The organism is Streptomyces sp. DvalAA-14, from assembly GCF_900091855.1.
Lineage (GTDB): Bacteria > Actinomycetota > Actinomycetes > Streptomycetales > Streptomycetaceae > Actinacidiphila.
In genome coordinates this window covers 1-57,671 of record NZ_FMCH01000413.1, presented here as the reverse complement: position 1 = coordinate 57,671, position 57,671 = coordinate 1, and the positions used below count along the sequence as shown (strand labels likewise).

Genomic DNA, 57,671 nt, shown 5'->3' with positions numbered 1-57,671 from the left:
GGTCCAGCCAGAGGAAAGCCCACAGCAGCAGTGGCACCGGCAGGATCGCCAGCAGCAGGCCGACCAGGAAGGGTTCGGTACCGATGTGCTGGCGCACCAACGCGAGGATGATCACCCCGCACAGGGCGAGTGCGGTGAACAGCGCCCCGGTGCGTACGCCCTTGCTCTCCCAGAAGGTGCGGCGGGGTATGTAGTGCCAGTGGGGAGGGCTCTCCGGCGTCTCGACCGGCCTTTCGACCGGCGTTTCGACCGGCGTTTCGACCGGCGTTTCGACCGGCCTTTCGACCGGCAGGTCGACCTGCGTTTCGACGGGCGGTTCGGTCTGCTTCAACGGCTCGGTCCGGCCCGGCAGTTCGGTCCCGGTGGAGGGCCTGGTCGCGGCGGACATTACGGTCTCGGGAGGCGGTACGGGGTCGGCCGCGGCCTCCGGTTCGCCCGTTACGGAAACGGAGGTCGAATCGGACGAAGACGAGTACGTGGACACCTGTCGACAGTACGGGCACGTACCGTCCGCACGCGAGGGCGCGTACCGGTGCGCGGGCGGGCCTGCGAGGTCAGGCCCGGGTGAAGAGCAGGTCCCGTACGACGTGGCCCTTGGCCAGGCCCTGCCGCTCGAACTTCGTCATCGGCCGGAAGTCCGGCCGGGGCGCGAAGCCCGGGTACTGATTGACCAGGCCCGGCGCGGCCGTCAGCACCTCCAGCATCTGCTCGGCGTACGGCTCCCAGTCCGTCGCGCAGTGCAGTACCGCGCCCGGCCGCAGCAGCGGGGTGACCAGCGCCAGGAAGGCGGGCTGGATCAGGCGCCGCTTGTGGTGCTTGCCCTTGGGCCACGGGTCGGGGAAGTAGACACGCAGGCCGGACAGGGACGCCGGCGGCAGCATGTCGCGGAGCAGCACGATCGCGTCGCCGTTGGCCACCCGTACGTTCGTCAGGCCGGCCCGGTCGGCGAGCGCCAGCAGGTTGCCCTGGCCGGGGGTGTGCACGTCCACCGCGAGGATGCCGGTGGCGGGATCGGCGGCGGCCATGGCGGCGGTGGCGTCACCCATGCCGAAGCCGATCTCCAGCACGACGGGTGGGGGAGGGGGCGGGGGCAGGGGTGCGGCCACGGGCTCGGGGCGGTCCGGTCGGTCCGGTCGGTCCGGTCGGTCCGGCGCGCCCGCCGGGCCGAAGAGCGCCGCCAGATCCAGCGGCGCCCCGTCCAGCTCCACGCCCCACCGCCCCCACAGCCGCTCTATGGCAGCCGCCTGGGCCTGGGTGATCCGGCCGCGCCGCGCGTGGAAGGTACGGATGCGGCGCTCACCGCGCGAACCGGCCGGATCGGGGGCCGGTCCCGCGGGGAACTTCACGGAGACGGGGGTGCTGGACACAGTGCCGTCAATTCTACGGGGCCGGGCACCGACGCCTGCCCGGGCCCGCTCGGCGAGCGGGCCGGCCGGGCGGACACTGCCCTGGTCAGGGGCCGCGGCGTGCGCGGGCCGCCGTCCCCCTCCCTTATCCCCGACGGGCCCTTACGCCCATCGCCCCTCACCGCGCCTCCAGCGCCTCCAGTGCCCGGCGGGCCACCTCCCGGCCGATGGGGAGCGCGGCGGTCGCGGCCGGCGAGGGTGCGTTCAGCACGTGGACGAAGGGGCCCTCGCCGCCGAACAGGAAGTCGTCCACCAGCGAGCCGTCGGGCAGCACCGCCTGGGCCCGTACGCCCGCGGGGGCGGCTGTCAGGTCCGACGGGCGCAGCGCCGGCAGCAGGCGGCGGGCGTCGGCGGTGAAGGCCCGCTTGGACAGCGAGCGGCGGATCTCGCCGACCTCGTGCCGCCAGTGGCGGCGCGCGATCCGCCAGGTGCCGGGAAAGGCGACGGTGTCGGCGAGGTCGCGCAGCCGGACGGTTCGGCGCAGGTAGCCCTCGCGGGCCAGCGCGGGCACGGCGTTGGGGCCCAGGTGCACCCCGCCGTGGACGTCCCGGGTGAGGTGGACGCCGAGGAAGGGGAAATCGGGGTCGGGCACCGGATAGACCAGGCCCCGGACCAAGTCGCGCCGGGCCGGGACCAGTTCGTAGTACTCGCCCCGGAAGGGCACGATCCGCATGCCGGGGTCGGTGCCGGCCAGCCGGGCGAGGCGATCGCTGTGCAGGCCGGCGCAGTTGACCAGCACGCGGGTGCGGTGGGGGGCCGCCCGGTCCGGATCCGCCGGCTGCGGGGCCGCGCCGGCCGCACGGACGCCTGCCGCCCGGACGCCTGCCGCCCGGACGCCTGCCGCAGGGACGCCTGCCGCCCGGACGCCTGTCGGATGCTCGGGCGCCGAACGACCCGCTGTCGTACGGACGGTGACCTCGCCATCCGCTGTCCGCTCGATCGCGGTGACCCGCTCCCCGTAGACGATGCTGCCGCCGGCCCCGGTGACGAGGTCGGCCAGCGCGGCGCAGAGCGCGCCGAAGTCGCAGATGCCGGTGGAGCCGACGTGGATGGCGGCCAGGCCGGCCACCTCCGGCTCGTACTCGGCGATCTGCGCCGGGCCGAGTTCGCGGACCGCCAGGCCGTGTTCGCGACCACGCTGGACCAGGGCGTGCAGGCGCGGGAGTTCGGCCGGGGCGGTGGCGACGATCAGCTTGCCGGTGATCGCGTACGGGATGCCGTGCTCGGCGGCGAACTTGGGCGTCTCGGCCGAACCCGCCAGCGCGTAGCGGGACTTGAGGGTGCCCGGGCGGTAGTAGATGCCGCTGTGGATCACCCCGCTGTTGCGCCCGGTCTGGTGGCGGGCCGGGCCGGGCTCCTTCTCGATCACGGTGACGGTCGCCGTGGGCGCGGCCTGCTGCAGGGCGTAGGCCGTGGCCAGGCCTACGATGCCGGCGCCGATCACGGTGAAGTCCGTTGTGGGGCGGGTCATCGGTGTGGCTCCTCCGTGGTTGCCGACCTGCGGGTTCATCTCCCACCCGGAGTATGGCGGTTGCGGCGGCCAACCGCCGGGTCCGGCCCCGAACGCTGCCGGGTGCGAGCGGCAAGTACGGGGTGGGGCCGGAACCGACCGGGCCCGGAGGGAGTGGGCCATGGGGATGCGGCGGGGTGCGCGGGACGGCGCGGAGCCGGACCGGGCGGACCACGAACCGGACGCCGAGCAACCGCCCGGGGAAACGGCTGCCGAGCCACCGGCCGAGCGACCGGACGAGCTGCGGGCGGATCGACCGGCCGAGCCACCGGTTGATCGCCCGGCCGATCGCCCGGCCGATCGCCCGGCTGAGCAACCGGCCGACGGGGACTCCGCATTGCTGGCCCGCTCGGCACGGGACCCGGCTGCCTTCGAACCGTTGGTGGGGCGGCACTCCGCGCCCCTGCACGGCTATCTGGCCCGGCGGGCGCCGACCGCCGCCGACGATCTGCTGGCCGAGGTGTGGCTGCGGGCCTTCGCCGGCCGATCGGGCTTCGACCCGGCGCGCGGTACGGCACGGGCCTGGCTGTTCGGGGTGGCCCGGCATGTGCTGGCCGGGCACTGGCGGGGACTGGCGGCCGAGGGACCGGCCGGGAGCGTGGGTGGCGGCGTGGGCGGGGCTTCGTGGAGTACGGGCGCTGCGGGGGCGTCGGCCGCCGAGCCCGTCACGGACCCCTGGCAGGCGGTCGATCAGCGGCTCGACGCGGCCGCCGTGGCGCCCCTGATACGTCACACGCTTGCTGAACTCCCGGGCGTCGAACGCGAATTGCTGTTGCTGGTCATCTGGGAGCAGCTCACCCCGGCGGAGGCCGCGGACGTGGTGGGGGTGCCGCAGGGCACCGCGCGGTCCCGGCTGCACCGCGCCCGCACCCGGCTGCGGGACGCCCTGACGCCTGCCGCTGTGAGCGGCGCCATGACAGGAGACCTCGCATGAGCAGCGACACCGACGACCTGCTGGCCGGGCGTGACGGCCGCGCCGAGCGTGACGGCCGCGACGGCCGCGACAGCAATGAGGATTTCCTGGCCGACGGGGGTTCCGGTACCGGCTTCTCGACCGCCGAACTCCTCGAACTCCTCGAACTCCCCGGCCTGGGCGCCCTGGTGACCGCCGGAACCGTACCGCCGCCCCCCGATGAGCTGGTGGCGGGGGCACTGGCCTCGGTGCGGGCCGCCGCCGCGGTGGAGTCGGGCATCGAGCCCGCACCGGCCCGCACCGCGACCCTCGTACGCCGCTTGCGCCGCCATTGGATGCCCGCCGCCGTGATCGTCGCCGCGGTCGCCACCGGTGCGAGTCTGCTGCCGGTGGTGGACCTCGGCGGCACTCGGCCGGCGGCCAGCGCCAACGCGGCGGCCGTGTTCCTGAACGGCGTCGCCGACCAGGCGGCACGGCAGAAGGCGCAGGAGGCTCCGTACTGGAAAGTCACCTCGCAGTTCTCCGACGCCCGCGGGCCGCAGCCGCCGCTGTCCCACTACATCAGCCGCAGCCAAACTCTGTTCAAGATCAACAACGCCTGGGCTCCGCTGTACGTCTTTACGTTGCCGAAGGGTGCCCCGCGGGGGCAGCGCCCCGTCATCCCGAAGGACTACAAGACGTTTTGGCCGGTCGGTGATCAAAAGATCACCTGGGACCAGCTGAAAACGCTGCCCACCGATCCGGCCGCGCTGGCGGTCCGGCTGCGCAGCCCGGGGTTCGCGTCGTCGGAGGCGGGTTGCATCGAGAACCTGCTGGTCAACTCGCCGGCGAGCCCGAAGTTGCGGGCCGCTCTCTTCCGGGTGATGGCCGGGCTGCCGGGAGTGCGGCTCGACGGTACCGGGAAGGACCGCGTCGGCCGAACCGGGACCAGGGTCGACTTCGCTGAATTCCGGCTGCTGATCGACGCGCACACCGGTTTCATCCTGCAGAGCGACTCGACCGACCGCCAGGGCCGGGTGTCGGATTTCGTCTACCTGTACACCGGGCCGGCCTACAAGCTCGAGTGATCGCCGGGCACTTCGAACCCGTGGGCGCCGGTCACCGGAGGGGGGTGACCGGCGCCCACGTATTCCCGCGCCGAGCGGGGCTGTTCGCGGGACTGTCCGCGGTCCTGTTACGCGGGGCCGTTAGGCGGTCCTGTTACGCGGGCGCCGCCAGCAACGGCCGTGCCCGTTCGCGCAGTTCGAGCACCCGCGGCTCGTCGTTGTACGGCTCCAGCCGGTGCAGCAGGTCCCGTACGTACTCGGTGGTCCGGGCCGACGAGATGCGGTTGGCGACCTCGACGGCCTTGACGCCCGCCGCGCAGCACGCGTCGAGGTTGCCGGATTCGAGCTCGGCGACGGCCGAGACGACCAGGCGCAGGCCGTGCGAGCGGACGAACTCCTCGGTGGGGCGGGCCAGGGCCTGCTCGGTGAAGCGCTGGACCTGGCGGGGCAGGCGCAGATCGCGGTAGCACTCGGCGGCGTCGGCGGCGAGGCGGTCGTAGGAGTAGAAGCCGAGCCAGCTCGGGTCGGCGTCGCCGTCGCGGGCCCGCTCCAGCAGCGCTTCGGCGGCGGCCAGGGACGCGCCGCAGGCCTGGGCCTCGCCGGCCTTGGCGTGCGCGCGGGCCTCCACCAGATGGAAGAAGCTCATGGTGCGGGTGGTGGCCAGGCCGCGGTTGCGCTCCAGGGCGGCCTGGGCGAGGTCGACTCCCTCGTCGGCGAAGTTCCGGTAGGTGGCCTGGAGCGACATGGACGCCAATACGTAGCCGCCCAGGGGGACATCGGCGGCCGCGCGGGCCAGTCGCAGCGCCTGGATGTAGTAGCGCTGCGCGGCCTCCTGTTGGCCGGTGTCGAAGGCCATCCACCCGGCCAGCCGGGTGAGTTCGGCGGTGGCGCCGAACAGCGAGCGGCCCACGTCGTCGCTGTACGAGCCGAGCAGCAGCGGTGCCGCCTCGACCCGCAGGCATTCCGGGACCATGCCCGAACGCCAGTCGCCGCCGCCGTACTTGGAGTCCCAGCGCCGGGCGTCCTCGGCGGCCTCGCGCAACTTGGTCACATCCGTGTGGCCGACATGCGCCATACCGGGGGCAGGAGCGTCACGGGCCACCGTGGCGTCGGCGGGGGTGATCAGCCAGCGCGAGGCGGGGGTCACGTAAGCGCTCACTGCGAAAGATCCGGCCAAGCTCTGCCAGATGCCGCCGCCGCCCGGGCCGCGCCGCCCGGCGAGATCCAACCGCCACAGATCGGTGGCTGATTTCACTGCCTCGCCGACGTCCCGGGGGAACGCCAGGCCGACCTCGGGCGCCGGGTCGGCATCGGCCAGGCCTATCTCGTGCAGCGGGACGGGGCGGCCGAGTTTGCTGCCGATGGCCGCGGCGATCAGATGGGGTGCGGCGCCCTGCGGCACCATGCCCTTGGTGACCCAGCGGGCCACCGAGGTCTTGTCATAACGCAGCGTCAGACCGCGTTGGGCGCCCAAGTCGTTGACCCGACGGGCGAGTCCGGCGTTGCTGATGCCCGCCAGAGCGAGAAGGGTGCCGAGTTTCTCGTTCGGCCCGCGGTGTTCTCTGTTCACTGCGGTTCACCTCGTGATGCCGCTGGGGGCAGGCCGGCCGGCCTGGTGATGTCATGGGGTTCGGGGGTCGCCCTTCCCTGGAGTCCGATTCAGCCACCGCGATCGCCGTTTCCCAGCAGGCACGGTGCATGCGCCGGACACCCGAGCCGCGCGTACGGGTGCGAACCGGGTACACCCAGCGTAGTTCGCCGCATCCCGACCGTTAAGAGGCTGGAATCGGATGGCCGGAAACCAGTCCCTTACCGGCCATTGTGCGGCCGGCGCGCGGGCGGCGGACAGGCTGGATGCCGACCTTGCGCGGGCGTGGAAAATCGAGGCACGGGGGCGGGCGCGACACGCGCACGGCCGGGCTTGTGCTCCCGGTATATGTGGCCGTGCGCCCGGCCGTGCGCTCTGTCCGGCCGGCGGCGGCGACGCTTGCATGGTGGCCGTGGGTCGGCCCGCGACCCCGGCAGGCGGCTTGCCGGGGTTGGGCGGGCCAGGGGTTCCGCTGCCACAATCCCCGCGGGTGGCGGACCGGCCCGGGAGGATGGCACATGCCTCCCGGGCCGTTGACCCGCTGATCACCACGGCACGGAGCGCACCGCACCGCACGGACCCCGCACGAGCACCGGATGAGCAGCGCAGCCCCGGAGCCCACCGCCCGCCGGTGGCCGCCCGGCCCCCGCCCGCCGCCGGCCCCGCATCGGACCGGCATTTCACCGGCATATCAACTGCGGCATGTGCCGCAGACTTTGGCGCGAATCCGACGTTTCGTCTCGCGCGTGTTTCCCGCTCCCCCCGAGCGTGCGACCCGTCGTCCCTTGCTGCGCCCTTGCGCCTCCTTCAGCGCTTCCACGTGGCAGCATGGTCTTCCGGACATCAGACGTGGCGACGAGGCGGGGCGAGCGGCGATGGCGCCCGCGCACCGGCTGTCCACAGCCTGTGGAGGCGGCGATGCGGTGGTTGGTGGGGTGGAGCAGTGCCGCCGCGGGTCCCGTTGCCGGCTCCCGGGCCCGTTCGCTCCAGCCCGTCGGCGCCCAAGTCCTGTGGGGTGACATCGATCCGCTGTGGGCGGTCGGCGACTGGCGGCCCGACGAGATCCGCGTCGTCCACGGCGACGCGACCGGACCGGGCGGCAACGGACGCGGGGCCAAAAGCGGTTCGGCCTACAACGGCGGCGCGCCCGGCAGCGCGTACGGCGACCCCTACGGCGGCTCGTACGGCAGCTCCTACGCCAACGGCAGCGCCTCGCAGCGGCCTTACGGTCCGGGCGGATCCAGCCCCGGGACCGGCATGGGCGACGGCGGCAACGGCTACGCCGGCATCGCACGGCTCGCGGTCCTCGGCCGCTGCGGCGCCACCGACGCCGAACTGCGCCTCGGCCTGGTCGCCGCCCGCGGCGGCGCGCTGCGCCATGTGACCGCCTGGCCGGGCAGCTACACCGCCGTACTCCAACTCGGCCGCCGCATCACGGTCCTGGGCGACCTGGCCGGCGCCCGCCCGGTCTTCCACACCCCCTGGTCCGGCGGTACGGCGTACGCCACCGCCGCGCTGCCGCTCGCCGACCTGATCGAGGCCGGCCTCGACGTCACGCACCTCGCGGCGACCCTCGCCTGCCCGGACGCCCCCGAAGCGCTCATCGACGGCACCCCCTACCTGGGCGTGCGCCGCGTACCGCCCGGCCACGCGCTGATCCTCCGGGACGGCGCACCGGAGATCAGCGGCTACGAACCGACCCTCTCCCTGGCGGCCGGCCACCAGCCGACCACCGCCGCCGACGCGGAAGCGGCCGTAACGGGCGTACGGGACGCGCTCGTCGAAGCGGTACGGGCCCGGCTGGCGCAACCCCGCTTCGTACCCGACCCCGACGAGGAGCCGGCGCCCGGGATCGGCGCCGACCTGTCCGGCGGCAGCGCCTCGGCGACGCTGGCACTGCTCGCCGCCGGACTGCCCGGCATGCCCGGCACGCTGCCCGGCAGCCCCGGGTCGCTGGCCGGGGAGCGGCTGCTCGCCGTCACCTTCAACGACCTGGTGGGAGGCGCCGGTTCCGGCTACGCGGCCACCGCGCGGGTGGCCGAACTCGAACGGGCCCGCGCCATGGGCACCGACCCGCGCCTGCGCCACGTCGTCGTCCCCGGCGGTGAGGAGGCGCTGCCCTACGCGGACCTGGCCAGCGGCGCGCTCGGCCCGCTCACCGACGAGCCCGGCCCCTCGCTGATCATCGCCGAACGCCACCGGCGCCGGCTCGCCGCGGGCGGCGCGGACCACCTGACCGGATACGGCGCCCGGCAGGTCCTCGACGCCCACCCGGCGCGGCTCGCGGACCTGCTGATGGACCGGCGCCGCCGTCATCTGCTGCGGCCGGTCGCCGCGCTGACCAGGGCGGACGGCGCGGTGACCGGACACTCGGCGCTGGTGCCGCTCACCGTGCCGCTCACCGTCTACCGGGCCGCCCGGCGACTGGCCCGCACCCCCTACCAGCAGGGCGTCGAGGACGCGGCACTGCGCCTGCTGCGACGCGAGTTCGGCGAACCGGGCCGCGGCGGATCGCCCGGCCCGCTGAGCGCGTCGCTCGCCGCGATGGCCTGGGCCCGGCCGGGCCCCGCCGCCCGCTGGCTGACCGGCGAGGCACTGGCCGAGGTCTCGGCGCGGCTCCAGGACGCGGCCCGCCGCCCCTGGCCGATGGAACGCCCCGGCGAGCGGCGCGCCCGCGCGGCACTGGCCCGGCAGGCGGCCGACTTCCGGGTACTGGAACAGGCGGCGGCCGTCTCCTCGCAGCGCCTGCACGCGCCCTTCCTCGACAACCAGGTGGTCCGCGCCTGCCGCGCGCTTCCCGCCGCCCTGCGGGTCCGGCCCGGCGCCCGGGCGGACGTGCTGCGCGAGGTCCTGCAGGGCGCCGGCGTCCGCGACCTCCCACCGGGCTGGGGCGCCTCCTCGGCAGCTTCCTCGGTGGCCGGCGCCGCCGCCCGGGTCGGCCTGCGTGCCTCGCTCGACCCGCTGCTCGACCTCTTCGAGGCGCCCCTGCTGGCCGAGGCCGGCCTGATCGAGGCCGGCGCGATCCGCACCGCGCTGGAATCAGCGGCCCGCGGCGAGCCGGTAGGCCTCGACGGGCTGGGCGAACTCGTCTCCGTGGAGCTGTGGCTGCGCCGCCTCCTGGCCCGCCGCGGTTCCTGCTGGACCGGCGGCACGAGAGAGCCGGAGCAGCGGGCGGTGGCTTCGGGGGTGCAGCGGCTGTCGCTGTGAGGCTTTGACGGCTTGGCGCCTTGGCGCCTTGGCGCTCGGACGCTGTGACCGGGGGCGTGGCGTGGCGGCTGGGGGACGGCACCCCGGAGTTGATCTTGCGGCGGGCGGCGGGCGGCGGTCGGCGGGCGGCGGGCGGCGGGCGCTCGGCAGTCGGTTGGCGGGGGTTTGCGCGTCCGGGTCGCGATTCCACCGCGCGGGGGGAGTTCCGGCCGGGGGGCGGGCGGTGCGTGCCCCCAGCGGTGGGCGGTGCGTGCCCCGGGGCGGACGCCGCCGACCGCCCCGCGTGCCGCCCGCGCCGGGCTGTCAGTGGCGTGCCGCAGAATGGTGGACGGCAGCGCGACCGAACGAGACGTACCGCTCGGCGGCCGCCGACAACGTGCCGGACGACGACCCAAGGCGAGGTGGTAGGCGATGACGGTGTGGGACGACGTGGTGGGGCAAGCCCGGACCGTCGCGGAACTGACCGCGGCCGCCCAGGACGCCGACCTCCAGGTGACCGCCGAGTCGACCACCGCCCGCAGCGACCGCAGCAACACCTCCGGCTCCCGTATGACGCACGCCTGGCTCTTCACCGGCCCGCCGGGCAGCGGCCGCTCCACCGCCGCCCGCGCCTTCGCCGCGGCCCTGCAATGCACCAGCCCCGACAAGGCACTCGGCGCCGCCCCCGGCTGCGGGTTCTGCGACGGCTGCCACACCACCCTCATCGGCACCCACGCCGACGTGGAGACCGTCCGTACCGACCTGCTCTCCATCGGCGTCAAGGACACCCGCGAGCTGGTGCGCCGCGCCTCCCTCTCCCCGGCCGGCGGCCGCTGGCAGGTGATCCTCATGGAGGACGCCGACCGCCTGACGGAGGGCGCCGCCAACGTCCTGCTGAAGGCGGTCGAGGAGCCGGCCCCGCGTACGGTCTGGCTGCTGTGCGCCCCCTCGGTGGAAGACGCCCTGCCGACCATCCGCTCCCGCTGCCGCCTGCTGACGCTGCGCACCCCGTCGGTCGCGGACGTCGCGGACGTCCTGACCCGCAGGGACGGCGTCGCCCCCGAGCTGGCCGCCCAGGTCGCCCGCGCCACCCAGGGCCACATCGGCCGGGCCCGCCGGCTCGCCGCCGACGAGACCGCCCGCTCCCGCCGCGCGACCGTCCTGCGCCTGCCGCTGCGCGTCGCCGACATCGGCGGCTGCCTACGGGCGGCCCAGGAGCTCGTCGACTCGGCCACCGAGGACGCGAAGGCGGTGGCGGACGAGGTCGACGGCAAGGAGACCGAGGAGATGCGCGCTGCCCTGGGCGCCGCGGCCGGCGCGGGCAGCCGGATGCCACGCGGCACCGCCGGCGCCATGAAGGAACTCGCCGACCGGCAAAAACGCCGCTCAACCCGCACCCAGCGCGACACCCTGGACCTCGCCCTGACCGACCTGGCCGGCTTCTACCGCGACGTCCTCACCCTCCAACTCGGCCGCTCCCCGGACCGGGTCGCCAACGCCGAGGCCATGGACGGCATCCGCCAGATAGCCTCCTCCTCCCGCCCCGAGCACACCCTGCGCCGCATCGAGGCAGTCCTGGCGTGCCGCGACGCCCTGGACCGCAATGTGGCACCGCTGCTGGCGGTCGAGTCGATGACGCTGGCCCTGCGGGCCGGCTGAGCGGGTCCGCCGCGGCCCGCCTCTCCGCCGCCTCGGTGCGGTGGCCTTCGGGCCGTTCCGCGTGCCGCGACGCCCTGGACCGTAATGTGGCACCGCTGCTGGCGGTCGAGTCGATGACGCTGGCCCTGCGGGCCGGCTGAGCTGGGCCGCCGCGGCTCCTCTCCGGCGCCTCGGTGCTTTGGTTTTGGGGTCGTTCCGGGATCCCGTCCCGGGGTATTCCCAGCGGGCCCTTGGGGGCCTCTTCCGCCCGGGCCGACCGGTCCGCGCCCGGTCTGGCCCAGGCGCAAGGAGCCCCACCGCACCTGCCCCCGCAGGGCCGCTGGGGGTAGCGGCCGGAGTCCGGGGGGCGGTACCGCGCGACGCACGCACCACCCGCAGAAGGCCCGACGAGCCGACGCCGGCCTGCGGGCAGAGGCAGCCGGCCTGCCGGCGTCCCCGCCCTGCCCGCGGCACAGCGCGTGGTGCGTTCGGGTGATCACCGGCCCCGGACCGTAACGGCGTCCCCGGACCGGCCGACCGGCCGATGCAAGGTGCAGGCAGTGGTCCCGCCTGCTCCGCCCTGTCCCCGCGGGGCCGCAGCCGTCCCGGAAGGGTCCCGCCGTGGCCGACACGATCCGCATGTTCTTTCTGCTGCTGTTCGCCTCCACCGCGTTGACCTTCGCGCTGCGCGCCCTGCGCCACTGGCAGGGGGAACGGGCCGGCCGCGTGTACGAGCTGCCCGTCGACCGGCGGGGCGTGGCGCTACGGATCGGCGCGGCCGGTGCCGCCGCGCTGGTGGCCGCGGTCCTCGCCGTACCGCTCCTGCACCGCTCGCCCGCCCCCGTGTCCTCGGCCTCTTCGCTCGCCGGGCCGGCGGCGCCGTCCCCTGCCCGCACCGCACCGCGGACCGCCCCGGCCCCACCCCCGCCGCCGCGCACTCCCGAACCGGCCCCGCCGGCGCCTTCACCACCGCCCTCGCTCTCCCCGGAGGCCCGTACCCTCGGCCACCCGTCCGGCGGCACCCTCCAACTGCTCAGCGACGGCACCCGGGTATGGCTGCCGCCGTTCTACGACACCCCGCACGCGGCTGGCGTCGCCTACCCGGTGGTGCTGGCGCACGTGGACGACCCCAAGGGCGACCCCGACCTCTACGCGGGCCTCGCCGAGGGGCTGCGGCGCGGCCGTTCCGACCCGTTCGTCCTGGTCATGCCGGACAGCTGCGACCGCGACTCCGGCGCCCTGCTCACCGAGGTCGCCCACCGCTACCGCACCCTGACTTCGGTCAGCGCCCGCGCGGTACTGGGCATCGGCGCGCAAGCCCCGTGCGCGGTACGCGAGGCTCTGGCCAACCCGGGCCGCTACCAGGCTGGCATCGGCATCTCCGGTACGTATCCGGAGCTCACCGAGACCGCCGGCCCGCAGCCACCCCTGCTGCTCGCCTCGCTCGGCAGTGAGAGCGGTTCGTACGCGTCAGCGGTGCGGTTGCGGGAGTCGTTGAACGCGCGGGGCGACGCCGTACGGTTGATCGACGGGGTGGGGAGGCGGTCGGCGCTGATGAGCCTGGTCGCGGCCTACCTGACCGAGAAGCTCGACGGTGCCTCGGCCCTGCCCGGGGCTGCCGCGGTGGGGTCGGCGGAGGGACCGCCGGTACGGGCCCGCGTACCGGCACAGCTCGCGCCACGGGCACCGGCGTACGTACCGACGCATCGACGGACCCAGCCGCTGACCCAGCCGCTGACCCAGCCGCGGACTCTGTTGCGGCCCCACGCCCCGGCACACGTACCGGCACCGGCACCGGCACGGACCCCCGCCCGTACCCACCACCGGACCCCCGCACCCGTACCGGGCCCGGTCCGGAAACCCGTGCGTAGCCACGCACCGGCGCACGCCCCCACCCGCGCACCGGCCCACCGGCCGGCGGCTCACGCCCGCACACCCGCACCCGCCCGCCCCCCGGCCCATCCATCGACCCACCCCCCGCTCCACGCGCACACGCACGCACGGGCACTCGTTCGGCCGTCCCGCACGTCACACAAACCGTCCCCCCGATCCTCGCCGCCCCCCGCCCCGAAAGGCCATGCCTAGCGGCTCAAACCACTCAAAAGGCGACAGGTCGATCGATCGCCAGGCACGTGCGGCGGATACGCTCATGTTCATCCGACGGGAGGACCGAGCCGCCGATGCTTACGCCGAAGCGCGCCAAACGCCTGCTCCGCACGCCGTTCACGGTGGTCGCGGTGGCCGGACTGCTGCTGTCCGCCTGCTCATCCGGAGGGACCGGCCACCGGGCCGAAGCGGCGTCGCCCGGCCGTTCGACGCAGTCCGCCGGGTCCACGTCCCCCGGTACGTCCTCTTCCGCCGGCGCCTCCTCTTCCGCCTCGTCGTCCGCTTCCCTGCAGCCGCTGCCGTCGCGGATCCCGGCCGACCTCAAGCCGTACTACAAGCAGAAGCTCCACTGGCGCAGCTGCGGCGTGCCGCAATTCGACTGCGCCACGATGAAGGTCCCGCTGGACTACGCCCACCCGCACTCCTCCAGCGACCTCAAACTCGCCGTCGCGCGCAAGAAGGCGGCCGGCCCCGGCAAGCGGCTCGGTTCGATGCTGGTCAACCCGGGTGGCCCGGGCGGTTCGGCGATCGACTACCTGCAGTACGCGGCCCTCGGATACCCCGCGTCCGTCACCTCCCGCTACACCATGGTCGCCGTCGACCCGCGCGGGGTCGCCCGCAGCGAGCCGGTCGAGTGCCTGTCCGACAAGCAGATGGACGCCTTCACGGTCGTCGACACCACTCCCGACAACGCGGCGGAGATCAGCAAGCTCACCGCCGCCGACAAGACCTTCGACGCCGCCTGCGAGAAGCGCTCGGCGAAGTTCCTCGGGCATGTCTCGACCATCGACTCGGCCCGTGACATGGACGTCCTGCGGGCCCTGCTCGGCGACAAGAAGCTGACCTACGTCGGAAAGTCGTACGGCACCTTCCTCGGCGCCACCTACGCCGGGCTCTTCCCGCAGCGCGTCGGCCGGCTCGTCCTGGACGGGGCGATGGACCCCTCGGTGAGCGCCCTGGAGAGCAGCCGGGCCCAAGCCGGCGGCTTCGAGACCGCCTTCAACGCGTTCGCCGCCGATTGCGTCAAACGGACCGACTGCCCGCTGGGCAGCAAGTCCGTCGATGACGCGGGCAAGCGGCTCGACGCCTTCTTCGCATCCCTGGACGCCCACCCGCTGTCCACCGGCACCTCCCGCCCGCTCACCGAGTCCCTCGGCACGACCGGCGTCATCGCGGCGATGTACGACCAGACGGCCTGGCCGTCCCTGCGCGGCGCCCTGGACAGCGCGCAGAAGGGCGACGGCGACCCGCTGCTCAAGCTCTCCGACGGCTATTACGAGCGCGGCGACAACGGCAAGTACAGCAACCTGATGTACGCCAACGCCGCCGTCAACTGCCTCGACCTCCCGCCGGCCCTGTCCTCCCCGGCCGACGTCGAACACGCGCTGCCCGCCTTCCAGAAGGCCTCGCCGCACTTCGGCACCAGCCTGGCCTGGTCCTCCCTCACCTGCGGCTACTGGCCGGTGCGCGCCACCGGCCGCGCCGAGCGCATCCCGGCCAAGGGCGCCGCCCCGATCCTCGTCGTCGGCACCATCCGCGACCCGGCAACCCCCTACGCCTGGGCGGTCTCCCTGGCCTCCCAACTCTCCTCCGGCCACCTCCTCACCTACAACGGCGACGGCCACACCGCGTACGCCCGCGGCTCCTCCTGCATCGACTCGGCGGTCAACGCCTACCTGCTTGCGGGCCGGGTCCCGCCGACCGGCAAGAAGTGCAACTAGTGCTGTGACCTGACAGGTCCACAGCACTAGCCTCACCCGCCGCCGCTCCCCAGCGCCCCGCGCCCACCACCCCCGCGCCCGCCGCCCGCCGCCCAGTGCCGGACGCCTTCGCGCCCGTCGGCCGCCCGGGCCCCGGGGTGCCCCTGACCAGCGCCTCCCCATGATCCCGCCCTCGTCCCTACCACCCCCAGGAAGCCTGTAGACTTTCCCCCGCTGCTGCTGCCACCCTGTGTCAGCACCCCAGCAAGCCGCCTTAGCTCAGTTGGCCAGAGCAACGCACTCGTAATGCGTAGGTCTCGGGTTCGAATCCCGAAGGCGGCTCCGGAGAACCCCAGGACTCACTCGCCGTGACCTGGGGTTTTTCCTTTACCGGATGCGGCGACGACGCTGCGCGCGGGCCGATTTGCTGTCGGTGGTCTCAGTAGGGGCCTTCACCTGCGGCATGAAGGTGTCGCCCATGCGGTGCATGGCGTCCTTCGAGAGGTACGACCGACCCTTGACGTAGCGGCGGGTCTGGCTGATCTGGGTGTGCCGCAGGATCTCCATGATGGTCACGATGTCCACCCCCAGCTCGTTGAGGATCGTGCCTGTGGTGTGCCTGCTCCCGTCGTACAGCCGCCGGTCGTCTATGCCCGCCTCGGCGAGAAGTTCCTTAAACTCCTCCCAGTCCGCCCGCGGGTCCAGTGGTCGGCCGTCGGGCGGGGCGGGTGAAGATGAGACCCCCGTCCTTGCGCTCCGGGCAGGCGCTCGCGTGCCTTGTGCACGACTTCGCACAGGGCTGGGGGCAGCCTCGCTTGTAGCCCTTGTGCGTCACGCATTCCGCGGGGCAGGACTCGAACCGTTGCAGCCGGGCGCCGCACTGGTCGGGTCCGCGCAGCAGTGCCGCCACGTGAGCCGCTGAAGCTGCCACTGCGGATGGAACAGCTCGTTGTCGAGGTCTACGTACTGCCACCGCAGACCGAGGGACTCCCCCTGCCGGAAGCCCATACCGACCCCGACCACCCACCGCATGAACGTGTCTCGCTATGTCGCGGGCGGCGAGGAAGGCTTTCGCCTCTTCGATGGTGAAGGGGTTCGCCTCGGTTTCGTCCACGGTCGGCGGGTCCACAAGGGTGGCCACGTTTTCCACAATGAGCCGGCGCCGGTGGGCAATCTTCAGGGCACGTGACAGGATGCGATGCACCTTGAGAACGTGCGACGGGGGGCGGATTCAACTAATCGTCGCAACACCTCATAGCTGGAGGTGGAGTGATGGGTGTCGGCCCTCAGCAGGCCAGGGTTCGTGAGTACCGGGGACAGATGCCGTCGCCCGGCCGACCGACGGTCGCTTGGCGCGAGGACCGGGTCCGGTTCTGCGCAGCGATAGCCAGGGGACTGAGGACCGAGGAAGCGGCGACCGTCGCCGAGGTATCGCCTGCGGTCGGCACACGGTGGGTCCGGCACGGTGGCGGCGTGCAACCGAACCTTTCGCCGACAGTGTCGGGGCGCTACCTGTCGTTTCCAGAGCGCGAGGACATCGCAATCTGGCATGCTCAGGGTGTGGGGGTCCGCGACGTTGCGCGCCTGCTGGGTCGGTCTCCGTCGACGATCTCGCGGGAGCTTCGACGTAATGCGTCGACCCGGGCTTACCGGCCGGAATACCGCGCGTCTACCGTTCAGCGGCATGCCGAGCGGCGGGCCCCGGCGCCCGGAGACAGCGAAGCTGGCCGCCGACGAGAGGCTGTGTGAGTACGTTCAGGATCGGCTCGCCGGTTGCGTCTGTGGAAGTGGTGTAGCGGGTTGGACCTGATCCGGGGGTTTGTCCCGGTGTCCGGGTTGGTGCCCGCATAGAAAGACGGCCATCGGCTGATCTTCGAAGTGTCAAGCCTCGAAGGAGATCAGCACGATGACCGCACCAGACAGTCTGCCCCTGCACGCCCTCACCGAGGACAACCTCGCCACGGCGAGTCCCGACCTGCTGCGCGCGATGGTCAAAACATTCGCCGACGCCCTGATGTCCGCCGACGCCGACGCGGTCTGCAACGCCGAATACGGGCAGGTCAGCGATGAGCGAGTCAACCACCGCAACGGCTACCGCCCGCGCGAGTGGGACACCCGCGCCGGCACGATCGAGCTGGCCATCCCGAAGCTGCGCTCGGGAAGCTACTTCCCGACCTGGCTGCTCGAGCGCCGCCGCCGGGCCGAGCAGGCCCTCATCTCGGTGGTCGCCACCGCCTACCTGCTGGGCGTCAGCACACGGCGGGTGGAGAAGCTCGCGCAGTCCCTGGGTGTCACCCAGTTGTCGAAGTCGCAGGTCAGCGCGATGGCCAAGCACCTGGACGAACAGGTCACAGCGTTCCGGAACCGCCCGCTGGACGCGGGCCCGTACGCGTTCGTCCGGGTCGACGCCCTGACCCAGAAGGTCCGCGAAGGCGGCAGGATCGTCAACGTTCACGCGCTGGTCGCCGTCGGTGTCAACGCCGACGGGCACCGCGAGATCCTCGGCCTGGACGTCGCCACCGCCGAGGACGGCGCCGGCTGGCTGGCGTTCCTGCGCTCGCTGACCGCCTGCGGCCTTACCGGCGTCCAGCTCGTCGTCTCCGACGCCCACACCGGCCTGGTCAACGCGATCGGCGCGGTCCTGCCCGGCGCGTCCTGGCAGCGCTGCCGCACCCATTACGCCCGAAATCTGCTCTCCCAGGTCCCGAAATCCGCCCAGCCCTGGGTGGCGACCCTGCTGCGGACGGTCTTCGAGCAACCCGACGCCGACGCGGTGAAAGCCCAGATGACGCACGTGCTGAACGCCCTGGAAGCGAAGTTCCCCAAGGCCGCTGCACACCTGGACACCGCCCAGCACGACCTGCTGGCCTTTACCGCCTTCCCCCGCGAGATCTGGCGGCAGATCTGGTCCAACAACCCGCAAGAGCGCCTGAACAAGGAGATCCGCCGCCGCACCGACGTCGTCGGGATCTTCCCCGACCGGGACCGCACTTATCCGCCTCGTCGGCGCCGTCCTGGCCGAACAGAACGACGAATGGACCGAAGCCCGCCGCTACATGGGGCTCGACCTTCTCGCCAAGGCCCACCACCCGAACGAGTCAGAAACCGACAACACGCCCCTGCCCACCGAACTCACCGCATAGCCTCAAAACAAGATCACCGAGTGGCCATCGATACACCACTCCATCGGACGTGACCACACGGGTCCTCGTCCTGTCCGTCGGACAGCGAAGCCGCCTCTTACCCCCAGGACCTAAGTCCACGGCCGGCGATGAAGCGATACGAACGGTTGTCGCTGGAGACCAGCACGCCACGGATCAGCGGTGTGAGAAGGGCACGCTGCCCAACGAGTTCCGGGGCGTCCAGGAGCGGAACAGCCGCGGCAAGAGCTGCTTCTTGAATAGCAAGGTCCGGAGCGTGGAGGAAAGCAGAGACAGCATGGAATAGGTCAGGACGCAGTGCCCTAACGTGGACGGACTCCGGATGTTTTTCCAGACAAAGCCCCACACGTGCCATCTGTGCCTCTGCTTCGGTGCCGACCTCGGTAGCTACCGATCCCACCCAGTCCAGCAAGGCAGCGCGCAACGGCAAGCGCCCGGCGTCACGGCTGGCCACCACGGTATCCGTGCGTGGGTCCTTAATGATCTTCGCCACAAATGCAGCCGCAGGCACTGTCACTGAGTAGATCGTGTTCTGGTGATGCACCGGATCGTTGAGGTGCCGCAGGGCACTGGCCTGCGTGTCGATGTCGTCGGCCAGCAGCCCTGCCAGCAAAGCAGCAGTTCCTGCGGCCGACCCACAGGCATGTTCGAGCGAAGCCCAGTCGGTCCCCTCCAGCAGACTCCGCGGGTCCGGCAGCAGACCGTCAACATCCGTGATCTTCACGCATCAAGTATGGCTGTTGATCCCACGCCCACTCCAACTACCTCATGCACATAACGGGACAGCCCTTAGCTGCCCCAGGGGTGAGAGCTGTGCGGTAATTGCTGACGTGTATGTCAACCCGCTGCTCAAGATCGTAGAAGGCCAGCTCCTCCGCATAGAGGCAATGCCTTCCAGGACTGCGTGGATCGGCTTGGCCTGGAGCTGCGCCCGATCGTGCACCAGACCCGTGGCCTGCTTGGGCACCATGGTCGGGGGTGGCTACCCGTGGCGAACAAGCGCTGGCTCGGCTTAGCTTGGGAAGTCGTTGCATATATGGCACAAGATGTTGCTCATGGGGGGCCAATGTTCCGGTTAGGTGATCGTCGCGGAAGAACGAGTGCTAAAATTGCGATCACCGTGAACTGACTTGGCCGAGAAAGCTCGAATGACGCTAATCCGATTTCGCAATAGGGGGTAGAAAATGCCTGGCATGCCAAGTAATGCACAAACGCTCATCATGCGGATTTTCGAAGCATGGAAGGAAGATAATCTTCCCTCCGCCGAGAATTCCGTCGCATTTGAGATCTTCGCTTCCGGATTGGCTCTTCGAACGTACGATCTAGGACTAGAGGAGGTAGAGGCTGGCATCGCAGGGGGTGGGCAAGACGGCGCAATTGATGCTGTCTACGTCTTCTTTGATGACGGCCTGCTAGACGAAGACTCGGATGTGGTTACACCTTCGAGCAGGCCGAGTGAATTCGGACAAGACAGAAGCTTGGAGCTTTGGGTAGTCCAAGCAAAGCGGACGCCGAACTTCACTGAAGAGGCGATTGAGAAGCTGGAGGGAACATTCCGGAGACTCCTCGATCTTTCACAGCCGCTGGATTCATTGGAAGTTCTGTACAATAGCAAGCTCCTAAAGCGCTTTGGACTATTTCGCGACGCCTGGGAAAAGCTGTTGGTACGGAGACCAAGGATCAGTGTCAATGTGATCTACGCCGCTCCCGGCGATGCGCGGAACGTCACACCGCAGCTAGAAGCGAAGATCTATGCGCTCAAGCAGGCTATCTTGAGCACGGTGCCTGCCGCGGAAAAGATTTCCGTGGAACTCATCGGGGATAAAGAGCTGCTCGCCCGCTACAACGAACGCCCTCCTTATACGCTCGCCATGAACTATCAGGAGAGCGCCACGAGCGGCCAGTCGCACGTGGCGCTGGTCAGGCTCCGCGACTACTTCAACCTAATTGTCGACGAGCAGGGCAGGCTGCGACGTCATCTGTTCGAATGGAACGTAAGAGACTACCAGGGAAACGTCTCGGTCAACCAAGAAATCAGGAAATCGCTTAGGTCTGCTGAGAGTCCGGAATTTTGGTGGATGAACAATGGTGTGACCCTAATCTGCAGCGGAGCTACCAGTACTTCTAAAACATACTCGCTTTCAAACATTCAGATCGTCAACGGTCTGCAAACAAGCCATGAGATCTTTGAGACCCTCAGGGATCCGGTTGCGCCGGAGGTCGAGGATCGAATGCTGCTCGTTCGGATCATTGTCACGGCTGACGCTGCAACGCGCGACATGGTTATCAGAGCCACCAATCGTCAAACTGCCATTACGGATGCGTCCCTGCGCGCCACGGACGAAGTTCAGCGCCACATTGAAGACTACTTCCTGACTCATGGTTGGTACTACGATAGGCGCAAAGGATTCTATAAGAACGAGGGCAAGGATCCGTCGAAAATCATTAGCATCCAGTTCCTTGGGGCGGCGATAACGGCAATGGGTCTTTCTCGGCCAGACAAATCCCGGGGGAAACCTTCGTCCCTTCTGAAGAACAACGAAGACTACTCGCAGGTATTCAACGCCAACGTCGATCTGGACATCTACCTCTGGGCTGCCCGGCTTCAACGTCAAATCGATGGCTTTATTTTGTCAGAAGCCGCCGAGGCGAATATCGTCCAGAAAAGCAATCTCAAATTTCATCTGGCAATGATTATCGTCGAGCAGCTCAATGGGGGTGAGCAGGTTCGCCGGCCGCAGCAGCTGCGTAGGCTTGCCGTAGAAGGTGCTCAGGTGGGTGAGCCACACCTCAAGTCGACGTTCGAAGACCTTAAGGCTTGGTCGGCTGATTACCTGCAAGCAGAGGGGATGATTCTGGAGAGGGCCGCAAAATCGCAGGCGTTTAGTAACTACCTGCTTGGTCGAGCACGCAAAGCACAGGAGTAGGGCCGGGTTAGCCGTCTAGGCACGGAAGGGTCCTGGCCTGATTCCTGGCCAGGTCCCTTTGACCCCGGGTGGGTCATGCCTCCAGACCGGGAAGGTTCGCTCGCAGACGGCGACGAAGCGAAGTGACTACAGCGTCCGCCTGCCCTTGCCCCTCGACTGCTCGGCGCGGAGCAACATCGAGAGCAGCCCTGCTCAACTGGGCAGCGCTGGTCCCCAGGACGATGTCAACGGCAAGCCGAGCTGGGGCACCATCCTCGGACTGGGCGGCCACGTCGAATACGTAGATCCAATCGCTGGATGACGTACTCTCGTCATCTGCGAAGCGGTACGTTCCGTCGGCGGCCTTCTTGAGCTCTGGGGCGCCGAGGAACGGTTGCCACGAATCCCAGACCGGCTTCGGGAGAACCAGAATGCAGCCCACGGACGAGTCCCGCTTCGTGGCCTGGAATTTGAAGGCAACTTGATAGAAGGTGCGCTTGAAGACATTCGAGACGTTTGGCCCCTCGACCTTCTTGCCCGCCCACTCGGGGTTTTCGGCCAACTGCTCGTGAAAGTTGGCCGGGTGGAGGTTCAACGCATTGGTGAGTGCTTCGACCGTTTGCCGGTAGCTGCCGTGCGTGTCCGTCGTCTGAAGCTCGATGACCCCGTACTTCCCCAGCCTCACTGCGGTCTCTCCGAAGCTGAGGATTGACAGTGCGGCCTGGCTACCAGGCAGGATCTCCACGACCGTGACGTCGAACGACATGGCGGGTGAGGCGGGCGTCTTCGGCAATCCGATCTCGCCGCCGAGTTTTCCCTGGAAGTAGAGGAACGTACGGGTCTCTGGGTTGCCCACCTTGTCCAGGAAGCTCGTTCGGGCGTCGGCGCTCGCAAGGATCAGGGCGGGGCGAACGACTACTGGCGTGCTTGCCGGAACACTAAACAGCCGCCTCACCATGTCGATCATGAGGCGGCTGTCCAGCGCTCGATAGGGGCAGACGAGCCAGTCCTGACGCGGCCCGTTGCTGGTTGAGCTGATCGTGCAGACGCCAGCCGAATTCCGTTTCGTCTTGTCCGTCTCATCGCTTTTGACGCAGCGCTGAACACTTCCGAGTGCGTTACTCAGAAATGGGCATGCGTGCTTGAGCTGGTCATCCAATGAGGCTGGCGAGTGCGAAACCACCGGGAAAACCCTGTGACCGAACCACTCTGAGACGTGTGGGCGATTCGCGCTTCCGTAGTCGCTGCGGATCGCGTGGTTGGCGTTGACCATGGGCTAGAGAGTAGTACGGTCATGACGCCTTGTGTGGAGAATTGATCAGATGAGCACGCCCTGCTCCACGAGTTCCCCGTGCATGCCGATGTCCTGCACCGGCCGGCGCCTGAACGGCTGCTCCAGGCGCTTGCCAAGCGCTCCATTCAGGCAATTTAGGACATCCTTCGCGATTGCCTGTGCAAGCGGTACGGGTACTGCGTTGCCGACCTGCTCATATTGGCTTGAGCGAGTGCCATGAAACACAAACCGGTCGGGGAAACCTTGGAGCCGCGCCGCCTCCCGGATCGAGATGGTCCTGTCCTGATCAGGGTGCGTGTACTCGCCAGTCTTGGGGTCCCTAAAGCGGGTCACTACGGACCGCGGGATCCCGTCCCAGGTCATACGCCGGTACCGCCTGGTGTGATCCTTTCGCAGGGCTCGCTGCATCCCTGGTGGCAACATGTCGTGGGGGAGGTCGCGCCAGTCCTGGCCAGGCTTGAGAAGAGACAGGCGTGCCAGATTCGCCTCCGTCAGCTTGGCGGCGTAGTGATTGAAGAGTTCAGTCGTGAGCCCTTCGCGCATCGCCAGCTGATACGCCCCAGCTGGTGTGCCTGCGTACTCTTCGACTTGCTCGCCGGCCTGGATCGGCGGCAGATCTCCGAGGGCTTCGCGTGTGGTCACGAAGCCAGCAATCTCCGCGGCGCTGATCGTGACGTTGGGCAAGAGATCACCGATGCGGCTACGGCCGTGGCTGGGGGCGGGGAATCCGTACCCTGCAGGGATGTCCAGGTCGCGCCGCCAGGCGACGATGATCAGGCGCCACCTCATCTGTGGTGCTCCGTAGCTCGCAGCCAGGAGTTCTGCGCACGCCGCCCTGTAGCCACGCTCGTTGAGCCCCTCCAGGATGGCTCGGAGGTAGGCCCCGCCGCCGAGAGTGAGTAGCCCCGGGACGTTCTCGATGACGATGGCTCGGGGCGAGAGCTCAGAGGCTAGACGTAGCACCTCGAGGTACAGGTTATTGCGCTCGTCCCAGACGACTCGCGATCCGAGCATCGAAAAGCCCTGGCATGGTGGGCCCGCGAAGAGGAGATCCAGCCCCCGGGTTCCCAGATCGGCTGCCTGCGCCACTTTGCTGGCGTCGAGCGACCGAAGGTCTGCGGGCAGGAATTCTCCCGGAAGGTTGGCTGCGTGAGTCTCGCCGTACGTCGGGTGCAAGTCAACTGACAGGCGAAGGTCGAATCCCGCCTGTACCAGTCCGAGGGAGGCGCCTCCTGCCCCGCTGAACAAGTCGATCGCAGTTGGGGGGGTGGGCATGGCGCTACGATCCACCGGAACTGCTTCACGCATGTATGTACCTCGCTGACCGGTTGTGGAGCTGTCGCTAGAAGCCAGGACTCACGGCAGCCTCCCTAGCGTGCCATTTTCTCCCGCAAGCGTAGACTGACAGGCAGTATCAACACGTTGTGTATCGGGTCGGGCACGATAGGCAGGCGCGCATGACCTACCCTGCATCGCTCATATGATGAACATATGGGCAATATGCCTGAATTGCGGCAACGTGGAAATGGGTCGGCGCCGCAGACAAGTCGGCCGTTGGGCTTGGGATGCGCCGCGACATCCAGGTGGGGGCGGTCGCCTTCCTCGCGCATCCTGGAAGCTGCGGCTCACGAGTGAGCTCGCTCAGGCTTTGACGGACACCGCTCATGCAACACCTGGTCCGTTCGGCCTCCCTCGTTGTCCTGGTCTTTGTCGTCACCGCCGTCATCCGGATGATCGAGTATTGGCTCCAGGGCGGTGGACATCTCGCGCCACGAGCGCTCACCGCCGAAGCCCCACATCTCGGAGAGGGCGAACCCCTCCTTCTCGGCAAGACGGCGCCGGAACGCGGCAAAGCCGCTGTATGACCAGGAGACATCCGGACTGCTGGTGTCCGCATCGTCCGGGAGAAGAACCAGCCCCATGTGCCTTTGCTGCCTGCCCAGCACACACAGGATCCAAGACAGGAGGCAGCCTCGGCAACTGGAATGATCTTCGAGTGGCTGGTGTGATCACGGCGTCAGAGCCATCCTGGATGGGCCCGTTCACCGGGCTGAGCCCGCGTGCTCTCGGGAAGCTGGTGACGGTTCTGCGGCGTCAGGGCGCGGATGCGGTGCGCAAAGGCCGGCCGTGGAGCCTTTCGTTGGAGGACCGGACGTTGTTGGTCGCGGCGTCCTGGCGCACGAACCTGACCATGCGCCAGCTCGGCCCGCTGTTCGGGGTGTCGAAGTCCGCGGCGGACCGGATCACCGACCACCTCGGGCCGATGCTCGCTCTCCAGCCCCGCAAGCGGTTTGCCAAGGACACCGTGCCCATTGTGTGGACGGCACCCTGATCCCCACCCGGGATCACATCATCGCCGAACCACCGAAGAACTACCGGTACTCCACCAGCCACCAGGGCGTCATCGACGCTGACACCCGCCTGGTCGTGGTGGTCGGCCGGCCGCTCACCGGAAACCGCAACGACTGCAAGGCATGGGAGGAATCCGGCGCCAAGGCTGCCGTCGGCCGCACCACGGTCATCGCCGACGGCGGCTACCGGGGACCGGGGACCGGCCTGATCATCCCATACTGTCGAAAATCCAGCCAGAGCGAACTCCCCCTGGAAAGAGGAACACAACACCTCTCACCGCAAAGTCCGAGCGCGCGTCGAGCACGCCTTCGCTCACATGAAGACCTGGACGATCCTCCGCGACTGTCGTCTCAAAGGCGACGGCGTGCATCACGCCGTGCTCGGCATAGCCCGCCTCCACAACCTCACCCTGGCCGGGTGACAAAGAAGCAGGCAGGCAAACCAGCATGTCGTAGATCATTTACGGGACAACGCTCAGCCGTTGCCCTGCGATCTGGAACGGCGTCCCGAACAAGGCGAGTTGAACACCGGCGCCACTCAACAGCTGGATATGGGCGCGCAGTAGTCCGAATGGATGTATGTGGGTTGGCTCGGGATGTTCGTGCTCGCAGCCCGCGCTGGCGGACGCTTCAGCGCCGTCATCGAGAAAACTATCCGCGCGACCCCGGCCTCCCACCCGACCCAGCCCGCTCTATCACCTTGCTCGTCAGAAGACCCCACGCGAGAGGGGATAAAAGGGGTGAATTTTTCACCTCATAAGGCAGCGGCCATCGCTGACGAATCGAGGCTAGGGCTAGGCGCAGCATTGGCCAGCGCGTTGTTGACACTCGACAACACGGTGAAGCTGAGTAGAGCTCTTGGTCGTGATGGATCGAGCGTAAGGCTTTTTCAATAATGGAAAGGGTCAGGACAACCGTGGAGGCGGAGTGTCACATGGGTCGGCAGAAAATTCCTACACTGGTCGTACAGATCCAGCAGTTCATTGCTCTGCAGTCGGGAGAGAAGCAGGTCGTATAGATCCAAGAGTTTGGCAACGTCGCCGACCGCGTAATGCACTTGTTCGCTGGTCAGGTCGTTTGAGACCCAGTCGGTGAAGCGAACGCCCTTTTCCAAGGTGATACCGAAGTGGTTTTTCATCAGGTATTGCAGAGAGTGGTGCATGGCGGGAGCCGACGGACGCAACAGTTTTGCCGCGATTTTGGTGCATCCGATGTTTTTCGGCGATACACCCCACTGATGTGCCATGAACGACAGATCGAACGGCGCGTGGTGGAAGATCTTCAGCACGTCGGCGTCAGCAAGCACCCGTGACAGATGGGGAGGTCTTTCGTCGGCCACGCCGACGACGAGGATGGGACCCAAGCCGGGTGAATAGAGCTGGCAAGTGCCGATCAGGTTCCTCTTGGGCTCCAGTCCGTTCGTTTCGATGTCCCAGGCCAGCCGTGTGCAGGAGAGAAGGCTTTCGCATGTCGCCGCATCCACGTCGCCACTGAAGATCCGCACTCGGCCGAACTCGGTCACCTCACGGGTAAATGCGCCTGCTCCCATTGAGGACCGCCTCCAAGTCTTCCTCGAAAAAACTGAACACTGATCCACCGCGCCGGAATTTGAACACAGGTATCCGGCCGCTGCGGTGATTCTTGTGCTGATATAGCGTGATGATGAAGTGGTCATCCAGGCGGTAAGCCGTGAACGTACGGAACACTGGTGATATATAGATTTCCACATGACCTGTTCCGGTGCCGTTGTCGAGGCTTTTGTATCCGTCGATCGCCTCGTCCAGTTTACTCTGCACGCTCGTGGGGGTCATATTAAATCGGCTGGCGAATTGGCTAACCAGAGCCGAGTCGGAGCCGTCGGGAAGAACTATCCGGATGCGAGAGCTATTTCTCGCCGCGAGGTCGGTCAGTTTTGTCAGATGACTGTTTCGCCAGGTCGTCGCCCACGCGGCGAACACGTCCAAGTGTCTTACCGTATCCAATTCGACGTCCCAGTCGATCACTTTCGTGTAGTCGACACCGACGGCTTCTAGGCCAGCCGAATGAATATCGTGCGCGATGCCCAGTAGTTCGAGCGTCTCCTGGAAGAAGGACCGGCGGCCGACAAGTTCCCACAGCGTTGCCAGTGCCACCGAAGCGATCACCAGCCCCCCGAGTTGGTTGCAGAGGTTGCCGAGGGAGTCGTGGTTCCTGAACCACGACAGCCCGGACAGGTAGATAAGTGCTACCCCTGTGCCGCACGTCAGGACCGCGAACAGCAGGTACTTGAGGCTGGTGACTCCGCGATAGGGGTTGCTGGTGGTCACAACTGGGTTCTCCTGTCATCTGCTGTGAGGGTAGCCGGACCCACTGACACTCCATCGGATATGCCGGCTCACCGGCCAGGTGAGTGGCCGGGCCGTCTGATCGTGATGCGCGGCGCATTGGAAGGGTCTGCAGTGCTGGCGGGTCATCAGCAGGACGATCGGCGGCAGCTCGGGCGGCGCGATCAGCTCCGCCGCGTGCGATGGTCGGACCCGAAAGTCGATGGCACTGGAACGTGCCGGTCGGGAGCAGTGGCCGAGCCGCCTGCGCGCTCGAACGACATATCCTCAACTGGTCTCGGCGCCCAGGCCCCCCCGCTCGTCGGCTCAACTCCACCTCGGGCTCATCAATCGCGCACCAGGTGTGCGACCACGGGTCGGTGACCGTCCGACCCGAAGCGAGGTCTGTCACCACGGCGGACCGGGTCTCGGTGACTTCGCCGGTGCAGGGGACGATGGTGTTCGCCCTGCTGATGAAGTCCATGACGTGCTGTGGGCTCGGGCCCCGAACCGTCCACTCGTTCGACTCTCGGGCGAGGGGATTCGCGAAGGTGCACCCGGTCGCGTCGAGGAGCTCCCGCTTGACCATTCCTCCTCTGCCGATCAGCCGCCCGTTGACGGCGGCGCTGCTCACCGTCAGTCGGCCGGTGGCGCCGGTTGTGCGGCTCAAGGTTGTGCGCACCAGCGTGTCGAGCACGGCCGGCTCAGCGATGACCAGCAGAGACGAAGATCGGTTGTCGAAGGCGTAGAACCACACACCGGGGGTGGCCAGCGCCTCTTGAACGCGAGTGCCGCCCTTGCCGATGAGCGCGCCGCCGGAGCCCTCGGAGACCCGGACGGAGGCAGCCGGTGACGCCAATATGCCGGCGAGGGTCCGCCGTCGGCCTTCGGCGGCCTCTGCTGAGTCGAAGGCTGCTACGACAGTGCGCCCGGTTGTGTGGAGTGATTGCGCACCGATCAGCTCGGCGATCCTGTCTCCGTCCCGCCTGACCGCTTCGACCCAGTAGGCCGGGGTCTGAGCGGAGAGCGACGCCACCGCGAGTTGCGTCCGGTCGGCGTTCGACAGCACTCGCCGGTCGGCCTCGACGGCGATCCCGCCTCCTGGCCCGGGTGCCTCGATCAGGCCGTCGTCGCGGGACGTCGCAAGGTGGTGGCTGCGCGCCCAGTAGTACCAGCAGCGTGAGACCCACTCCCGCGAGCCGGGATCGAGGGCGGCGAGGTCGCGGGCCGCCTGTGTCGGTACGGGACCTCGACTGGCCAGCAGCCAGCCCTTTGGTAGGACGTCGAAGGCTGCCGCGTCGACCGGGGGAGCGCCCGACTGGGCCTGGCCCTCTTGTGCCTCCGGTGGCCGGAGGGGGTGGAAGGCTGTCGGATGTGCGTCGACCACTTCAAGGACCCGAGTAGTCGGCAGGCCGGCGACGGAGAGCCGGACGGTTTCCCGGCGCACCTGGAGGAGGACGGCGGCGTCCGCCTGGTGGTGGCTCGTGGCGGCCGCGGGATCGCCGGGGTCGAAGGCCCTCGTCGCGAAGAGGTGGACGATGCCCCGGCTCGGGTCGTGCAGTGCGGCCCGCGCCGTCACGTATCCGGCTGCGTTCGGCGGGCCCTGGAGCGCGCTCTTGTAGAAGCTCGCCTGCCGTCCCGTACCCGTCTCGCGACGCTCGTAGCGGTTCTCCTTCGTGTGCCAGTGCCCGCTGAGCAGGCCGAGCAACGTGAGTGTGGAACAGCCCTCCTGCGGCCGGGGTACCGCATGGCCGTACAACCGGGCGCCTTCCTTCAGGCCGGTCAGCAGACCCTGTGTCCGCCGGTGCAGGGACAGGGCGAGCTGATGTGACTGATCCTGCCGGTCCGGCTTTGCCGGTGCCTCCCGGAGTACGAACCGGTTGGCGCCGCCGGACCGCCACAGGACGCGTAGGGCTCCCCGGTGATCGGACACCTCCGGGCCGACGATCACTTCCACCACCTGTCCCGGCTCCAGGCCGGGGTGCATGGCGGGAACCAACTCCACACCGGGGCTACGCCAGTCCGGCCGCAGGAGGATCTTCGGAGCCGTTCCGGACACGTCGTACCCGACGACCTCGAACCACCGGTCGTCCTCGGCCTGACCGGAGGTCATCACGACCTGGGGCCGGCTGACATCGACGTGCCGGGAGGCTCGCTCGCGCCAGTCGGCCAGTTCATCGACGGCGTGGGAGGGATCGACCGGGCGAAGGGGGGCGAGGCATCCATCCAGGTCGCCCCTCCGGCACGGCTCGCAGTCCTGGCAGGCCAGCAGACCGCGCTCGTGTTCTTCGACGTCGACCATCTCGACCCGCATGTCCCGGTCCGGCTCCGTCCCGACGGGCGTCGGCCACGAAGTGTCCAGTTCGGGGCTGGCATCCTCGGCGGGCGCGTTGTCGACGTCGTCCGGACCGGCCGTATCCTTGTCCGCCGCCAACGTCGTCAGGTCCGGCAGCGGCGTGGGCGCGACGGAGGCGACCGGATCACCGGAAACGAACAGGTCCGGGCCACGACGATCGAACTGGAGTCGCACGCGCAGTCCCGCCGGCCAGACGTGCTGGAGGTGTCCGAGGACGTCGCGCCGGGTATCCGGCTTGGCGTGGCGCGACGCCTTGACCAGAAGGTCCATGGCGTCGGCAGTGCCGGTCACCGCCTCGCCGTCCTGGCGCGGCGTCGGGAGAGCCCAGTCCTCCAGGGTGATGATGTTCGACAGGTAGGCATGGTCCCTCCCCCCCGGCTTGTTGCGCTTCAGGGGAATGATCCGTCTCGGCGGATTGGCCACCAGGCCGGCGTTGCCCAGGACGCCCGTGGGGAACGATTCGCCCTCGCCGGTCACCGCGCGGTAGACGTCCTGCGACTGCAAGCGGTATTCCAGGCTGGACATCGCCCGGGTGACGGCCCCGCGGGCGCGCCGGACAAGGGCCGGCTCGGTGAACCGCTTGACCTCCTCCTTCATCGCCGGCGACAGGCCCTCCAGGATCTCCCGCCTCGTCTGAGCACATGCGAGCAGGGCCGCGTGGTTGATCCACCACTGACGCGCCCATTGCTCTCTTGCGGCGGACGGCTCCCAAGGCGGCACACCGGGCGCCGTTCGCTCCCAGACCGACATGACTTGAAGGGCCAGCTCGGCGTCGTCCTGGCACCCGGTCGCCAGAGCTCGGTGGCGCTCCGCCGCCTCCAGACGCCATTCGTCGGGCCAGTCGTCGCTGTCGAGCAGGAGGCCCTTCGGCCCGACCATGGATGTGCCGTCCAGCAGCTTCAGGATGGTGACCAACTCGGGCACGCAGGCCAGTCGGTCGGCATGCATGATCGCGATGGTACTGGCCGTCGATCCCAGTCCTGGTGAGCGCGACAGTTCCTTGCCGAAGGAGGTCGGGTCGCCGGACGGATCCACCGCCCCGGCCGACTTGAGAGCTGCGTCGGCACGTTGGAGCTCCGCGAGGAAGACCTCCCGCGCTTGCCGTGCTGAGTCGTCGAGGACGACCCCGGCCTCGGCCGGCGGGAGGAACTTGGCTGGCCAGTCGAAGGCGACGACATCGTCGATACCACCGAGCTTGGCTGTCATGATCAGCTGTTCGAGGTTCGACCGCGCGGAGCCCGGAGGCGTGTCCCGGGCCAGGCCGAGAAACTGCGCTTTGGTGTAGAGCGGAAACACCCACCCCGGCGACTTTCGACCCACTCGCCCCCAGCGTTGACGGATGCCCGCCTGGCTGTGCGGCTTGGTGGGAATGCCGCCCTGCGCCAGCTGCGGATCCCACTCCGACTGCGCGATCAAGCCGGTGTCGACGACGAAACGCACCCCCTCGACGGTCAGCGAGGTCTCGGCGAGGTTCGTGGAGATGACGATCTTCCGCCGGTCACCCTTGCCCTGAGCGGTGAGTGCCTTGACCTTGAGGTCGACCTCAAGGCTGGACAGCAGTGCGTAGACCGTGGCCGGATCGTCCGGCCCGCCATGGATGCCGAGCCCTTCGCGGACGACGGCGACTGCCTCGTCGATGCTCTTGCCGGTGGGCAGGAAGGCCAGCACGTCGCCGAAGATGCCTGCCGCGTCCAGCCCCTGGACGAGCTTGACAATGAACTCGCCTAAGACCTTGGGCATCCGCTCCTTCCACTCATTCTCCGGGACCGGGCTCCGCAGGCGCAGAGGCAGAAGCTTCGCCGTTGTCTCATATAGATCCTCGACCCACCCGATGTCGCCCTGATTGTCCCGGGCGACCTCGGACTCTTTCAGCGGTGGGGCCTGCTGTTGGAAGTGCCTGGTGATGAACTCATGGTCGTCCGGCTCCGATGTGTGGCGCAGGGGCAACCCGGGCCCGACCACCTCCTGCCAGTCAGCCGTGAGGTCGTATCCGTCAGGTGCCGCCGCGTCCAGGTCGGGAAACAGGGGGAAGCCGTAGCCGATGGTTTTGACCGCCGGTACTTCGACGACCCCGACCTTTTGCGGCCCGCCGAAGTACCACTGGTAGAAGGCGGCGTCGAACGTCGCTGACGTGACGATGACCCGCAGGTGCGGATAACGGTCGACTGCCTTCTTCAGGTAGCCCATGATGAAGTCGATGTTCGTGGAGCGCTCGTGCGCCTCGTCCACGACGACCGTGCCGATCGTGCTGAGCCGACCTTCACGCAGCCAGTTGATCATCGTGCCGTCGGTTACGTAGATGAGTTGGCAGGAGTCGTCGTGGGCGCGGTCGCCGCTCACCTGGAAGCCGACGGGGAATCCCGGTCCGACACCGCCGGCACCCGACATGACCGAGCCGACGAATCCCGCCACACCGGTGGTCGCCTGCACTCGGGGCTCGGTGACGATGATCGGGCCGAGCTCCGCCAGACGGATGGCCGCGCCCTCCGGGGGGTCAAGGAGTCGGTAGGGCATGTAGGTCGACTTGCCGGTCCCGGTGCCTGCCTTGACCACCACGATGCGCGTGTCCGGACGGGCGAGTTGGTTGAGGATCTCGTGGATGTGGGACTCGTCCATGCCGAAACCGAACTGGCCGAGATCCACCTGGTCGGTCCGGGCCAGTGTGTGCGCTTCCGGCATCGGACCGAGACCGCCGAAGGGACCGGTCGGGCCGTTCTCGTCGCGCGCGCCGATCGCCTCGCCGATCGTCCGCAGGTCGATGTACGGCACGGCCATGCCCTGGATGTTGACGCGGTGCCGGGCACGGTGACGCTGGCAGCGATCCGACCTCGTCTGACCCCTGTTCAGTTTGGCCTGTGCGGCCCTCTCGTTGTAGGTGAACTCCTTGTCGAAGTCGTCCGGCAGGTCGTCAGCCGACAGGCCGAGCTGCCTCGCCTGCTCCTCGCGCAAGCAGTCCTTGCAGACGGCTTTGCGCATCTGGCTGTGGGAACTCCCACGTGGCGCCTGGGATCCGCTCACTGGGGACTCACCTCTTCGTCGCCCACACCTGGCCTGATGCAAAGCTGGCAAACTCCTCTTCGACGCCGACCGACCCGCCGGCATCGGCCGCGTAGAACATGGGCACCACCTCAAGTCGGCCCGGATGTCGTCCGAGAAACTCGACCACAGCGCGGAAGAATCCCACGACGGCAGTTTCGAGCCCGGTCTGAAATATGTACAACCGCACGTTCAGCGTTCCTTGTTGGGTCAAGACATCAAGCTGACTCACGCTCGTCCGGTACACGAAGTCGTCCGTCTGCGCCGCTGGACGTGGCCTCGAAACCTCGCTGTTGCGGAGCCAGGCACCGTCGACCACAGGATCCATCTCGGTGTGACGGATGGAGAGCAGCGTGAGTCGGAGTTCGAGATCCAGTTGGGCGCTGTCCCTCAACTCATCGACCAGCGTCAGACAGCGGAGAGGAAAATCGGCCTCGGCTCGGGAGCCGTCGCGGTACACCACTGGCACCCGCACCGGCTGTTGCTCCTGCCTGCCCGCGAATTGCCACAGTACTTCCGTGAGTACGCGGTTGTGCACTCCGCTGGGCGACATTACCGACGAGCGATCCCTTCCGGGCTCCGCGATTGCGGCCTCCAACTGCTCCCGGAACCGGGCTTCGACCAGCCGCCGACCGTGGATGTCGTCGCGCATCTCGACCGGTGAAGCCGGCGCCGGGGCAGCCACGCCAGCGACCGACCGACGCACTTCGCCGGGCTCAAGCGGCAGACGGAGAGCTACGATGACCTCGGCACCCCGGCGAACGAACAGCCCGGCTGTGCTGGTGGCCAGGTCCGGCGCCGGGGTCCGCGCCGACCGATCGAGCAACAGACGTGCTGCCGCCTTCGCTTCGAGGGCGGCGCACAGTGTCTCGTAGCCGACGATCTCGACGCGTTCGCCGGGCGCGCTCTTCACCGCCCGACGATGTGCCGCCTCGATATCGGCCAGCAGCGTGCCGAGTTCCGTATCGGCAGCCAGCCGCACGCCTACGGTCGCCTCGATGCTCATGCGCGGGCAATCCTTGACGTGAGCAGTTTGGCCTCGATGGCCTTGTCGAGGTCTGCCAGGCGATCCGAGCACCTCATCACCAGGATGTCGGAGGGCACCGACACGGTGGAGTCGAGGGGTACGAGTAGGGCGGCGGCATCATTCCTGACTGCGCGCACTGCGTCTATGGTCTCGGCGGTCACCGCGGTGCGGGGGAAGACACGGAGCCCTGTCGCCGGCCCGTGGGCGCACCAGGGCAGTGGCTGCGAGGAGTCGAGATCCACGAATTCGACGCTGGCGCTGTCGCCGTCGACGTGCCAGCGCACTCCTCGGCGATCGTCTTCGAGCACTCGCACACCGCTGTCGTTACCCGCCGAGTCGCGATGGTCAAGTCGGCTGTGCAGCATGCTCGCCATCACGCCTGACCGGCAGACCTCGCTCTCCGCCTGTCGCGCCGCGCGATTCTGCCACGGCGCCCCGCCGGAGACTATGGATGAGGTGCGGTTGGTGGTCGCGAGCATGAAGTCCAGTTCGAGCGGATGCCAGGTGCCCGTCATCAGGGCGAAGTAGAGCCGTTCTGGTGCGATGCCCTCGTTGAACGTGGCGAAGTCGACGTGTGATCGGAGATCGTCCGGCATGGGCGTCACGGCACGGAACAATTCCCGAGCCTCAGCAGGGCTGATCGAACGCGGATCGTCGAGCCCGAGCTCAAGGCCTACCGTGCGGCCGAAACGTCGCAGGGCTGCCGGCACCCGCCCTTCGGGGTGTCCGCTGATCTCCTTGCTCAGGCCGCCGACTCGAGCGGGGCGGTCGAAGCGCACCTCCATGGTGCCGCCGCTCTTGAAGGCGTCGCAGAGCATCAGCGCGGCCAGTGCGCGGTTTGCCTCGTTAGTGGCCACGTGCGGGGCCTCGCAGGTCTGCCAGGCCACGACCCCCAGGCCGTCGAAGGCCGAATCCTGGCTGAAGGCCGCAAGCGCCACGATCACGTTCTGGCAGGCGATACGTACCGGCCGTACGATGAAGTCGCGCGGGCGCTTGTCGGTGGCGAGGAACGCCTCCTGGTAAGCCGGCCCGATCTCGTCGAGGACAATCCTCAGCCCCTCATCCCGTGCCCTCAACTCCTCTGCGACTGACCAGACATAGCTCATGCAGTCCATATCGAGCAGCCCCGCCTGATTTGCCTCGTCCTTGACGTCGAGATGCCACCGCACCACGGCGCCCTCACCGGGGAGAGTCGGGCCGTCGGCGTCGGAGAGGACCACGCAGGCGAATGACCTTTCGTCGACCGGCATGATCGGCAACAGATTCGGCAGTAGCGGCCAGTCGCTCTCGTCGATGACCCCCTCAGCCCAGGCGATGTCGTGACCGCCAGGACGAGCGAAAGGAAGGTAGACCAGGTCACGAACCTCAGGAGGCAGTGAGGCCGTCCATAACCGCGTCAGACTGTGAATCGGTCGAAGGCCGCGCTCCGCCAAGACCGTCTCGGTCTGTACCAATCTGCACCAGCCCTTCTACGCGCCGCTGCGCTCTGAGTGCACACCGTAGGACCGGTCCGCAGGGCTTGCAGGCGTTTTGCGAGATCCCGTTCAGATCGTCAGATTGTGTGGCATCTTGGTGTCTCTGACGACCGGGGGTGTCGCGAATGGCTTGCGGTAACAACATGGTCTCCCGCGATGGGCTGCAAAGTGCTCCTGCGAATCCGGGGCACCCCACCGGCCCGGGTGCCAGGACAGCAGCTCCCACTCCTCAACAGGTCGTTGCAGTGCGCCAGCGGATCGAGCAGTTGTTGCGACGCGCCGAACAGGCGGCCACGCCGTCGGCAGAGGCTGTCGAGGATGCGCAACGAGCTGTGGCCGCCGCTCGTCGGTTGCGCGTATCGCGCAGCGAGCGTGCCGCACTCGTCCGCGGCACGGAGGCGCGTTTGAGGGACTTGCTCGCGGCAGTCGCAAAGCAGAGGGCCCCTGCCGAACAGCACCGGGACGCCCTGACCCCCGCGTCCCTCGGCCTCATCACACGTATTCCGCGACATTCCCGAATGTCGGCCCCGGACACCTCCCAGCAGGCCGGAAACCTCGCCTCACCCAAGGCTGCACCAGCGAAAGCGTTCACTCCGATGCGGGCTCAGCTGGCGGATCTGCGCAGCGGCTCGCGGACCAACAAGGAAGTGGGGGACTTTGCCGAAGCCGTGACAGCCGTACTGCTCGGCATCGTGGGCCACACGGTCATCGACCAGCACACGGGTGAGAAGGGTGACGACAATAGGGGACTGGATCTTGAAACCATGGACGCTGACGGCAAACTATGGACGATTGAGGTCAAAGGCACGCGCCGCAGCAAGAGCGCACCCCTGGGTGGACGATACACGCTGGGCGCTGATCACGACGGGGCCGTGCCCGGCGCCAAATACCGTCAGGGCGGCATTCACTACACCGTCGACCGATCGGCCAGAGCCCACGCGGTAGCCGAATCGATGGAGTCCGTCGGCCCGGCCGCGGACCAGATGGGAAGCCTTCTCGTGCGGGTCAACCTCCACGGCCCCGACGGGCGCGGAACGATTTCCGTATGGGACGTGGACGCCGATGGTAATCGGGCCGGCCCATCCGCTCGGGAAACGTATGTCCTGGACGATGTCGTCGCGGCGTTCGACAGGGAAACCGGATCGTTGTGAGCTGCCGAAGGCACCGCCCAGCCGGCGCAGAAAGCCGGGCGGGTCCAACTCGTAGCTCATCGCCGTATCCAAACACGCCGTAGCCGGCCATGGTGCTCGCTTGCGGACGAAGTCCTCAGCTTGGAGCCATGCGGTCAGGTAGTCGGCGATGCCCTCTCGATCCCGCTGGCCCGCCTGGACTGGGGCGTCCCCCCGCAGCGGTTGCACATCTTCCTGCGCCACATTCCGGGCCCGCCCGCACAGGGGCATCCTCATCACCGGCGTGAAACGGCAGGCTTAGGCCCCGCCCTTAGGCGGGTCCCCACCGAAACCGGCCAGCCTCCCGTCCAGCGGTACTGCCCACGTGCCAGATTCCTGTCCGGAATTTACAACTCCGCCGTGTACCCGTTCCGATGCCTCCGGTGGCTGCCCGGCGGCTAGACGCCTTCGGACGACGTAGCACCGGGTGGCACAAGCCAATCAGCGGCGCGTGCTCTGATCAGGCAGAACAGCACCAAACAGCACGACCGGGCACCCCGCAACACGAACACTCACGGTCTCGTAATGCGTAGGTCTCGGGTTCGAATCCCGAAGGCGGCTCCATGGTGAACCCCAGGTCGGGCCTCTGACCTGGGGTTTCTTGTTTTCGTTGGCCTTGGAATCCGGGCGAATCGGGCAGGTGTGGCCTGTGCATCCTCATGCGTAGGTCGGAGGTGTGGTTTCGGTGGGCAATCGGCGCCCGGGCCTGCCGACGCCGGCCGGGGTGCCGTCGCCGTCGCGCACCCAGGGCCGCCTCCCCGCCGTGGGGATCGCCTCAGGTCGTGGACCTGCGCGTCAAGGACATCTCGCGTGGAATCAGCTCGGGTGGGGTGTGGAGGTGCCGTGTAGCGCCGTGAGAAGGGCCAACGGGGTTGCCGCGGCCCAGGCTTGGGGGGAGCAGGCGTGCGGGTAGGGGACAGGCTCGGTGTGCTGGGACCGGTCGTAGCCCGCGACGACCTCGGGGAGGCGCCAGTTGTAGTGGCGCGCGGTTTCCAGGAGGGCGGTGGCGACTGTGCGCGCTTCGGCCACCAGCCCGTGGCGGGCCAATCCGAGGGCGATCACCGCGTTGTCGTGCGGCCAGATGCCGCCGCGGTGATACGAGAGCGGGTGGTAAGGGCTCTGGCCGGCGGCCAGCGTTCGGATGCCCCAGCCGGAGAAGAAGTCCGGCTGCAGCAGGCGGCGCGCCACCCGTTCGGCGCGGCCCTGGTCGAGAATGCCGGACCAGAGCAGGTGCCCGGCATCGGAACCCAGGGCGTCTACCCGGGCACGCTCCCCGTCCAGGGCGAGCGCCGGGAAGTCCGCCTCCGCCAGCCAGAATTCCTGCGGGAAGCGCTGCCGCAGGCCGTCCGCGGCGCTGTCCAGCCGTCGGGCGTAGGCATCGTCCCGCCACACCTCCGACGCGAGGCGGGCGGTGCGGCGCAGGGCGTCGTAGGCGTATCCCTGGGCTTCCGCGACCGCGATCGCGCCGGTGGCCTGGGTGCCGTCGGCGAAGCAGATCGCGCCGGCGGAGTCCTTCCAGTTCTGGTTGGCGAGTCCGCCGGCCGCTTCGTCGGAGGTGTAGACGAGCCAGCCACCGCTGTCGAGGCCGCCGTCGCGGAACATCCAGTCGACCGCGGCGCGGGCGTGGGGCTCCAGGCGGCGGGCGAGCGCGGTGTCGCCGGTGGCCTCGGTGTACGACTGCAGGAGCACCAGGAAGAGCGGTGTGGCGTCGACGGATCCGTAGTACCGGCCGTAGGGCACCTGGTGGAAGTGCGCGAGCTCGCCGTGGCGCAGCTCGTGCGGGATCCGTCCGGGCTGCTCCAGCCGGGACGGCTCGTAGCCGGTGCCCTGAGCGGCCGCCAGTGCGGTGAGCACGGCCGCGGCGATACCGGGCCGGTACGGCAGGCTGAACAATGAGGTGAGCAGCGAGTCACGGCCGAAGAGCGTGAGGAACCAGGGCGTTCCCGCCCCCGGTATCCGGACGGCCTCGCCGTCCACCCCGGTGGCGGGCACCCGCAGGCCCGCCAGATCGACCAGGCCCTGCCGCACCGCCCGGGCCAGTTCGGGCTGGTCCGTCATCTGGTCCGGCTGGGGCGATGCTTCGACGAACGCGCCCTCGTCCAGGCTCTGTTGGGCACGCAGAACGGCAGGAGCGGTGAGGCCGCGGTCGCCGACCACCTCGGCCGGCGCCGGACCGTGCGCGGCGGACGCCGTTACCGCGAGGGTGAGTTCACAGCTTCCGTGTGGCGGCAGGGCCAGCTGCCATACCAGGACCCGCGCCGTCCTGCTTCCGTCCTCCTCCGGTACCGCGCGTACCGCGTCCGGTGCCGGCACCGCGGTGACGCCGGTGGACGACGACCAGTCCGCGCCGCGCCGGTAGTGGAAGGTCACGCCGCCCGCCTGCTCCGCGGTCTCGCGCTCCGCGCCCGTCTTGTCGTAATGGCGCTTGTCCGACCGCAGTTCGAACTGGTCGGCGAAGTCCGCGTCGACCGTCAACTCGACGTCGGCCCGGACCGGTCGCGGCAGGTTGTTGAGGAGCCTGATGCGCTCGACCATGACGCCCGCCCCCACCGCCTGCTCGCGCAGCGCGGTGTACGCCGGCGGCTCGTCGCGGGTGCCCGGGGGTACCAGCACGGTGTTCTCGTCGGTGCCGGTCAGCACGGCCAGAGGCTGGCCGTTCGCGGTCAGCCGCCAGCGGCTCAGGTGCCGGGCGTCGCGAAGGAAGAGCCCGTCCGGAGTAGCACCCTCTCTGCCTGTTATGTCGCCATTTGACCCTATTACAGCGAACGTACCCTGGCCGACAAGGATCCTGTCGGTGGTCGTCATCGTCCGTCCTCGTGGTGCGTGAGCAGGTCCAGAGTGAGGGCGGCCGTCCAGCTGAAGTCACGGATGCCGCGGCCGGTCCCGGTGAGCGGGTCGATGTACTCCGCGAAGCCGGTGGCGCGGGCGTCGCGCAGAAAGCCGGCGCGCAGCCGACTGGCCCGGTCCGTCTCGCCGGCGGCCTGCAGCCCGTGGTGGATCAGCCACGCGGTGTTGAACCAACTGGGACCGCGCCAGTAGCGGTTGGCGTCGAACTCGGCGCCCGCCAGGTCGTAGCTGGGCACCAGGTGTACCCGGCCCAGCCGGAAGTGCTCGCCCGTGGCGGCGGCCACCAGCGCGGAGATCACGTTCGCGGGCAGGCCGGGCACCCCCAGCGGCAGCAGCCCGTTCACGGCGAACACCGGAAGCAGCCGGTCGTCATACAGGTCGCGAGCGGCGAACACGCCCCGCTCGCCGTCCCACAACCGGTCCAGCAGAGCGCCGGTGAGCCGCTTGGCGCGGGCCCGAGCGGGGGCCGGGTCGGCGCCGACCGCCTCGGCGATGTCGGCCAGCGCGTACTCCGAGGCGATGAGCAGCGCGTTGAAGCCGGGGTCCTCCACGCGGAAGGCGTGCGGGGTGCGGGCGTCGTCGTAGCCGTGGTCGCGGTAGTCGGTGGCCAGCCGGACGTACCGCGCGTAGTCCAGGTCGGTCGGGCGGTCGGCGGGGGCGCTGTGTTCGAGGTCGGCGCGGCGGAAGGAGCCCGCTGCCGCCGGGCGAACCCGGCGCAGCGGCGCGTCCCAGCAGGGGCTGTTGTCGAGCCCCGGCTCCCAGGGATGCACGATCGCGACCAGGCCGTGTCCGCCCAGGTCGCGGTTGTGGGCCAGGTAGCGGTGCCAGGCGTCGAGCCTGCCGTGCACCCGGCGCAGGAAGCCGCGGCGGTCCGATTCCCTGGGGTCGGCGCGGTGCACCAGCCAGGCAGCCAGGGCGTGCACCGGCGGCTGCACGATCCCGGAGGTCTGCGCCACCGCGGGCGCGCCGCCGTCCCGGCCGGCGGTCGAGGACCGCCAGAAGCCCGGGCCCGGAAAGTATGCCTGGGCGGGCACGCCGGGGTTGAAGACGATGTGCGGGACGCGCCCGTCGTGCCACTGGGCGCTCAGCAGCGACTCCAGTTCCTGCTGGGCGCGGCGCGGCGACAGGTGGCGCAGTCCGATGGCGATGAACGCCGAGTCCCAGCTCCACTGGTGCGGGTAGAGCGACCGCGAGGGCACCGTCCCGGTGCCGGTCCAGTTGTCCAGCAGCACGCGGATCGCGGCAGCCCTGAGCTGGTCGTCGTGGGAGGTGTGCTGGACACCGGTTTCGAGCAGGGCCGTCATCCCGCCGCCCGCCGCAGGAACCCGGGCACCGAGCGGACGGCCTGGAGCGGGTCGCCGGCCAGCCGGCACTCCGCGGCCAGGTAGCCCTCGTAGCCGGCCGCCTGCAGCGCACCGAGCCACGCCGGCCAGTCCAGGTGGCCGGCGCCGGGCTGGAACCGGTTGGAGTCGCTGACCTGGGCGTGCCCGATGTACGGGGCGGCAGCGATGATCGCGGCCGAGGGGTCGGCCTCCTCGATGTTCATGTGGTAGCTGTCGATGCCGACCCGTACCGAGTCCAGCCCCACCTCGCGGATCAGGTCCACCGCCTGCTCCAGCCGGTTGACCATGTGGTCCTCGTAGCGGTTGAGCGGTTCGAGGAACAGGGTCACGCCCTCGGCCCGGGCGTGCTCGCCGAGCTCGGCGAGTCCGGCGAGCAGCACCTCGCGGTCCCCGGCCTCGGTGCGCGGCGGCTCGAACGGGGGCAGCCGCCGGGAGAACATCCCGTAGGACGCGGGGGTCTGGGCGCCGAGACCGCCGAGCTCGGCGATCACCGAGAGCTGGGACTTCATCTGCTCGACGGCGTCCCGGCGCAGGTCGTCGTCGAAGGCACCGAAGAAGTGGAGCATGTCGACGCACACGGTCGGCATGACGACGCCGTCGGCGAGGGCGGCGCGCAGCTCCGGCAGCCGGCTGCGGAAGTGGAAGTCGCCCTTGCCGCGCAACTCGATGGCGTCGTAGCCCGCGGCCTGGGCGAAGTCCCACTTGGCCTGGAGGGTGTCGCCGGGCAGCAGCTGCTCCTGGCAGGCAAGTCTGAGCATGGGGGAGGGGGCCTTTCGGGATCTGGGGGCTGGGACTCGCGACGCGGAAACCGTGCGGACGCTCAGAACTCCAGGACGACTTGAAGTGCCTCTGCCGGACGCTCGTCGATCAGGGTGTAGGCGTCGGCCGCCTCGGCGGCCGGCACCAGGTGGCTGACCAGCGACGCGGTGTCCACCTGCCCGTCGGCGACCAGTCGCAGGAAGGTCTGCTGCAGGCGCTCCACCGTCCAGCGGTGCGCGAGCTGTGGCGGGACGCCGCCGATCTGGGAGCAGATGAGCTGCACGCGGTTGTGGTGGAACTCGTCGCCGAGCCGCAGGCCGACGCCGTCGCCCTGGTAGAAGCCGGAGGCCACCACCCGGCCACCGGCGGTGACCGTACGCAGTGCTTCGTGCAGAGCCGGGTAGGCGCCGCTGATCTCGATGGCCAGGTCGGCGCCCCGGCCGTCAGTGGTCTGCCGGACCGCTTCGGCGACTGCGCCGGCCCGGGCGTTGAGCGTGTGCGCGGCGCCGAACCGGCGGGCGGCGTCGAGCCGGCTGTCGAGGGCGTCGACGGCGGTGACCACGGCGCCGTTGAGCTGTGCCAGCCGGGTGGTGAGCAGCCCGATGACGCCCTGCCCGAAGACGGCCACGTCCTCGCCGAGGTGGATGTCCCCGGCCAGCACCGCGTTGTAGGCGATCGCCCCGACCCGGGCGAAGGCCCCGGCCAGGGGTTCGAGCCCAGTCGGCAGGCGGTGGCCGATCATGCGCTCGACCGGGACGACGCCCTCGCTGCGGTGGCCCCAGATGCCCCAGACAAGATCGCCCGGAGCGGGCAGGCCAGGGGTGCCGTCGAGCTCGGGCGAGACCTCGGTGACCTCGCCGACCTCGGAGTAGCCCCATCCCGCCACCGGGTAGGTGATCCCGGCCACATCGTCGCGGAAGAGCCGGACCTGCGGGTCCCAGGTGCGGGTCAGGTACGGGTTGGTGCCGCGGTAGGCAGTGAGCTCGGTGCCGGCGGAGATGCCCGAGTAGCGGGTGCGGACCCGTAGATGGCCCGGCGGCAGAGGTTCGGAGGGGACGGTCGCGACGTCGACCTGACGAGGACCGGTGAACTGGACGATGCGTTCCACGACGACTCCGAAACCTGCAAGAAACCTGTTGGACCAGACGCATGTACCTGGGTTACGTCGAAGATATCGAAGACTTAGGTCTTGTCAACAAGCAAAAGTGATGGTGTTATGCAACACGTTGTTCACACAAGGTCGGCAAGTGAGGACGGGTTCATGCGCATGTGGTCGCTCAGCGGCAGAAGCCTGGCGGCGGGCATGGCGGCGGCACTCGGTATCGGGTTGCTGGCCGGCTGCTCCGCGCAGGGCTCGACACCGCGGACGGGGAACACGATCACGGTCTGGAGCGAGGAGAACCTCCCGCCCCGGATGGCCGTGACCCAGAAGCTGATCAACACCTTCGAGAAGCAGACCGGCATCAAGGTCAACCTGGTGGGTGTCGACGAGAGCCAACTCCCCCAGCTCGTGGAGTCGGCCGCGGCCGCGGGCAAACTGCCCGACGTCATGGGCGGGATCCCGCTCGCCCCGATCTGGCAGATGTACAGCAACGGCCTGATCAACACCGACGCCACCGCGAAGGTGCTCAACAGTCTCGGCCGCTCCACCTTCAGCCCCAACGCGCTGAACCTGACCAGCGACGGGAGCAAGGCGCTGTCCGTGCCCAGCGACTCCTGGCAGCAGATCCTGGTCTACCGCAAGGACCTCTTCGCCAAGGCCCACCTGCCGGTCCCCGACACCTACGCCAACATCCTCAAAGCGGCCCAGACCCTCGACAAGGGCTCCATGACCGGTATCTCCGTGGCCGACGACCCCACGGACGTCTTCACCCAGCAGAGCTTCGAGGACTTCGCGGTCGCCAACAACTGCCAACTGGTGGACAGCGCCGGCAAGGTCTCCCTGGACAGCCCGCAGTGCGAGCACGCCTTCGCGGCCTACCAGCAGCTCGCGGCCTCCGGCCCGGCCGGCACCCAGACCGTCGACACCACCCGGGCGACGTACCAGGCCGGCCAGTCCGCGATGGTCGTGTGGTCGACCTACCTCCTCAACTCACTGGCCGGCCTGCGCAACGACGTACTGCCCAACTGCCCGCAGTGCAAGGCCGACAAGTCCTTCCTGACCAAGAACTCGGGCATCGTCACCGCCATCAAGGGCCCGGACGGCACCGAGCCCGCGCAGTTCGGCGAGATCTCCTCCTGGACCATCACCAAGTACGCCAACGCCCCGGACGCCGAGAAGTTCGTGCAGTTCATGATGAGCGGCGGCTACGAGGGCTGGCTCGGCATGGAGCCCGAAGGAAAGATCCCGGTCCGCTCCGGCACCACCGCCGACCCCCAGAAGTACGTCACCGACTGGCGCGCCATGAAGATCGGCGTCGACACCGTGGAGCCGATGAACAAGCTGTTTTCCGCCGCCTTCCTGGACCAGCTGCTGGCCGGCGTCGGCAAGATGCAGCGCTGGGGCATCACCCAGGGCCAGGGCGCCCTGGTCGGCGCCACCGAAGGCACGCTGCCGGTGCCCAAGGCCATCGGGTCGATGACCGGCGGCGACAACCTGTCCCCCTCGGACGCCGCCCACCAGGCCAAGGACGCCGTCGGAGCACTGAAGAAGACGCTCCTTTGATGTCCAGCACGGCCGCCCCGAGCCGCCCCGAGCCGCCCGATGAGGAAACACCGATGAGCACACCCCCCGGCGGGAAACGCCGCCGGCCCTCGCCCATGGAACGCCAGCAGAACAGAGCCGGTCTGGCGTTCGTCACGCCGACCCTGCTCGTGGTCCTGGTGATCGTCATCCTGCCGATCGCCTGGACCGTGCTGCTCGCCTTCCAGCAGGCCAAACTGATCGATCTGCAGGGCATGGGCCTGTTCGGCCACTGGACCTGGCGCAACTTCGACCAGGTCTTCACCGCCCCGGGCTTCTGGAGCTCACTGTGGACGACGCTGGTCTACACGATCGGCGGCACCGTCGGGTCGATCGTGCTCGGCCTGATCGCCGCGCTCGCCCTGCGCCGTCCGTTCCGCGGCCGCGGACTGGTCCGCAGCACCATGCTGCTTCCCTACGTGGCCCCGGTCGTCGCGGTCACCTTCGTCTGGGAGACCGCGCTCAGCCCGCAGACCGGCATCATCAACAACTGGGGAGCGCATGTCCTGGGTTGGCACAAGCCCATCGCGTTCCTGTCCACCAGCTCCTACCCGGTGGACCTGCTGGGCGTCCACGTCCATCTGCCGCTGGCCCTGATGACCGTGGTGGCCTTCGAGATCTGGCGCTACTTCCCGTTCGCCTTCCTGTTCCTGCTGGCACGGCTGCAAGCCGTGCCAGCAGGAATCGAGGAGGCGGCCACGGTCGACGGCGCCACGCTGACCCAGCGCTTCCGCCACATCCTGCTGCCGCAGCTCATGCCGGTGATCGCGCTGCTGTCGGTGCTGCGGTTCATCATGACGTTCAACAAGTTCGACGACATCTACCTGCTCACCGGCGGGAACTCCGGCACCGAAGTGGTCTCGGTCCGGGTCTACAACTTCCTCACCGCCAGCTACGACGTCGGCGCCGCGGCCGCCCAGGCCCTGGTCCTGGCCGTCATCCTCGTCGTGCTGCTCGGCGTCTACTTCGCATTTTTCGCCAAGCGTGTCCAGGAGGAAGACGCATGAGCCGGGCACAGTTCGAGGACCGCCTGTTCGGCGGCCTGCGGTACGTCGTGATCGCCGCCCTGCTGATAGCCACCGTGTTCCCCTTCTACTACATGGTGATGCTGTCCTTCCGGCCCACCGGCCAACTGCTCCTGCACCCGGGCTCGTTGTGGATCGACGCGCACGACCTGACACTCAGTACGTACAAGACCATCCTGGAGCCGACCTCCAAGGGCGGCCAGGGACTGCTGGGGATGCTGCGCAACTCCGCCTTGGTCTCGCTCGGCACCGTGGTGCTGACACTGGCCGCGTCCATACCCGGCGCGTGGGCGATCAGCCGGCTGAAGTTCATCGGCAGCCGCCAGATCAGCGCCATGTTCCTGGCCGTGTACCTGTTCCCGGCAACGCTGCTCGCGGTGCCGCTGTTCGTGATGTTTGCCCGCATCGGGCTGCAGGGAAGCCTGGTGGGCCTGGCGGTGGTCTACATCGCGCAGACCGTGCCGGTGTCGATCTACATGCTGAAGAACTACTTCTCCACCGTCCCGGTGAGCATCGAGGAGGCCGCCGCACTCGACGGCTGCTCGCGGCTGCAGATCCTGCGCCGCGTCGTACTGCCGCTGGCCGCACCGTCGTTGATGGCCACCGGACTGTACGTCTTCATGATCGCCTGGAACGAGTTCCTGTTCGCACTGTTGTTCCTGGCCGCGACCCCGTCCAAGTGGACGGTCTCGCTGGGACTTTCGCAGATGAACAACGCGATCGAGGTGCCGACGACGGTCCTCATGGCAGGTTCGGTCGTCCTGACCATCCCCGTGATAATCCTGTTCTACGTCGCGGAGCGGTTCCTCACCGAGGGCCTGACCACCGGCGCGGACAAGAGCTGAACCCATGAGGAGGCCGGACTCGATGGCATCGCCCCGGAGTACCGCCGGACATCTGCTGAACCTGGTCCGCACCGGACAGGCCGGCACCCGGGGCGAACTGCAGGCGCTCACCGGACTGTCCCGCTCCACTGTGGGCCATCGGCTGGACCGGCTCTTCGCGGCCGGCTGGCTGGCCGAGACCCCGGGGCAGTTGTCCACCGGCGGACGGCCATCGGTACGGCTGACGTTCGACCCCGGTCACGCCGTGGTGCTGGCCGCCGATCTGGACACCACCCACGGGCACGTCGCCGTCCTCGACCTCGCCGGCACCGTCCTGGCCGAGCAGCGCGGCGTGCTGCGGGTGGCCGACGGTCCGCAGCAGGTGCTGGACCGGCTCGCCGCCTGGTTCGCCGAGCTGCTGGCGCGCACCGGCCGGCCCGCCGCGTCGGTGTGCGGCGTCGGACTCTCGGTGCCCGGCCCGGTCGAGTTCGAGTCCGGTCTGGTCATCCGGCCGCCGATCATGCCGGGCTGGGACGGCTACCCGATCCGGGACAGACTCCGGCAGACGCTGGCCGAACGGGCCGGCACCGGCCCGCGGCTGCCGGTGCTGATCGACAACGACGCCAACTTGATGGCGCTGGGCGAACAGCGCGCGGGCTGGCCGGACTGCTCGACCTTCGTCCTGGTCAAGGTCTCGACCGGTATCGGCGCCGGCGTCGTCATCGATGGCGAGGTCTTCCGCGGCGTGGACGGCGGCGCGGGCGACCTCGGCCACATCCGGCTGCACGACCGTCCCGATGCCCGCTGCATGTGCGGTTCCTACGGCTGTCTGGCCGCCGTGGCCAGCGGCCGGGCGGTGGCCGGGCAGCTCGCGGCGCTCGGTGTCGCCGCCGACTCGGGCACCGATGTCCGCGCCCACCTGGACGACGGCCAGCCCGACGCGGTACGGCTGGCCCGCGAGGCGGGCCAGCGCTGCGGCGAGGTGCTGGCCACGGCCGTCACCCTGCTCAACCCAGGGGTGCTGATGATCGCCGGGGACCTCGCCGAGACCCACTTCCTCACCGGTATCCGGGAACTGCTCTACCAGCGCGCCCTGCCGCGCTCCACCCGCAGCCTGCAGGTGGTCACCGCCCGGCTCGGCGACCGGGCCGCCCTCGCCGGGGCCACCGCCATGGTGGTCGAGCACCTCTACGCGCCCGAGCAGGCCGACGCGCGGCTGGGCGAAGCGGCCGGCGAACCCATTTCCCACTGAGGCCCCGTCCGGCTCCCGACAGGAGTACCACCCGTGTCATCCGCATTCCCTTCCCCTGCTGATCCGGCAGCTGATCCGGCTGCTGATCCGGCTGCTGATCCGGCGTCCCCCGCCCCGGTCCGGGTCGGCCTGATCGGCGCCGGTCCCTGGGCCCGGGACATGCACGCCCCCATGCTGGCCGCCGGACCCGAGACCACCCTGACAGCGGTCTGGGCCCGGCGGCCTGACGCCGCGGCCACGCTCGCCCGCGCGCACCGCGCGGTCGTGGCCGACTCTCCCGAGGAGCTGTTCGACCGGTGCGAGGCGGTGGCCTTCGCCGTGCCGCCCGCCGTCCAGGCGCAGCTCGCGGTACGCGCCGCGCAGGCCGGAAAGGCTCTGCTGCTGGACAAGCCTCTGGGCGCCGATCTCGCCGGGGCCCGCGCGGTGGCCGAGGCCGTCGCCGCGTACGGAGTGGTCTCGCAGATGGTGCTGACCAAGCGCTATCACCCTGCCACCCGTGACTTCCTGGCCGCCGCCCGCCGCATCGAGGTGACCGGCGCCCGTTCCTGCTACCTGCACGGCGCTTTTCTCGGCGGGGAGATGGCCACCGGCTGGCGTTTGACCGAGGGAGCGCTGCTGGACCTCGGACCCCATCTGCTGGACCTGCTCGACACCGCTGTCGGCCCGATCGCCGCGCTGCGCGCCACCGGTGATCCGCGCCGCTGGGTCGAGCTGACCTGCGAGCACGAGAACGGCGCGGTCAGCCAGGCGTCACTGTCCGGCGCGGTCCGGCTGCCCCGGGCCCGCACCCGCGTCGAACTGCTCGGTCCCGCCCAGGAGCTGACCTGGGACAGCGAGGGGGCGAGCCACCGGGAGAGCTGGCCACTGCTCCGGGCCGAGTTCGCGGCAGCGGTCCGCTCGGGCGTGCCCGGCCCGCTGGACGCCGCACGCGGGCTCCGCCTGCAGGAACTCATCGCCGCGGCCGGCCGGTTTCTTCCCTGACCCCGATGCCGTATCCGGAGCGGTGTGTCCGCCGGGCAGGACGCGCCGGGCGACGGCAAGCACGCGCAGACCCGCGGCCGCGTAGCACCACCACGTCGCCGGCGGTTTCGTCGACCGTCGACATGCGCTTGAGGCGGGCGTCGAATGGAAGACGGTCCGGCGTGCGGACGCAACGCTGCGAGGTGGTCCCTCCTACGCCGAGCTCCGATGCCGGCCGCAGGAGGGCGAGTTCCGTGGGGCCGCCGGTGGCGCCGGTGCCGCCGGGCTGGTTCTCGACCGGTGCTTCGGCGGTCGTGCACGCGGCGGTGCTTGCTGCCAGCAGCTCGGCACGGCGATCGCCCTTTTGCCCGGGCGGCGTCCAGTTCGGCGCCGGGCAGCCACATCCGGGTGACCCGCATCCGGTTCTCGGTGACCGTCCCCGTCTTGTCGGTACATGGGATGATCGGTCCGGAGGCTTGATCGTTGCCGAGCCTGCTGGCTAGGCTCGTCGTGATGACTGCGTCCGGACCCGTTGCCTGGCCACCTGCCCCGATCAGGACCGAGCGGCTCGTGCTCCGCGCGTCCGAGGCCCGGGACCGTGCGGCGTTTGTCGAGTTGTTCGCCTCGCCGGAGGTGGGCACCTATATCGGTGGCCCCCGTCCGCGTGATGAGCTTGAGCGCGCGGTGCCCGCCGTGCCCGGGCGGCGCCCTGGCTGTTTTGTGGTCGATCTCGATGGGGCGATGATCGGCATGACCACGTTGGATCGGCGCGACGCACAGCGTCCGGGCCACGTCCGTCCGGAAGCCGGGGAGGCCGAACTCGGCTACCTATTCCTGCCGGCGGCGTGGGGCCGCGGATACGCCGCCGAGGCGTGCGCGGCGGCGCTCGGCTGGTACGCCGACGCGCTGGCCGGCGAGCCGGTGGTGCTCTGCACGCAGACCGTCAACGGCCGCGCGATGCGCCTCGCGGCGAAGCTGGGGTTCACCGAGGTGGAGCGGTTCGAGGAGTACGGCGCCGAGCAGTGGTTCGGGGTGTGGTCCCCGGTCATGCCGTCCCGTTGAGCCGACGGACAACCATCGGGCACGCCGGTGCCGCGCGTGCACCTACTGTCGTGCGGCGACCCACTGACCGGCCAGGCGCCGCAGAAGCTGCTCGGCCGAGTCGTCGGGGTGGAATTCCCGCAGGATTTGTGCGAGACGCAGGGCATGGGCCACCTGGGGGCCGGGGGAGAGCTCAAGGGCCTCCATGACGTCCGAGGCGGAGACGATCAGGGCGCCGCTCGTGTCGGCGAGCAGGGCCCACTCGGCGCGCAGCCGGATCTCACGGTCGAAGTCGGCGTCGTGCCCCAGTTTTTCGAGGGCCTTCGCCCACCGCACCCGGTACCTGGAATGGATGCTGTCCAGCTTCTGCTCGTTGAGCCGCTGCAGCCCCAGGTCTCCCGCCGCCTCCTGAAGGCTCTGCCGGTAGCGGGGATAGTCCTGACGCTCCAGGGCGGCACGCCACTGCAACACCAGCGTGGACTTCTCCGGACTGCGCTCGACGGACTTGGCTATGGCCAGCATGAAGTGGGCATAGGCCTCGTTCTGTTCGAGCAGCCTGGCCAAGCAGTGATGCCATTCGAAGGCGGACTGCGGCACGACGGACCCGCAGGCCCGCTCGAACCACTCGTTGCACACCCGCTCGGTCTCCTCGCCCTCGGAGACCGAGGCGTCCATGTGATGGACCAGGAACGCGCGTAACCGGCGCATCGTGTCCGCGAAGTCCTTCTCGGGCGGCGTATGTCCCAGGGCCGCGGCCTGTTCGTAGAGCCACCTGCTGGACGCCGCCCAGGCTTCCGAGTACCACGCCCGCATCCAGATCGTGGCGAAGTAGAAGGCGGTCTGCGGGTGGGTGAAGTCCGGTGGAGGCAGGCTGACGTCCGCGCCCGCTGGACGCTTCAAGAGGTGGCGGGCCAGCCGGTCGAGATTCCGATGGATGCGGGAGATGCGATTCCAGGCGACTTCGGGTGCGGCCGGCGGCGTGGGCTGCGCCGTAGTCACCGTGCACCTCGTACGTCGCTCTGCTGCTGGGCGGCCGGCCCCAGGAGAGTGGGCCCGCGACGCTCGCCGGGTTCCCGAGGGGGCTCCAGCCGCGGACCGATCATGTTGAACGAGATGTAGGCGTCCAGCGTCCTGCCTTCGACGGCCTGGTCGGGTCCGAAGCCGGACGGGTCGAAGGGGAGCTCCCGCTGGTACCCCTCCACCCAGCAGCGACCGCCGTGGAAGTCCGTGTCGACCCGGAGGACCCGGGCCCGGAAGACGCGAGGAGCGCCGTCCTCCCAACTCGACAGGTAGACGTTGATCACGCGGCGGCGATCCCGCTGTTCCAGTGAGAGCCGGTCGAGGTCCCGGAACGCCTCCATCGCCCGGTCGGTGCTGCCCAGGTGGAAGAGCGCCAGGGCTCGCATGAAGTGGACCCTGAGCGAAGGCATCGCGTTGTAGGTCGAGGCGAGTTCCGTGAGTTCGAGGCATTCCCGCCAGGCAGCCTGATCCAGCGGCAGGGTCTGGCGCTCACCGGAGAGGAAGCGCTCACCGGTTCGCGCGAACCACAGCAGGTCGACGGCCAGGCGCGCGCAGCGTTCGTCCTGCAGTCGGAGGGGATTGCGCCTGAGATGATCCAGCGCCTGCTGCACACCCTCCTGACGGGGTTCGTTGTTGAGGAAGCCACTGACTTTCAGGGCATAGAGGAAGGCCGCCAGCGGCTCGTCGTACGCCTCCAGCTTTTTCAACTGCTGCTCGGCCAGGAAATGGTCGCGGGCAAGCGAGGCGATTTCCACGAACTTGCTGTGGTAGAGGCCGGCTTGTCCGGGCTCCAGCGTCTCCGGGTCGATGACGGTCAGGGCGCTCAGGCAGTCACCGACCAAGGTGGCCGCGGCCTCGTCGGACAGGGCTCCCGCTTTGAACGTGTCGCGAGTCGCCCAGCAGAGCACGTCCACCGGGTAGTAGTTGGTTGCTTCGCACTCCAGAGCCGACTGGACGCTTCGTTTGAGCTCCCGGAGCTCGCCCGAGATGTACTCCTCGCTCGGCAGCGGCTGAGGGACGCCGCCGTCGGGTCCGGAGTGGAGCAGCTCGTACAGTTGTGAGCCGCGGACGCTGGCCTGCTCGACGTAGAGGTTCATACGGATGTCCCGTCGGTGACCCAGGTCCTCCGCTTCCCGCAGAGCCTCGTCCACGGCCTCCTGCGCCGCCTCCAGGGCGCGGCGTCGCAGGGCGACGTCCGGCCCCTGTCGGCGCTGGTCCCACACCGCCCACTCACGCCGCATGTTCACTTCTTTGTGGGTCAGCCGTGCATAAATCACCGGGTTGGAGACCAGCATTCTCAGCTTGGCGATGGAATCAGCGATCGGCAGGTACTGGGCGGCGTACTTCCGCTGTTCCCGGTTCTTCTGCGGGCCGATCGCGGTGAGAAGCGCCATGACGAACTCGATTTCCGGGCCACCGTTACGGGCTCGGGAGTCGGCCCTGACCAGCTGGATCACTTCGGCTATCTGATCCGCCTCCCGCTCCTCCCCCCACCTGCGGGAGTTGGTCAGCAGGGTCGCCTCCAACTGGTTGCGCCCCCCGAGGGTGTAATTGTCCTGTTCGTCCTCGTCCCAGCGGATGATGTCTATGCCACTCAGCAGGTCCGGAAGATTCCGGACACCGTCGCGGCCGATGGTGCGCAGGGCGAGTTCGAGTGGCGTGCGCAGGCCGTGGCTGTGAATCAGCAGGATCAAGCTGAGGAGACGCTCGTACGGGTCGTCCTGCCAGGCGGCGGTGCTCTCCTCCGCGGCACCCGCACGCGCGTCCAGGCCGTGCAGCAGGCCGGCCTCCTCCAGCGCCGCCGCCATGATGGTGGGCGGTTCGTAATGGATCGATGTACGGGCGGCATGGCCGAGACGCTCCTCGGAGCGCCTCAGTTCGAGGACCAAGCCGCGCGACAGCGGGGCGTGCGCGTCGGGCAGCAGGCGGTACAGAGCCGACAGGAAGGACCGATCGTGGGCCACGATCGATTCGTCCGCGCCCTTGAGGACGATGCCGAAGTCCGCCAGGTAGCGGGTGAATCGGTCAAGCTCCTTTCCGGCGATGGTGGCCGGTGCCTCGACGAAATCCTTGCCCCTCCGATATCGCAGGGCCGTCCGCACGGGTTTGTCGGCCCGACCGCGCTTTCTCCCGCCACCGTCGCCGAACTGGTCCGCATCCCAGTAGCAACTGCCGACCATGACCACCTTGCGGCCCCGGCTGCGCAGATAGTCGAAGAGCCGCTGGTATTCATCAGGTTCCAACATGCCGTCCCACACGATCAGCGTGTTTGCTCCTGACTTTTCCTCCGCCCACAGACAGAAGTCATCGAGGGCTTGAAACTCCGGGCGGGTCGACTTGCGCGGGATGTGGACGACGACGCGCCTCCCGCTCCGGGCGGTTTGGAAGGCCAGCCGGGCCAGAGCGACGCTCTTCCCCGTCCCTGACTGACCGACGACCAGGAGCGGCCCCTGCCGTTCGGGGGATGTCGCGGCATCCTCCACCAAGTCCGCCAGGATCTTCTCGAAGTTGCGCTGGAAGGGAAGGTCGCGGGCATGGGCCCACCAGGTCGGCGAGCCGTCGCTCGCACCGAGGAACTCGCGGAACTTCTGGAAGCGCCGATGCTTGGACTCAGCCGGCGGATCGTCGAGGAGGTCCACGTCCACCGGGCGGGCGTACGGCAGAATCCGCTGCCAGCGACTCCGGTCGATGGGCAGGCGCCGCTCGCCGACGCGGACCGCGTGTGTCGAGGTGGTGGTCGAGCCGCTGTCGCTCAAACGACCAGTGCTGCGCGCCTCCTCCACCAAGGACGCGAAGGTCTCCCGATGCGGGACAAGCACTTTCAGATGTATCGCCTCACGTACGAACTCGTCCGCGAGGATGTCGTCGGTCGTGGAGAACAGGTGCACCTGGTTCGGAACCGCGTCGCAGATCTGGCTGTACAGCGTCTCCGGGTCGAGCCAGTCGTTGAGCGACCAGCCTTCCACCACCAGCAGACCCCGCGGGGTCAGTCCGTCCGTAATGATCCGCGACAGAGCCTCAGCCGCAAGCGCTCTGCGTCGCGACAGCTCCATCTTCGTCGCGGGCGGCTTCTCATCGACCGGCTGGTCAACGCCTCCGAAGAGCATGAGCGCCTGGACGTCGGCCTTGTCGCGGGACAGGCGCGTTCGGTCGCGCTGGGGCACCGTCTCCTGGACCGTCCTCCAGTCCTGTTGGAGACCCAGCCGCCACGAGGGATCGATGGCCGAGGAGACCACGCCGTTCCAAGGGAACTCCAGTGTGGTCTTCAATGACGGCGGCAGTACCAGTGCCCGTCCGGCGTCGCTGATCGCCTTGGCCGCTGCCTCCCGGTTGTCGGGAGCGGCGCCAAGAAGCGCCTTGTAGGCGGTCTCGGGCAAGCTGTCCATGCCCAGTGACCTGGCCAGCGGCCCCACCAGGGGGTCGTGTCCCGTTTCGATGGACAGATAGCTCTGCCCCAGGAGCAAGAAGGACGGACCCCGGTCCAGCCGCTCGAACAACGCCTGCTTCCCCACCGACATGACGTCTCCAGGTGACTGACCCGCCGGCCGCCACAAATGGACGGCGGGTCGTCAATTGTGCTCTGGGGCGGTGGCTTTCGCACCGATTTCGCTGAACTGGCGCGGCCGGCAGTGCCATGGCGCCCGCCGGGTCACCGGAGGACTTCGTCAGGGCAGGGGACCGGCTGGCCCCGGGCGTGGCCGTCCTCGCTCTTCTGCTGGGCCCGGCCCGCCTCGGCCGGCGACGGGTCGGTGATGCGTCGGCCGCGCGGGTGATAGAACGGGCCCAGTCGGGGGTCCGGGTGCGGCTCGGCGGGCGGACTTCGCTGCTGGGAAGGGGTGTGGCGCCATCACTGAGCGACTGGGTGAGGGTCCTGGGTTCGGGGAGGTGCTGCGCGGCCACCGGCGGGCGGCGCGCCTGACGTTGGAGCAGTTGGGCGAGGCGTCGGGGGTCAGCGCGCGGACGCTGTCGGACATGGAGCGCGGGCGCAGCAGAGGGCCGCAGCAGCGGACGGTGACGGCGTTGGCCGACGCGCTGTCGCTCGACGGGGATGCCCGAACGCGGCTGATCGAGCTGGCGCGTGAGGGCAGGCTGCGGGATCACTGGACGCGTCCGGGCGGCTCGCGCGGTCCGAGTAGCCCTGGCGAACCGAGCGGACCGAGTGGCCCCGGCGGTCCGAGTGGCCTGAGCGGCCCGAGCGGACTGTGCGAACTGCCGCGTACGATCCCGGACTTCACCGGCCGCGCCGCCGAACTGCTCTGGATGAGCGAACTCGTGTACGCGGAGAGCTCGCCCGGCGTCGGTGTGGTGGGTGTGGTCACCGGCTCGGCGGGGCTGGGGAAGACGTCGTTCGCCGTCCGCGCCGCCCATTCCGTACGGCCGAGTTTTCCCGGCGGGGTCTTCTTCCTCGATCTGTTCGGCATGTCCCAACAGCCGCTGGCTCCCGACGACGCCCTGCGGTCGCTGCTGCGCGCGCTGGGTGTCCCGGACCGCCGCATCCCCGACGACACCTGCGAACGCGCCTGGCTGTACCGGTCGTCGCTGCGGGACAAGCGGGTCCTGGTGGTCCTCGACAATGCCGCGTCGGAGGAGCAGGTGCGCCCGCTGCTGCCGGGCGGCGGCGCCGGGCGCGCGGTGATCACCACCCGGCGGCTGCTGGCGGGTCTGGAGGGGGTGCGCAGGCTCGTGCTCGGTCCGCTGCCGTTGCGGGAAGCCGCCGAACTGCTCACCGCGATCGTGGGCGAACGCGCGGCGTACGACGCGGAGTCGGACCTCGACCGGCTCGCCGAACTGTGCGGAGGTCTGCCGCTGGCGCTGCGGATCATCGGCAACCGGCTGGCCAGCCGGCCCGAGTGGGAGGCCGCCGAACTCGCCGGACGGCTGGCCGACGAGGAACGCCGACTGGCGCAGTTCAAGGCAGGCGACCTCAAGATCGCCAACGCGTTCGGCATGTCGTACGAGCAACTCGCGCCGCCCGCCCGGCAGTTGTTTCGGCGTCTGGCGGTGATCCCCGGCCAGGACTTCGACGCCGACCTGACGGCCGTCGCCGGCGGACTGCCGATCGAGGAGGCGTGGGACGCGCTCGACGACCTCGTGGACCTCGGCCTGCTGCTGGACGGCGCCGCCGGCCGCTACCGCTTCCACGACCTGGTCCGGTTGTTCGCCCGCGACCGCTTCCAGGCGGAGGAGACCCCGGCGGCGCGTGCGGAGGTCACGCGGCGGGCCACGTCATGGCTGCTGCGGACGGCCACGACGGCCGGGCGGTGGTTCGAACCCGGCTACGGCCGTCCCGAACACCCCGACCCCGACCTCGCCCCCCTGGCCTCGGCCGAGGAGGCCGAACGCTGGCTGCGCGCGTCGGTGGACAACTGGCTGGGCGCGCTGCGGCAGGCCGCCGCGAGCGGGCGGCACACCGCGGTCCTCGACTGCGCCGAGTCCATGCACTGGTTCTCCGACCGGTGGATCCACGGACGGCACTGGACCGAGGTGTTCAGGCTGGGCGCGCGGGCCGCCGCGGCCCTCGGCGACCCGGTGCAGCAGGCCGCCCAGCTCAACTACCTCGCCTGGGCCCACGGGCAGCCGCCCGCGGACCATGAAGCGTCCCTGCGGTTCGCCGCCGAGGCCATGTCCCTGGCCGTCCGCAGCGGCGCGACGGCGCAGATCGTATGGTCGCGCCTGTATGCCGCGAACGCGCTGCGCATGCTCGGGCGGCTGGAGGAGGCGACCGCGGCCGCGTCCCGGGCGGCCGAGATGTCCACGTCCCTGGGGGACGCGCATGTCCGCTACACGTGTGTCACCAATGTCGGCTTCTGCCTGCGGGACAGCGGGAAGCACGAGGAAGCGCTGGAGCAGTACCGCCTCGCGCTCGCGTTGGTGACCGACGAAAGCTCCGGGATCACGCCGGGCATCGCCGCGCACCTGCGGCCGCACTCGCTGTCGCACATCGGCCAGTGCCTGGCGCTGCTCGGCCGCCGCACCGAGGCGATCGCGGCGCTCACCCGGGCGACCGCCCTCATGGACGCGTTCGAGGCGAACTACCTGCAGGGGCGCGCCCTGGAAGGACTGGCCGCCCTGCTGGCCGAGGAGGGCGGCACCGAGGACAGCCGCCGTGCCTTCGCACGGGCGGCGGAGGTCTTCGCGTCCATCGGGGACGCCGAAGCGAGCACCCGCTGCCGGGCCGCGGCGACCGGCCCCTCCTGACCCGCGAGTCCTCGGCTCCGCGCCGCCCGTACCCCGGTGCCGCGCCGCGCTACCCGAGCAGTTCCGCGAGTACCGTGCAGGCCGCACCGATGGCGGCGAGCAGCAGGGAGAGGCGGACCAGGACGTACTTGCGCCAGGCGATCTGGGACATGGCGACGATCTGGCGGCTCAGTGAGGTGAGGGGATCGGCGTCGCGGAGGCGGGCGGCGAGCGCGTCCGGTTCCCACAGGCGCAGGTGGCCGAAGTAGGTGAAGTTGTCCGGCCAGTCCACGCGTACCCCGCCGCCCCGCATCCGCGGCGTGACCACCCCGATGGACAGCAGAGCGGCGGCGGCCAGCAGGACCAGCGCGGACCGGAGCAGCCAGATCCCCGGCGTGCTGCCGACGCCGAGGGGGGAGGCGGCGCCGCTGGAGAGGGCCGCGGTCGCGGCCAGCATGGCCGACTCGATGCTCAGCGCGAAGACGGCTTTGTTGTCCACTTTGCTGGTCCAGTCGGCGAGGGACGCGTGGATCCGCCACGCGGTGTCGACGGCCCGGCCGGGTCCCGCCGCCCCGTGCCCCCCGTCGGCTCGGTCGGCTCGGTCGGCTCGGGCAGCTGGGCCGGCCCTGTCGGCCCCATCCGTACCGGCTCCGGCTCCGGCCCCGCCCGTACCGGCTCCGCCCGGCCCCGCCGGCTCGTGGTCCGCGTCCGCGGTCGCTTCGTCGCGCATCAAGTCCCTTCCCCCCGACACCATGTGCTCGGCCCCCGTCCGCCCCCCAGGGTCCCCACCCTCCTTTAGCACGGTGACAGAAGAGATTGAGGGACTCTGCGTCAATTGACCCACAACGGCCGTTTTCTTTCTACGATGTGCTCGAACAGCGTCGGGGGAGGGCGAGGTCATATGACAGCCGAAGACCGTCTGCCGCCAGGACTGTCCGGGCCACCTGTGCCATTCGGACCGGAGGAACTGGTCGTGCTGCGCGCGGCCGGCCGAGTGCGGGCCTGGGAGCGGGGCGAGGTGCTGATCCGCCAGGGCGGCCACCCTGATTTCGTCATTCTGATCACCGACGGCCTGACAAAGGTCACCTCCGACTCCGACAACGGCTACACGAGCCTGCTGGCGCTGCGCGGCCCGGGCGAGTTGGTGGGGGAGCTGTCCTGCCTGGACGGGTCGCCGCGGTCGGCCACGGTGATCGCGATGGTCCGGGTCGACGGCGTCGTGGTGGCCGCCGAGACCTTCCGCCGTTTACTCGGCGAGCACGAGAAGTTGTCGGCCTCCGTGCTGTGCAGCGTGGTGGCGCGGCTGCGGGACTCCGACATCCTGCGGGCCGGGCACGGCGCGCACACCGCTCGGGTGCGGGTGGCCCGGGTGCTCGTCGAGCTGGCCAGGCGCTACGGGGTCGCCGAGCCGACCCCGCCGGGCGCCATCTCGGTGCACATGAACCAACTGGAACTGGCGGGCGCTTCGGCGACCTCGCGGGAGTCGGTGGTGCGGTGCCTGCGGACGATGCAGGACGAGGGCCTGGTGGAGACCTACCGGGGCCGGACCGTCGTCCTCGACCTGGCGCG

37 protein-coding genes, 1 tRNA gene and 4 pseudogenes (1 of these 42 running past the window's edge) are annotated in these 57,671 nt (G+C 69.4%); 20 read left to right on the top strand and 22 right to left on the bottom strand.

Features of this window, described 5'->3' with window-relative positions; all coding sequences use genetic code 11:
* The 3 genes from GA0115240_RS21800 to GA0115240_RS21790 form a co-directional block, all read right to left on the bottom strand.
* Positions 1 to 388: the beginning of a PrsW family intramembrane metalloprotease gene (locus GA0115240_RS21800; protein ID WP_093738759.1), read on the bottom strand. 1,094 nt of this gene lie to the left of the window's left edge; the window shows 388 of its 1,482 coding nt (coding positions 1-388); the start codon lies at positions 386 to 388; its stop codon lies beyond the left edge, outside the window.
* Positions 389 to 554: 166 nt separating this feature from the next.
* The gene (gene trmB / locus GA0115240_RS21795) at positions 555 to 1,379 is read right to left on the bottom strand and encodes a tRNA (guanosine(46)-N7)-methyltransferase TrmB (protein ID WP_093738757.1); all 825 of its coding nucleotides are present in this window, start codon (positions 1,377 to 1,379) and stop codon (positions 555 to 557) included.
* Positions 1,380 to 1,524: 145 nt separating this feature from the next.
* A complete protein-coding gene (locus GA0115240_RS21790; protein ID WP_093738755.1) occupies positions 1,525 to 2,877 on the bottom strand; it encodes an L-2-hydroxyglutarate oxidase in 1,353 nt (450 codons plus the stop codon).
* A gap of 376 nt (positions 2,878 to 3,253) precedes the next feature.
* On the opposite strand from GA0115240_RS21790, the gene GA0115240_RS21785 reads away from it, so the two are divergent.
* Positions 3,254 to 3,850 carry an RNA polymerase sigma factor gene (locus GA0115240_RS21785; protein WP_256069920.1) on the top strand — a complete coding sequence of 199 codons (597 nt, stop codon included), beginning with the start codon at positions 3,254 to 3,256 and terminating at the stop codon, positions 3,848 to 3,850.
* Positions 3,847 to 4,896 (top strand): hypothetical protein, encoded by a 1,050-nt coding sequence (locus GA0115240_RS21780; protein ID WP_093738753.1) that lies wholly within the window; start codon positions 3,847 to 3,849, stop codon positions 4,894 to 4,896. Before GA0115240_RS21785 ends, GA0115240_RS21780 begins: the two co-directional genes overlap by 4 nt.
* Before the next feature lie 133 nt (positions 4,897 to 5,029).
* Here the strand turns inward: GA0115240_RS21780 and GA0115240_RS21775 are convergent, their stop codons facing one another.
* Complete coding sequence (locus GA0115240_RS21775) at positions 5,030 to 6,445, bottom strand: MFS transporter (protein WP_093738751.1); 1,416 nt, start codon at positions 6,443 to 6,445, stop codon at positions 5,030 to 5,032.
* A 936-nt stretch (positions 6,446 to 7,381) separates the two neighbouring features.
* Here GA0115240_RS21775 and GA0115240_RS21770 point away from each other — a divergent pair.
* The 5 genes from GA0115240_RS21770 (at position 7,382) to GA0115240_RS21750 (ending at position 15,435) form a co-directional block, all read left to right on the top strand.
* Positions 7,382 to 9,670 carry an asparagine synthase-related protein gene (locus tag GA0115240_RS21770; RefSeq protein WP_107407188.1) on the top strand — a complete coding sequence of 763 codons (2,289 nt, stop codon included), beginning with the start codon at positions 7,382 to 7,384 and terminating at the stop codon, positions 9,668 to 9,670.
* Between the two features lie 411 nt (positions 9,671 to 10,081).
* On the top strand, positions 10,082 to 11,308 hold the full coding sequence (locus GA0115240_RS21765; RefSeq protein WP_093738749.1) for a DNA polymerase III subunit delta': 1,227 nt from the start codon (positions 10,082 to 10,084) through the stop codon (positions 11,306 to 11,308).
* A 600-nt stretch (positions 11,309 to 11,908) separates the two neighbouring features.
* Positions 11,909 to 13,372, top strand: coding sequence for a hypothetical protein (locus tag GA0115240_RS21760; RefSeq protein WP_093738747.1), 1,464 nt, complete (start codon positions 11,909 to 11,911; stop codon positions 13,370 to 13,372).
* Positions 13,373 to 13,467: 95 nt separating this feature from the next.
* Positions 13,468 to 15,114 (top strand): alpha/beta hydrolase, encoded by a 1,647-nt coding sequence (locus GA0115240_RS21755; RefSeq protein WP_093738745.1) that lies wholly within the window; start codon positions 13,468 to 13,470, stop codon positions 15,112 to 15,114.
* Positions 15,115 to 15,361: 247 nt separating this feature from the next.
* Positions 15,362 to 15,435, top strand: a tRNA-Thr gene (locus GA0115240_RS21750).
* Positions 15,436 to 15,480: 45 nt separating this feature from the next.
* Here GA0115240_RS21750 and GA0115240_RS21745 read toward each other — a convergent pair.
* Positions 15,481 to 16,315: pseudogene (locus GA0115240_RS21745) on the bottom strand (tyrosine-type recombinase/integrase); the annotation flags it as partial.
* 50 nt (positions 16,316 to 16,365) lie between these two features.
* On the opposite strand from GA0115240_RS21745, the pseudogene GA0115240_RS39365 reads away from it, so the two are divergent.
* Together GA0115240_RS39365 and GA0115240_RS21735 are read left to right on the top strand one after the other, a co-directional pair.
* Positions 16,366 to 16,882, top strand: a pseudogene (locus GA0115240_RS39365) (transposase); the annotation flags it as partial.
* A gap of 117 nt (positions 16,883 to 16,999) precedes the next feature.
* Positions 17,000 to 18,236, top strand: a pseudogene (locus GA0115240_RS21735) (IS256 family transposase).
* 97 nt (positions 18,237 to 18,333) lie between these two features.
* Here the strand turns inward: GA0115240_RS21735 and GA0115240_RS36295 are convergent.
* Positions 18,334 to 18,978 carry a hypothetical protein gene (locus GA0115240_RS36295; protein ID WP_141708924.1) on the bottom strand — a complete coding sequence of 215 codons (645 nt, stop codon included), beginning with the start codon at positions 18,976 to 18,978 and terminating at the stop codon, positions 18,334 to 18,336.
* A gap of 469 nt (positions 18,979 to 19,447) precedes the next feature.
* Here GA0115240_RS36295 and GA0115240_RS21730 point away from each other — a divergent pair, with 469 nt between their 5' ends.
* The gene (locus tag GA0115240_RS21730) at positions 19,448 to 21,181 is read left to right on the top strand and encodes an AIPR family protein (RefSeq protein WP_161302361.1); all 1,734 of its coding nucleotides are present in this window, start codon (positions 19,448 to 19,450) and stop codon (positions 21,179 to 21,181) included.
* Between the two features lie 73 nt (positions 21,182 to 21,254).
* On the opposite strand, the gene GA0115240_RS21725 is transcribed toward GA0115240_RS21730, so the two are convergent.
* The 3 genes from GA0115240_RS21725 to GA0115240_RS21715 all read right to left on the bottom strand — a co-directional run bounded on the left by GA0115240_RS21725 (position 21,255) and on the right by GA0115240_RS21715 (position 24,400).
* Complete coding sequence (locus tag GA0115240_RS21725) at positions 21,255 to 22,433, bottom strand: hypothetical protein (RefSeq protein ID WP_093738739.1); 1,179 nt, start codon at positions 22,431 to 22,433, stop codon at positions 21,255 to 21,257.
* 45 nt (positions 22,434 to 22,478) lie between these two features.
* Positions 22,479 to 23,729: a DNA cytosine methyltransferase gene (locus GA0115240_RS21720; protein WP_161302359.1), complete on the bottom strand. Its 1,251-nt coding sequence runs from the start codon at positions 23,727 to 23,729 to the stop codon at positions 22,479 to 22,481.
* Between the two features lie 350 nt (positions 23,730 to 24,079).
* Positions 24,080 to 24,400 carry a hypothetical protein gene (locus GA0115240_RS21715; RefSeq protein ID WP_346267966.1) on the bottom strand — a complete coding sequence of 107 codons (321 nt, stop codon included), beginning with the start codon at positions 24,398 to 24,400 and terminating at the stop codon, positions 24,080 to 24,082.
* 50 nt (positions 24,401 to 24,450) lie between these two features.
* Between GA0115240_RS21715 and GA0115240_RS21710 the strand changes: the two are divergent.
* Positions 24,451 to 25,227, top strand: a pseudogene (locus GA0115240_RS21710) (transposase).
* Between the two features lie 467 nt (positions 25,228 to 25,694).
* Here the strand turns inward: GA0115240_RS21710 and GA0115240_RS21705 are convergent.
* From GA0115240_RS21705 to GA0115240_RS21690, 5 genes are all read right to left on the bottom strand, one after another.
* Entirely contained in the window at positions 25,695 to 26,327 is a 633-nt protein-coding gene (locus tag GA0115240_RS21705; protein ID WP_161302357.1) for a hypothetical protein, read from the bottom strand.
* Between the two features lies 1 nt (position 26,328).
* Positions 26,329 to 26,601: a hypothetical protein gene (locus GA0115240_RS37105; RefSeq protein WP_161302355.1), complete on the bottom strand. Its 273-nt coding sequence runs from the start codon at positions 26,599 to 26,601 to the stop codon at positions 26,329 to 26,331.
* An 88-nt stretch (positions 26,602 to 26,689) separates the two neighbouring features.
* Complete coding sequence (locus tag GA0115240_RS21700) at positions 26,690 to 32,440, bottom strand: DEAD/DEAH box helicase (RefSeq protein ID WP_161302353.1); 5,751 nt, start codon at positions 32,438 to 32,440, stop codon at positions 26,690 to 26,692.
* A gap of 49 nt (positions 32,441 to 32,489) precedes the next feature.
* Positions 32,490 to 33,506, bottom strand: coding sequence for a hypothetical protein (locus tag GA0115240_RS21695; protein ID WP_093738731.1), 1,017 nt, complete (start codon positions 33,504 to 33,506; stop codon positions 32,490 to 32,492).
* Positions 33,503 to 34,777 (bottom strand): hypothetical protein, encoded by a 1,275-nt coding sequence (locus tag GA0115240_RS21690; protein WP_141708923.1) that lies wholly within the window; start codon positions 34,775 to 34,777, stop codon positions 33,503 to 33,505. The genes GA0115240_RS21695 and GA0115240_RS21690 overlap by 4 nt, the downstream gene beginning before the upstream one ends.
* Positions 34,778 to 35,247: 470 nt before the next feature.
* On the opposite strand from GA0115240_RS21690, the gene GA0115240_RS36290 reads away from it, so the two are divergent.
* The gene (locus GA0115240_RS36290; RefSeq protein ID WP_141708922.1) at positions 35,248 to 36,153 is read left to right on the top strand and encodes a hypothetical protein; all 906 of its coding nucleotides are present in this window, start codon (positions 35,248 to 35,250) and stop codon (positions 36,151 to 36,153) included.
* Between the two features lie 834 nt (positions 36,154 to 36,987).
* Here the strand turns inward: GA0115240_RS36290 and GA0115240_RS21680 are convergent.
* From GA0115240_RS21680 to GA0115240_RS21665, 4 genes are all read right to left on the bottom strand, one after another.
* Positions 36,988 to 38,976: an amylo-alpha-1,6-glucosidase gene (locus GA0115240_RS21680; RefSeq protein WP_093738725.1), complete on the bottom strand. Its 1,989-nt coding sequence runs from the start codon at positions 38,974 to 38,976 to the stop codon at positions 36,988 to 36,990.
* The gene (locus GA0115240_RS21675; protein ID WP_093738723.1) at positions 38,973 to 40,322 is read right to left on the bottom strand and encodes an MGH1-like glycoside hydrolase domain-containing protein; all 1,350 of its coding nucleotides are present in this window, start codon (positions 40,320 to 40,322) and stop codon (positions 38,973 to 38,975) included. The genes GA0115240_RS21680 and GA0115240_RS21675 overlap by 4 nt, the downstream gene beginning before the upstream one ends.
* Positions 40,319 to 41,119: a sugar phosphate isomerase/epimerase family protein gene (locus GA0115240_RS21670; RefSeq protein WP_093738721.1), complete on the bottom strand. Its 801-nt coding sequence runs from the start codon at positions 41,117 to 41,119 to the stop codon at positions 40,319 to 40,321. The genes GA0115240_RS21675 and GA0115240_RS21670 overlap by 4 nt, the downstream gene beginning before the upstream one ends.
* 62 nt (positions 41,120 to 41,181) lie before the next feature.
* The gene (locus tag GA0115240_RS21665) at positions 41,182 to 42,228 is read right to left on the bottom strand and encodes a zinc-dependent alcohol dehydrogenase (protein WP_093738719.1); all 1,047 of its coding nucleotides are present in this window, start codon (positions 42,226 to 42,228) and stop codon (positions 41,182 to 41,184) included.
* A gap of 153 nt (positions 42,229 to 42,381) precedes the next feature.
* Between GA0115240_RS21665 and GA0115240_RS21660 the strand changes: the two genes are divergently transcribed.
* The 5 genes from GA0115240_RS21660 (at position 42,382) to GA0115240_RS21640 (ending at position 47,885) form a co-directional block, all read left to right on the top strand.
* Positions 42,382 to 43,785, top strand: coding sequence for an ABC transporter substrate-binding protein (locus tag GA0115240_RS21660; protein ID WP_093738717.1), 1,404 nt, complete (start codon positions 42,382 to 42,384; stop codon positions 43,783 to 43,785).
* A gap of 53 nt (positions 43,786 to 43,838) precedes the next feature.
* Positions 43,839 to 44,810, top strand: coding sequence for a carbohydrate ABC transporter permease (locus GA0115240_RS21655; protein ID WP_093738715.1), 972 nt, complete (start codon positions 43,839 to 43,841; stop codon positions 44,808 to 44,810).
* Positions 44,807 to 45,673 (top strand): carbohydrate ABC transporter permease, encoded by an 867-nt coding sequence (locus GA0115240_RS21650; protein WP_093738713.1) that lies wholly within the window; start codon positions 44,807 to 44,809, stop codon positions 45,671 to 45,673. The genes GA0115240_RS21655 and GA0115240_RS21650 overlap by 4 nt, the downstream gene beginning before the upstream one ends.
* A gap of 22 nt (positions 45,674 to 45,695) precedes the next feature.
* A complete protein-coding gene (locus GA0115240_RS21645; protein ID WP_093738711.1) occupies positions 45,696 to 46,904 on the top strand; it encodes an ROK family transcriptional regulator in 1,209 nt (402 codons plus the stop codon).
* Between the two features lie 129 nt (positions 46,905 to 47,033).
* Complete coding sequence (locus GA0115240_RS21640) at positions 47,034 to 47,885, top strand: Gfo/Idh/MocA family protein (RefSeq protein WP_272919922.1); 852 nt, start codon at positions 47,034 to 47,036, stop codon at positions 47,883 to 47,885.
* Here the strand turns inward: GA0115240_RS21640 and GA0115240_RS39360 are convergent.
* Positions 47,854 to 48,204 carry a hypothetical protein gene (locus GA0115240_RS39360; RefSeq protein WP_370673359.1) on the bottom strand — a complete coding sequence of 117 codons (351 nt, stop codon included), beginning with the start codon at positions 48,202 to 48,204 and terminating at the stop codon, positions 47,854 to 47,856. The two genes, GA0115240_RS21640 and GA0115240_RS39360, sit on opposite strands and share 32 nt — an antisense overlap.
* A gap of 173 nt (positions 48,205 to 48,377) precedes the next feature.
* Between GA0115240_RS39360 and GA0115240_RS21635 the strand changes: the two genes are divergently transcribed.
* The gene (locus GA0115240_RS21635; protein ID WP_093738858.1) at positions 48,378 to 48,926 is read left to right on the top strand and encodes a GNAT family N-acetyltransferase; all 549 of its coding nucleotides are present in this window, start codon (positions 48,378 to 48,380) and stop codon (positions 48,924 to 48,926) included.
* A 42-nt stretch (positions 48,927 to 48,968) separates the two neighbouring features.
* On the opposite strand, the gene GA0115240_RS21630 is transcribed toward GA0115240_RS21635, so the two are convergent.
* The gene (locus tag GA0115240_RS21630) at positions 48,969 to 49,904 is read right to left on the bottom strand and encodes a hypothetical protein (RefSeq protein ID WP_093738707.1); all 936 of its coding nucleotides are present in this window, start codon (positions 49,902 to 49,904) and stop codon (positions 48,969 to 48,971) included.
* Positions 49,901 to 53,443, bottom strand: coding sequence for a P-loop NTPase (locus GA0115240_RS21625; protein ID WP_093738705.1), 3,543 nt, complete (start codon positions 53,441 to 53,443; stop codon positions 49,901 to 49,903). Before GA0115240_RS21625 ends, GA0115240_RS21630 begins: the two co-directional genes overlap by 4 nt.
* A gap of 367 nt (positions 53,444 to 53,810) precedes the next feature.
* Between GA0115240_RS21625 and GA0115240_RS21615 the strand changes: the two genes are divergently transcribed.
* Positions 53,811 to 56,123, top strand: coding sequence for an XRE family transcriptional regulator (locus GA0115240_RS21615; RefSeq protein WP_093738701.1), 2,313 nt, complete (start codon positions 53,811 to 53,813; stop codon positions 56,121 to 56,123).
* A gap of 49 nt (positions 56,124 to 56,172) precedes the next feature.
* On the opposite strand, the gene GA0115240_RS35710 is transcribed toward GA0115240_RS21615, so the two are convergent.
* Positions 56,173 to 56,601, bottom strand: a complete 429-nt coding sequence (locus GA0115240_RS35710) for a Pycsar system effector family protein (RefSeq protein ID WP_141708921.1) — start codon at positions 56,599 to 56,601, stop codon at positions 56,173 to 56,175.
* A gap of 447 nt (positions 56,602 to 57,048) precedes the next feature.
* Between GA0115240_RS35710 and GA0115240_RS21605 the strand changes: the two genes are divergently transcribed.
* On the top strand, positions 57,049 to 57,671 hold a 623-nt coding region (locus GA0115240_RS21605; protein WP_256069919.1), incomplete at its 3' end, for a Crp/Fnr family transcriptional regulator.

What these genes read in the sequence shown, in the direction of transcription:
- GA0115240_RS21660 (WP_093738717.1), top strand. Translation starts at nt 42,382, where the DNA reads ATGCGCATGTGGTCGCTCAGCGGCAGAAGCCTGGCGGCGGGCATGGCG.
- GA0115240_RS21635 (WP_093738858.1), top strand. Translation starts at nt 48,378, where the DNA reads ATGACTGCGTCCGGACCCGTTGCCTGGCCACCTGCCCCGATCAGGACC.
- GA0115240_RS21765 (WP_093738749.1), top strand. Translation starts at nt 10,082, where the DNA reads ATGACGGTGTGGGACGACGTGGTGGGGCAAGCCCGGACCGTCGCGGAA.
- GA0115240_RS21695 (WP_093738731.1), bottom strand. Translation starts at nt 33,506, where the DNA reads ATGAGCATCGAGGCGACCGTAGGCGTGCGGCTGGCTGCCGATACGGAA.
- GA0115240_RS21790 (WP_093738755.1), bottom strand. Translation starts at nt 2,877, where the DNA reads ATGACCCGCCCCACAACGGACTTCACCGTGATCGGCGCCGGCATCGTA.
- GA0115240_RS21730 (WP_161302361.1), top strand. Translation starts at nt 19,448, where the DNA reads ATGCCAAGTAATGCACAAACGCTCATCATGCGGATTTTCGAAGCATGG.
- GA0115240_RS21770 (WP_107407188.1), top strand. Translation starts at nt 7,382, where the DNA reads ATGCGGTGGTTGGTGGGGTGGAGCAGTGCCGCCGCGGGTCCCGTTGCC.
- GA0115240_RS21655 (WP_093738715.1), top strand. Translation starts at nt 43,839, where the DNA reads ATGAGCACACCCCCCGGCGGGAAACGCCGCCGGCCCTCGCCCATGGAA.
- GA0115240_RS21690 (WP_141708923.1), bottom strand. Translation starts at nt 34,777, where the DNA reads ATGCCGGTCGACGAAAGGTCATTCGCCTGCGTGGTCCTCTCCGACGCC.
- GA0115240_RS21680 (WP_093738725.1), bottom strand. Translation starts at nt 38,976, where the DNA reads ATGACGACCACCGACAGGATCCTTGTCGGCCAGGGTACGTTCGCTGTA.
- GA0115240_RS21670 (WP_093738721.1), bottom strand. Translation starts at nt 41,119, where the DNA reads ATGCTCAGACTTGCCTGCCAGGAGCAGCTGCTGCCCGGCGACACCCTC.
- GA0115240_RS21755 (WP_093738745.1), top strand. Translation starts at nt 13,468, where the DNA reads ATGCTTACGCCGAAGCGCGCCAAACGCCTGCTCCGCACGCCGTTCACG.
- GA0115240_RS21725 (WP_093738739.1), bottom strand. Translation starts at nt 22,433, where the DNA reads ATGGTCAACGCCAACCACGCGATCCGCAGCGACTACGGAAGCGCGAAT.
- GA0115240_RS21700 (WP_161302353.1), bottom strand. Translation starts at nt 32,440, where the DNA reads ATGCGCAAAGCCGTCTGCAAGGACTGCTTGCGCGAGGAGCAGGCGAGG.
- GA0115240_RS21780 (WP_093738753.1), top strand. Translation starts at nt 3,847, where the DNA reads ATGAGCAGCGACACCGACGACCTGCTGGCCGGGCGTGACGGCCGCGCC.
- GA0115240_RS21645 (WP_093738711.1), top strand. Translation starts at nt 45,696, where the DNA reads ATGGCATCGCCCCGGAGTACCGCCGGACATCTGCTGAACCTGGTCCGC.
- GA0115240_RS21625 (WP_093738705.1), bottom strand. Translation starts at nt 53,443, where the DNA reads ATGTCGGTGGGGAAGCAGGCGTTGTTCGAGCGGCTGGACCGGGGTCCG.
- GA0115240_RS21675 (WP_093738723.1), bottom strand. Translation starts at nt 40,322, where the DNA reads ATGACGGCCCTGCTCGAAACCGGTGTCCAGCACACCTCCCACGACGAC.
- GA0115240_RS21650 (WP_093738713.1), top strand. Translation starts at nt 44,807, where the DNA reads ATGAGCCGGGCACAGTTCGAGGACCGCCTGTTCGGCGGCCTGCGGTAC.
- GA0115240_RS21720 (WP_161302359.1), bottom strand. Translation starts at nt 23,729, where the DNA reads ATGCCCACCCCCCCAACTGCGATCGACTTGTTCAGCGGGGCAGGAGGC.